This window comes from Halomonas citrativorans, from assembly GCF_014898005.1.
GTDB classification, from domain to species: Bacteria; Pseudomonadota; Gammaproteobacteria; order Pseudomonadales; family Halomonadaceae; genus Vreelandella; species Vreelandella citrativorans.
In genome coordinates this window covers 344,362-402,032 of sequence record NZ_JABUYX010000002.1, presented here as the reverse complement: position 1 = coordinate 402,032, position 57,671 = coordinate 344,362, and the positions used below count along the sequence as shown (strand labels likewise).

Genomic DNA, 57,671 nt, shown 5'->3' with positions numbered 1-57,671 from the left:
CGGGCACGCCAGCGGTACCTACCGAAACCAGCGTGCCGACCAGCACGATCTGCACCATGCTGACAAAATCGAGCGGCGCGCCGATCACATTGGCGGCGAAAACGGCGGAAATCGCGATGCGAATCGCCGCGCCGTCCATATTGAGAGTGGCTCCCAGCGGCAGGCTGAACCCGTACACGCTGCGCGAAATCCCCAGCCGCCGTGCCGCATTGATGGTCAACGGCAAGGTGCCGGAGCTGCTCTGGGTGGCAAACGCAGTGGCCATGGGCGTGCGCGCTTCACGAAAGAAGGTCCGAAGCTTTACCCCGAACAGGCGCATGATCACGCAGTAGATTAAAAGCTGCAGGGCCAGCGCGATATACAACACCATCACCATATCGCCCAACGACAGCAGCGTTTCCAGGCCCTGCTGGCTGACCGTCTCGGCCACAATGGCGAACACACCGATGGGCACCACGTGCAGCACGCCGGCCATGACCTTGAGCGTGACGTCGTTCAATCCTTCGATTACTTCATACAAGCGCTCGGCACTGCCTGGCTGGGTGGCTTGCTGGCGAAGTTTCAACAGCGCAAACCCGAACACCAGCGCAGTAAAAATGATGCCCAGCAGATTCTGTTCGGCAAAGGCGCCGATAATGTTGCTCGGCACGATACCGAGAACGACATCGACCAGGCCCGGGTTTTCCGGTGCCGTGAAGCTGGCGTTTTCATCCAGCGTCATGCCGCTTCCTGGGCTGAACAGCGAGGCCACACTCAGCCCCACGACAATTGCCAGCGCCGTGGAGACGAGATAGTAGGCAAACACCTTGCCTCCCACGCGCCCTACGCTCCCCTCGCGCGACCGATTGATACCCACCATCAGGGTAAACAGCACGATAGGCACGATAAGAAACGTCAGTAGGCGCAGCAGCAGATCACCCACCGGGCCAAGCCAGGTGGCGACTGCGTCACCGCCAAACAAACCAACGACCAGCCCCAGTAACAGTGCAATCGTGACCCGTAAGATCAACGAAGAACGCATATACCCTTTCAACAGTGCCGTCATGCATTCACCTTTACCAAAAGGGCTCAATAGAGCCCGTCAACTGAAAACGTCACTCTAAGTAGCCGGAGCTAAAATACAACCTCTATATACAACAGAACCATGGAAGCTTGTTTAAAGAAGAGCCAGCTTACGCCGAACCTGAACCCACTGCAGCGCGGCGAAAGGCTTGGAAAAGCAACATAAGTTGACTAGGCTAGAGGCCCTCTCTCTTATTAAAGGTATTCGTCCAATGCGCTATTAATGCCGCCGTCCTGTTTTCGACGGCCACGTTCTCCGTCCCTTATTAAAAGGGGAATGTCAGGCATTGATAGGTACATCCGATGACGAAGACGTTTATCTCGCTCGATCGCGTTTCTTATACGCTACCCCACGGTCGCCTTCTGTTTTCCGAGTTAACGGAAACCTTCGACACCACGCCCACGGGCCTGGTAGGGCGTAACGGCATGGGTAAAACGCTGCTGGCCAGGCTAATGGCGGGCGAAATCGCACCTTCAACGGGGCGCTGCATGAGCACTGGCGAAGTGCGCTATTTATCGCAACGCGTTACCCAAGAAGCCTCCGGCACGCTAGCCGACCTGGCAGGCGTAGGCACCACTTTAGCAGCACTTGCCCGTATTGAGGCGGGCAGCCCACATCCAGACGACTTTGATGCGCTGGGTGATCGTTGGGATATCCGCCAGACCTTACAGCGAGAGCTAGAGCACAGTGGCCTTGCACACCTTGACGCGACAGCCCCGGCCGCGACATTGAGCGGCGGCCAAGCCATGCGCGTTGCCCTGATCGGCGTGCTGTTATCCAGGGCGGACTTTCTTATTCTGGATGAGCCCAGTAATCACCTGGACGGCCCGAGCAGGGAAGCGCTTATCGAGCAGTTGACCCATTGGCCCAAAGGGCTGCTGGTTGTCAGCCATGACCGACAACTGCTTGCTCACCTGCCGCGTATCGTGGAGCTGTCGCCGCTTGGACTACGCAGTTACGGCGGTAATTATTCCTTTTACGCCGAACAAAAGGCGAGTGAACAGGCAGCGGCTCAAACGAACCTTGAACACCATCAAAAAGACAAAAAACGTGCAGAGCGCGCACTGAATCAGCAGCAGGAACGTCAGGAAAGGCGTCAGGCACGTGGCAACCGCCAGCGGCGCGATGCCAATCAGGCAAAAATCCTGCTGGATCGCCAAAAGGCGCGCAGCGAACTTTCCGTCGGCCGCCTCGCCCGCCAGCAGGCAGAAACACACAGCCAGCACCTAAGCGCTATCCAGCAAGCGCGGGAGCAGCTTGCTGAAGATGCTAATATCGCGCTACATGACATTGCCGTGCAGCCTGCCAAGCGGATGATTGCTGAACTAACCGATATCACGCTTTCTTACGTTGCAGGAAAGCTTAACCTCAGCCTGCAAGGACAGCAGCGTTTAGGCATTGTTGGTTCCAACGGCTCGGGTAAATCCACACTGCTTAAACTCCTGGCGGGGCAACTTCTACCCCAAACAGGCGAAAGCCGTATTCATGTCAAAAGCGCCTATCTCGATCAACACCTGGCCCAACTGGATAAAACCCAGAGCGCTATAGAGCAGTTAAAAGCGGCCAACCGAGCGGCACCTGTCAGCCTGCTGCGAACCCGGCTGGTACACCTTGGGCTTACGGCTGAGAAAATTAGCGTTGCCTGCGCAAAGCTAAGCGGCGGTGAACAGCTCAAGGTAGCGCTGGCGTGCGCGCTTTATGCCGACCCGCCCGCGCAGCTATTGCTGCTGGATGAACCCAGCAACCACCTCGACCTGCCCTCGCTACAGGCACTCGAAAGTATGCTGAGAGGCTACCCTGGCGCGCTGGTAGTGGTCTCTCATGACCAGGATTTCTTACGCCACCTGGCACTGACCGATTATCTGCGCGCCACATCAGACGGCTGGGTACTGGAGCCAGCCACGAACCGCTAATCATGCCACTGGCGTTTGGCCTTCCTGAAGCCAGTGGTCAAACGCCTCGTCTTGAACGGTGTCGCGAGCGGCGTAGTAGACCAGCCGTAGATGGCGGTCTTCATCGACGATCAGCGAGGTATGTTCAAAATCGATCGCTCCTAACGGCTTTAGATGAAAATGGCGAATGCCATGACAAGGCCCGTGGATATCCTGCCCTGCCCACCACGCTTTAAAATCCGGATCCACTTTCACCAAGGTCTTGATCAGTTGATTGATTGCCGGGTCTTCAGGCGCACGGGCCGCATCACGTTTGAAGCTGGCAAGCAGTTGCCGTGCCTGCGCTTTCCAGGGGTCGAAAAGAGCGCGCGTAGCCGTATCCATAAACAGTAGCCATAGCAGGTTACGCTGCTCCGGAGGATGCTCGGAGAAGCCAAACAGACGAGCTGCGGCGTGGTTCCAGGCCAGCACATCCCAACGTAAATTCAACACGTACGCAGGCCGCGTGGGCAAGTCGTTCATCAGGCGATGTACCAGCGGCGGTACACTGCACCAGGTTTTCCCCGGTTCAGCGGGAAGACGCTGATGCGCCAGTAAAAAAAGATGACGTCGCTCAATGGCATCGAGCTTTAGCGTGCGCGCAAGACGGTCGAGAAAATCCGCCGAGGCGCGAATATCTCGACCCTGCTCCAGCCAGGTGTACCAGGTCAAGCCTACCCCTGCGAGTGCTGCCACCTCCTCACGGCGTAACCCCGGCGTGCGGCGCCGCTTGCCCACGGGCAAGCCAACCTCTTCCGGTGTTACCTGCTCACGTCGGCTGCGTAAAAACTCCCCTAGCTCTGTGCGGGTGCGTTTTAACGAACGTTCCAGCGCCATCTTATTGCCTTTAGTAATAGTATAAATAGTTAAATTGTACCCCCTTTAAAGCCTCTCCAGAATAGCGCCTTCACCACTTGGTAGCGGTCAGCAACACACGCTAACAAGTACATAATGAGCCTGACTGGAGAGCCTGATGGCGTTTTCTTCTCGACTATCGATTTATCTTATTGCCTTGGGCGCCTTTTCATTAGGTATGGCGTCCTATGTCACCGCAGGGCTTATTCCCCTGATCACCTCTGCATTTCTAGTCTCGGATGCGATGGCGGCACAGTTAGTGACGGCGTTTACGCTGGCATATGGCCTGATTTCGCCCATCGCAGTTGCGCTGCTCCCAGGCAATCAGCAGCGAACGGGGTTAATTATCGCGCTAGCACTTTTCGTTGTGGCGAATGTGGCAAGTGCGCTGGCCGCAAGCTTTGCAATGCTAGTGGCTTGGCGAGCGCTGGCGGGCGTGGGAGCCGGGGTTTATCTGGCATTGGGAATTGCGGCCTCAGCGACGCTGGCGCCTGAAGCGCAGCGCGGCAAAGCCATCGCGGTCATTATGGGCGGCATGGCAAGCGGCACGGTACTTGGCGTGCCGCTTAGTCTGTTACTCGCCGAGCAACTGGGCTGGACATCAGCCATGTGGCTGATTGCACTGCTCGGCGCGACTTCCCTGGCAGGCCTTTACCTTAAGCTACCCGACATTCCCGCTGCGCCTTATGTTTCACTGTGGCGCAAGCTGCCTATTTTGAAGCACCCCGCCACGCTGACCATTTTGGCCGTCTCGCTCTTGGGTGCCATAGCAAGCCTTGGCATGTATACCTTTATTGCTCCGTTTATGGCGGCATCCCCTTCCGGCGAAACCGCGTCTATCGCGCTCTACCTATGGGTTTGGGGCGTCGGCGGGATTCTGGGCAGCTTTTTAATTGGCCCGATTGTGGATAAAAGCCAAGGCTCCAGGGTTGTGCTGGTGATTATGCTGTTATTGGCAGTTTCTCTGATTAGCCTGCCAGTCGCCGCCTCCCTGCACCCATGGCTTGCGCTTGTGCCTATCAGCTTATGGGGAGCCGTTGGCTGGGCGTTACAGGTACCGCAAAATAATGCGCTAATGCGCGTTCGCCAACAGCATGGCGATGGTAATCTCGCGGTGGCGCTGAATGAATCAGCCCTATACCTGGGTAGCGCTATTGGGGCGGCAGCTGGTGGGCTTATGCTTTCCAGCGCGCTACCTGTCTGGATACTTGCTGTAAGCGCCAGTGCGCTAGCAGCCGCTGGGGCACTAGTGCAGCTCACCATGGGCCCGCGGAGTCATTAAGCAATTAGTATTAAATACTTAGCGCACGGCAAGCCGTCAGCGGATAAGAAAGAAGGAAATATTGCCTCGGCCTGGAAAATAAATACAAAAAGCCTTTGACGCGCGACGCCAATCGTGACACTGTAGCGTCAGTTGGTTAGCAAGCAGCATGGTTTCAGAAGTGTACGATCTTTTTCGGCAAGCCTGATATTGTATTCCTTGTTTCACCCGCTACTTAATCTGGGTAATACCAGGAACATCATTACAGCGCATATGCGCGAAAGGATTTAATCATGGCAACTGGCACAGTTAAATGGTTCAACGACACTAAAGGCTTCGGTTTCATCGCTCCTTCTGACGGCAGCGACGACCTGTTTGCACACTTCTCCGAAATTCAGTCTGACGGCTTCAAAACCCTTCAAGAAGGCGCTAGCGTTTCTTTTGACGTTACCCAGGGTAAAAAAGGCCTTCAGGCTTCTAACATCAAGCAAACTTCTTAATATTTATTATTAAGTGTTTGTTCAGACCTTAGGGTCTGACTGACAAGGCCCGCTTCGGCGGGCCTTGTTGCGTTTGGGTTCAGTAAAGTTGTAACCAAACCAAACAAGCCGCCAACCACGGCTTGCCTGCCCTTCTTCTATGCGTTTTTAATCCATTTATTCACTCGCACATCAACACTCACGGTGAGTGTCTCCAGTGCTGCCGCTCTTTCGCGGCCCTCAGCGCTTGCCCGATAAAGATGCGGGGTCATGGCCAGCAGATCCGCAATGGACTCTTTACCATTCAGTGTGAGCGAGTAACTGACCGTTTCAGCTACTTGCGCAGTGAATCCTTCCGGCACTAACTGCTCACCACTGCGCTCAGGCTTGAGCGTTGGATAAATGATTTCGCGCAGCTCGCGCAAATGATTTGCGCCTGCTTCTACCTGTAACAGTATCCCCCCCGGCTTGAGCACCCTGGCAAACTCGCTCATCACGTGAAAGCCGAACATGCATAGCAGCCTATCCAGCGAGGCAGATTGCACAGGCAAGTTAGCGTTACTGCCTACTACCCAAGTGGCAGACGGGTCTTTTTGACGACCCTGCTCTTTATGAAAACTCTGTTTGGCCGAGGCCATGGCCGCCCATTTGGAAATATCCAGGCCAATCAGCTCAAGCTGGGTATTATCAGATGCCGCCTGGGCCAGCTGGCGCAAGTAATAGCCCTCACCACAACCGGCATCCAGACAGCTAAGCGGCATATCTTCCGGCGCGCCGCTCAAGGCAGCGTGATTGATAGCGTCTGCAATGGGCTGATAATACCCGGCATTCAGAAAACGCTGTCGGGCAGACACCATGGCCTTGCTATCGCCTGGGTCGTTTGAACGCTTGTTTTGAACCGGCAAAAGGTTCACATAGCCCTGTTTGGCAATATCAAAACTGTGCCCGGCCGCGCAGCGCCAAGCGCCTTCGGCTTGAGTCAGCGGGTCGCCATCAAGCGGGCAGGCCAGGGCTTTAAACGCGGTTCTATTCATAAAGAAAGCTACGGTTGCTGAAAAGATAACGGGTCATGATGAGTCTCTGCGAACAAGGCAACGATAAAAGGTGGGCAGTTTACCTGACCGCGTCAGTACGTACTAACACGCCGTCGTTGCTTGTTGCCCACTCGCCTTCATCACTCTATTGTTGCGGAAGCTTACGCGCATAGCCCTTGAACAACCCATGCTGCCACTGGCGCACCGCGAGCACCGAGGTAGTACCAAAGCGCTGAGTGATGGGCAGGCTGCTTTCCCGTTCACAGAGTTCATGGAACTCCTTGGCCAGCCGCTGCATGATCTGTTGCCACTCGTCGTTACCCGCCCGGGAGAGCAGGCCGTTGAGGACCAGCAGCTTTTCGCTTTCGCTGTCAAAACGTGAGCGAAAAAAGTCGTTGGCAATATGTTGCTGGAAGAACTGCTGAATAGGGCCGCCAGGCCGCCAGCGAAAATTAGGCGCTACTCTGCGTTTAATTCGGTTACCCGGCAACAGCTGGATAAGGGCAAGCCGTTCAAGCTTAAGCAGTTGCTGGGTGCATTCCGCTTCGCTTAGCTGATACTGATGATGAATCTCAGCAAAGCTATAACCATTGATTACGCAAACGGCAATCAAGAATAGCTTGGGGTCGTCAGCAATACTCTGCTCTTGTGCCTGGGTAAGCTCTTGCAGGCGGCGCTCTTCGGTTTGCATGGTCTGCACCAGCTCGGCAAATTCAAGGTTGAGCTGCTCACAGATGCATTCAAGGCGTGCTAACGTGATATTGCGTTCAGCAAAAAGCCGCTTAACTGAGGCTTCGCTTAATCCAAGCCACTGAGCCACATCGGCGTAGGTTTTTCCCTGCATTCGCAGTTGGCGCTTTAAAGTATTAAGCAGTGAGTCGGTTTGAGACACAGCGACCTCCTGGCGTAAAGTATCGAATAACGATACTTTACCGCACAAATAACGCAACTCATCTTTAAAAGGTTGCGTAAACCAGAGCTATAAAGGAAAGTCCGATGACTTCGAGACGCAAACAAGGCTAACGAACCATGCAACGACTGCTCCGCACGCCAGGTGCCTGGCCTTATCTCATCGCTATCTTTCTCAATGCCTTTATGGATTTAGGGCATAAGATTGTGATTCAAAATACAATCTTCAAAAGCTACGATGGCACCGTCCAGATAGTCTTGACGGCGCTGGTGAACGGGCTGATTCTGCTGCCCTTTATCATGCTGTTCAGCCCTGCCGGTCATGTCGCCGATACCTACCCCAAAGTGCGCATTCTACGCTTTTCGGCGTGGGCAGCGGTGGCCATTTCACTGGGTATTACCGCCGCTTACTACCAAGGCTGGTTCTGGCTCGCCTTCGCCATGACGCTACTTCTGGCGATTCAGTCAGCTTTCTACTCCCCGGCCAAATACGGCATGGTCAGAACCCTGTTTGGTAAGCCGCGTCTGGCAGAAGCCAATGGCCTTATCCAGGCGCTTACCATCGGCGCTATTCTGGCCGGCACAGTGATTTTCACCGCCTTCTTCGAAACCTGGACACCTCTTGCGAACCAATCCCCTGACCAACTGTTGCGCCAAATTGCCCCGCTAGGCTGGTTGCTGGTGGTTAATAGTGTGATTCAGGTGCTGGCTCTTTACCGCTTGTCACTGGATGCCCCACCCACGCCAGGCACGCCGCTTACCTGGCAGCGCTACATTAAAGGCAGCGCTCTAAAAGACAATCTACGCCTGGTGGCATCGCAGCCCGTATTAAAGCTTTCGATTATTGGTCTGGCCACGTTCTGGTCGGTCGGCCAGGTGCTGCTGGCGGCTTTCCCCGCCTATGCCAAAGGTGCTCTAGACATCGGTAACACGCTGGTGCTTCAAGGTATTCTCGCGGCCAGCGGTATCGGCATCGCACTGGGCTCGGTACTCGCCAGCAAGCTTTCCCGCAATCGGATTGAAACGGGTTTGATTCCCGTTGGTGCCCTGGGCGTGGCCGTTGGCTTGTGGTGCCTGCCGCTCCTCACGTCGCCGCTTGGTCAGGCGCTGAACTTTGTGTTTATCGGCTTGATGGGTGGGCTATTTATCGTGCCGCTCAATGCGCTAATCCAGTTCCATGCCGCTGACAATGAGCTGGGTACCGTGCTGGCCGCCAATAACTGGATTCAAAACCTCGCCATGCTGGGCTTTTTGGTGCTCACGGCGCTATTCGCTTTAGCGGGCGTGGATAGCCACTATCTACTGCTATTGATTGCCAGCGTAGCGATGATCGGTGGCGGCTACACCATCGTTAAGCTGCCCCAGAGCCTGGTGCGCTTTTTACTCGGTTTTCTGCTTACCCGACGCTACCGGGTGGATGTTCACGGCCTGGAAAACATGCCCGCCCAGGGTGGCGTGCTGCTACTGGGCAACCATATCAGTTGGGTGGATTGGGCCATGGTGCAGATCGCCAGCCCCCGGCCGGTACGCTTTGTGATGCTTAAAAGCATTTATCAACGCTGGTATCTACGCTGGTTCTTTAAAGCGCTGGGCTGTATTCCGATTGAACGCGGCGTTGGTGCCGAGCAGGCGCTGACAGCGGTCGCCGATCAGCTCAACGCCGGTGAAGTGGTGTGTCTGTTTCCGGAAGGCGCCATCAGCCGCACGGGACAACTGGGCGAATTCCGCAAAGGCTATGAGCGCGCCTGCAAGATGGCCAACCCCGACGTCAAAATCGTTCCGTTTTATCTGCGCGGACTATGGGGCAGCCAGTTCTCGCACTCCTCCAGCAAATTGAAAGAGCTGCGCTATGCGCCGCTGCACCGCTCAATCGTTGTGGTGTTTGGCCGCACGCTACCTAAAGAGACCCCGGCGGACGTGCTTAAACGGCGCATTTTCGAGCAGGCTACCCGCTCCTGGCAGCTTTCGATGGAAAACCTGCATACCCTGCCGGATGCCTGGATACGCAGCGTCAAGCGCCGCCCCGGCCAACTAGCCCTGGCTGACACCATCAGTCGCCCGCTGAGTGCCGCGAAGGCGTTAACCGCCAGCATTCTGATGGCCAAACGTATTCGCAAGCAAAGCAAAGCGCAAAACGTTGGCCTGCTGCTGCCCACCAGCAGCGCTGGCGTACTTGCCAATATGGCGTCACTACTGGCGGGTAAAACGGTAGTTAACCTCAACTACACCGCAAGCCAGGAGGCGCTGGCGTCTGCCTTGGCACAAGCGGAGATTGAAACCGTTTATACCTCGCAGCGCTTTGTCGAAAAGCTTGAACAGCGCGGGCTGAATATTGCCGAGCTGCTTGCCAAGCAGAATGTTGTCTACCTGGAAGCGCTGCAAGCCTCAATGGGTCGGGGTGAGCGCCTGTTTACCTGGCTTTCAGTGCGCCTACTACCTACGGGGCTATTGCGCCTGCTTTATTGCCGAGCGCATGACGCCGAAGCCACCGCAGCCATTCTTTTTTCCAGCGGCAGCGAGGGGCAGCCGAAAGGGGTAATGCTCAGCCACCGTAACCTGATGGCCAACGTGAAGCAGACCTCCGACGCGTTGAACACTGAACATAACGACGTCATGCTGGCCTCACTCCCGCTGTTTCACGCCTTTGGCCTAACGGTTACCCAGTTCTTGCCCTTGATTGAAGGTCTACCGCTGGTGTGTCATCCCGACCCGACCGATGCCGTGGGTATCGCAAAAGCAGCAGCCAAGTATCAAGCGACCATCATGTGCGGCACATCCACGTTCCTGCGCCTGTTTACGCGTAGCTCCAAGGTTCATCCGCTGATGCTGGATAGCATAAGAGTGGTGGTGGCCGGGGCGGAAAAGGTCGACGACAGCGTACGCAGCGCGTTCCAGCTTAAGTTTCATAAGCTGATTTACGAGGGATACGGCGCAACGGAAACCTCCCCCGTGGCGGCGGTCAACCTGCCCGACGCACTGGATATCAACTATCTGCAGGTTCAGCGTGGCGCCAAGGTAGGAAGTGTGGGCATGCCCTTGCCCGGCACGAGCTTCAAGATTGTTGACCCGGAAAGCTTTGCAGAGCTCTCCACGGGTGATGCGGGCATGATTCTGATCAGCGGTCCCCAGGTCATGCAGGGCTATTTGAATGACCCGGCACGCACCCACGCTGCGCTGTGCGAAATTGACCATCAGCAGTGGTACGTGACTAACGATAAAGGCTATCTAGACGAGGATGGCTTTTTAACCATCGTTGACCGCTACTCGCGGTTTGCCAAAATCGGCGGCGAAATTGTCGGCCTTGCCGCAGTAGAACAGGCCGTGAAAGCCACGCTGAACGACCCGGACACGGCCATCATGGCGGTCAACATACCGGATGCAAGTAAAGGCGAGCGAATTGTGCTGCTATCCGAGACACCGCTGGATGCTAAAACGGTCAGGGCCGCGATGCTGGAAAATAGCATATCGCCCATGATGTTACCCAGCTACTGGCTAACGGTAGATACCCTTCCCCGCCTGGGTTCTGGCAAGCAGGATATCGCTGGAGCCAAGCGCTTGGCACAGGAAAAACTAGCCGAAAATGAGAAGCAGCCAGCGCCTTAGCCCAGGCAACCGTGTGTCGGCAGTTTAAGAAGTAGCACGTGTTCACCCCGAACACAGACAGCGCTTCAGCCTTGAGGCGCTACCTGATCTTATCGGCTGAACCTCGGTGTAAATTAGTAGATTTTATTCACTGAAAGCGCTGAGTTTTATCCATGGTTTCTAAATTGATTGTGTATTAGATTGCTACTGGCTATTTCGAGGTAGGGTGTTTCCTCGAAGCCCCATACCCGAAACTAAGGAACGCGTTATGCCCAACCCCGCGATCAATATTTACAAGCAGCGCCGCAGTCAATATGTCATCGGTAAAGATATCCCCATTAGCCAGACTGTAGTAACCGCGCTGATCAAGGAAGCCGTCAAGCAGGCGCCTACCTCGTTCAACTCACAAAGCTCGCGTGCGGTGATTTTGTTCAATGAACAGCACGACAAGTTCTGGCAGCTAGTCATGGATACGCTGCGCAAGATCGTACCGGCTGACTCTTTTGAGCCTACCGAGAAAAAAATTAATAGCTTTGCCGCCGGCGCGGGCACCGTCCTGTTTTTTGAAGACCAGGATGTGATCAAAGGGCTGCAAGACAAATTCCCGCTCTACGCTGACAATTTCCCTGTTTGGTCAGAGCACGCTACGGGTATCGCCCAATTTGCCGTGTGGACAGCGCTTTCAGAAGCCGATATCGGCGCCAGCCTGCAGCACTATAATCCCATCATCGACGACGCCGTATTTGAAGCGTGGGATCTACCGTCTTCCTGGAAGCTGCGTGCCCAGATGCCTTTCGGCTCTCATGAAGCGCCGTTCGGTGAAAAGACCTATATGAATGACGAAGAACGCTTCCGCGTCTTCTCCTAAGCAGCAAAGCCTCCCCGTATAGAAGCGCCTTACCGCCCGCTGGCGTATTCAAACCAGCGGGCGGTAACGTTTAAATACGGCATTTATACCAAGACGTTAGCCGCCCCTGACCTTACGAAGCGGGCTTTTTATTTGAGCTGTCCGTATCGTTAGAACTTTCCGACTCATCTGTATAGCGCGCGCTTTCTGTCTCGCCCGAGCTTTCTGATTCGTCGGAACGTTCTTCGTCTGATGAATCGGATGCTGCATCCGCGCTTTCTTCATGCTCAGACTGGTCCTCGTCTGAATGCTCTTTCTGCTCGGCATCTGCCTTTGACGCAGCCTTCTTGGGCCTTTCACCTTTGGCCACATCGTTATGGCTGATCACCATAACTTCGCGAGGCCACCACTCTGGATGTTGATCGCGAATAAATGTCATCAGCTTTTCTCGAACATTCATTTCCGCGGTCCAGCCGGAAAGCGGGTCAGACGTCATCAAATAGCAGGTAATGGTCTGGGCCGTGGCAGTCTGCCCCGTGACATAGCAGAGCAGCTTATGGTGCTCGACCACACTGTCCTCTTCCTTGGCAACAGCCAGAAACTTTTCTCTGATCACTGAAATATCGGCGCTTAAGTGAAGAATCAGCTCCAGGCCGCGGTATATTTTGGCGCTTTTAACCGAGAGGTTTTCAAAGGGTTTGGAGGTAAAGTAGGTGACCGGCACGATCAGCCGCCGATCATCCCATACCCTCAAACGGATAAACGTATAGAAAATGCCCTCTACATAGCACCACTGCCCTTCGAACATCACCAGGTCGCCGATACGAATCGGTTTAGCAAGCGACAGCTGAAAGGAAGACAGGATATTGCCCAGCACCGTTTGCCCGGCAATACCCACGAGTACCGCCAAGACGCTCGCCGAGGCTAAAATCGATAACCCCAACGTTTCAAAGAGCTGGATCTTGCTTAAAACATAAATCGAAACGCTGATTACCGTAAGCAGAATGATGCCCCGGCGTAAGGCGTATAACGAGGTTAAAAGCTTACGCTCATCCTTGGGTTTGGTGTCGTCAATTTCCCCCACCAGGCGGCGCGTCATGCGCAGCATAATGGTATCTATCAGGCGAAGCGCAATGGTACCGAGGCTCCAGGCCAGTATGGCGATCAATACAATCCGAAAAGTGGTTGTGGCGACAGCGGAAAACGATACGACGTAGTCGAGCAGCGTTTGGGTCACCAACGACATCATGATCAAGGCCATCGGACCTTTAATTCGCGCAGCGAAGATGCTTCGTGCCCCGCTCGGCAGCAAGCGTGCCATCAGCTCAACCAAGTGGTAGCTTCCCCAACCCACGAAGGTAATCACCAACAGAAAAATCGGAATGGCGATCCATTCCCATATCTTGAGCATCCCAAACGATGCCTTTAAGCTGCTGGGAACATACTCTTCCAGCATTGAAGGACCGTATTCTTCATAAAGATCCGGGATATAGGTGATGCTGTCTGGCATGATCAGCCAGACCGGATCCTGGTCATCTAACCGGTAGCGCCCCAGGCGAATATCGTAGTCCTGGCCTTCTATTTTCAGCGACGCAAGCTCAATATCTCGGCGCGGCTGGCCCGCCAGGGGGTTTTGCCCGGTAGGGTCTTCAACAGCGGCGTCCTGACGACCGGAAAGGTTTGAGGCATTCATCCACTCACCGCGCCGCAATACTTCGGCTAACTGACGGGTCAACAACGCGCCTTGGCTCTGCTGCTCTTCCGCTGACAGGTCATTAAGATTCAATACGTGTGCCGCTTCGGCAAACTTTTCCTCGTTGGTTAACCTCAAAAAACTGCGTATCGACTCACGCGGGGTTGCGCGTCGAACGTCGTCAGGCGTCTCATCCAACCCTTCATTTAGCGTACTAATCGCGAACCAACGGCTATCCTGGTCTTCTTCTCCCTGAGATTGCGCCGTGCAGAGGCTGGAAAATACCAATGCTATTACCAGCACTATCCATGTAGGCCACGAGCCGTGTGCTTTCATAATTACTTTATCCATTGAGGTGAGCCGACGTTTGTCCACCAACGTTCAGTAGGTAACACTGTTTTATCCGTGTCAGTGGTGAAACGAATTACAGCCTACCTATGTGGATCAAGCAAGCCAAAGCCTGACCGTCTTATCAGCTTAGTCAGGCTTTAGTCCTACCCAGGCGGCGCTAACGTGCCTTACGCCTAAGCTTTACTCCAGCTTGGTAAGCCGCAGTCGGGCAATTCTGGAAGAGGGCAAAAATGAGTCTGACCGGGCATCTTCCCAGTACTGCTTAAAAACCGTGTGTTCGCATTTTCCAGTGAGCAGCTCATCAGGCTTTAAAAAAGTAAACATCTGGTCGTACGACTGAATCTCATTTTCTGACACCCGGCGAATAATATGCTCAGGCCCCAGCTCACTAGGATGGCTAAGCCCGGCGGCACCCAGCATTTCCGCCAACGCTTTTAAGGTATTGCGGTGAAAGTTGTATACGCGGTCTGTTTTGTCGGCAACATCCAAATGGCGGCTGCGGTTGGGATCCTGAGTAGCCACGCCGCTTGGGCACTTATCGGAGTGGCAGTTGAGCGCCTGGATACACCCTAGAGAAAACATGAACCCCCTGCCCGCATTACACCAATCGGCCCCCAGCGCCATGGTGCGGGCAATATTAAAGCCGGAGGTAATCTTGCCTGCCGCGCCAATTCGAATCTCCTCGCGAAGCCCAGCGCCCACCAGCGTGTTGTGCACCAGCGTTACAGCTTCGGTGAGCGGCACCCCCATACGGTTGATAAACTCAAGCGGCGCAGCGCCGGTTCCGCCTTCACCGCCATCCACCACAATAAAATCCGGCCTTTCACCGCTTTCCAGCATGGCTTTAACGATCGCAAACCACTCCCAGGGGTGACCAATCGCCAGCTTGAAGCCAACCGGTTTGCCGCCGGAAAGCGTGCGCAGCTGGCCAATAAAGCTCATTAACTCCAGCGGGGTTGCGAACGCTGAATGGGCGGCAGGAGAAATCACATCCTGGCCCATAGGCACTTCTCTTGCCTCAGCAATCTCGGCGGTTACCTTGGCTGCGGGCAATATGCCCCCGTGGCCTGGCTTGGCGCCCTGAGAAAGCTTGATCTCGATCATCTTAACCTGATCATCCGCTGCGTTGGCGGCAAAGCGCTCGGCGTTAAACGTGCCGTCCTCATGGCGACAGCCGAAGTAGCCGGAGCCTATTTCCCAGACCAAATCACCGCCATGCAAGCGGTGGTAGCGAGAGATCGAGCCTTCGCCCGTGTCGTGATAAAAGCCACCCTTGTAAGCGCCGGCATTCAGCGCCTCGATGGCATTACCGGAGAGCGAGCCAAAGCTCATCGCCGAAATATTAAACACGCTGGCAAAGTAGGGCTGGCTACAGCGACGATCGCCCACCTGAACGCGAAAGTCAGCGTCTTCAATGGTATGGGGAAGCAGCGAGTGATTAATCCACTCATGGCCCGGCTGATACATATCCCGAAGCGAACCAAAGGGCTTCTTGTCGCTCTCGTTTTTAGCGCGCTGATAGACCACGGCACGCTGCTCGCGGGAAAAGGGCCGTTCATCCAAATCCGACTGAATAAAGTACTGGCGTATTTCCGGGCCAATCGACTCCAGAAAATACCGAATATGCGCCAGCACAGGATAGTTACGGCTCACCGTGCGCTTACGCTGGCGCACGTCATGTAACCCAAGCAATACAAGGCCACCAAACACCACTACACCCAATAACCATATAAGCGAGAAGGACAGCCCTATGAGTGAAATAGCCAACAGACACCAGCAGGCAACAAAGGCAACGTTACGCAGTGGCAGGCGGGTGAGTCCTCTTGCTTCAATCATGTGCGCTAAAACTCCTTGGGGGGCGGATTAATCATTAGCAAAGTAATGACTAGCATAACGTACGCGGCAACCATAAAGGTAAGTTGAGCATTAAGTGTCGTACGAATGCAGCTGCTGGGAGGACAGCGTATTCATGTTCCATTCAGCGAATACGTTTATGCTACGTGCAGCCAATCGAATACCCATTGGGTTGAATGCCATTGTGTTGAATGCCGTCTGGAGCATGAGTATGACAGTAAAATATTGTGGCGCGGGCCGCCTGGTTGCTGCGCTGACATTGGTGTTAATAGCGACTAGCGCAGCTGCTGAGCAGCCTTCACAGGGTGAGCAACCTTTACGAGTTGAACAACTGCAACGCTGTGGCAATCTGCTGGCGATGGATATTCAAGAATTCTGCCTGCGTGTCAGCGGGCTGCATGACACCGATTTTCAAGTGAAGCTCAACGGCACCCCACTTCACGCAGAAGGCCTTGACCACGATGGAGATCGAGTGCGGGTGCGCATCAATAGCGCCGATGTGCAAAGCGGTCCTCTGTGGTTCGAGCAGCACGAACAGTCCAGCAATCCGGTTTGGGTCAGCCTCAGAGGCAGCCATGTGCTGGCGGCCACGGATCAAGAGACCGCCAAGAACATGGATGACATTACCACCTACGTGGATCTGATCAGTCTGATCATTGAAGAAGACTACGACGGTGCTGAGGAGGCCCAGCGGCTGGCAGAAAAATACGGCGCTGAAGTCGTCGGCATGATCCCGCCGCTCAATACCTATCAATTGCGCTTACCCGTCGACAACCTGGAGGAGCGCGATGCGTTAGTACTCAGGTTAGGCAGCGAGGTCAGCATCGATGCGGTCGTCGTCGAAGAATCCGGCGCAGAAGAAAGCAATGAGAGTGAGGCGAACAGCCCACCTGCGGCGGATGACCAGGAGTGGGCATCCAATCGCTTTCTGGATGCAGTGAACTATTACCAGCGGCGTCTACCGCGCCAGAACGGGGATATCGAGACGCAGCCCATACGCATCGGCGTCATTGAACGAGAAGTCGACTTTGATGCGCCGGATTTTGCCGATTACCTGGGCAACTGCCGTAAAGATTCGTCAAGAACCTGTGTTTATGCACGCGATGCCGCCACGCCCGATGGGCACGGCACCACGGTTGCCGGCGTTTTGGCCGCGGCCTGGAATGAAGGCGGCAACAGTGGTTTTCTACGCGGCTTGGACGAGGTAGGCCCTGGCTTTGATGTGATTGTGGACCGCAATTCAGATGCAGGCATTACCGCCAATGTCGCCGCCTCGGTGAACCTTGTGGAAGACGGTGTCCGAGTGCTCAACTGGAGCTGGGGCATCCACCGGGTAGGCGCTACCGACATTAACGGCGACGAGGTTGATTCATTAGTGCGCTCAGGCATCGCCATGAGCGGTTACGAGGAACTGCTTGAAGAGTTCTTCTTATGGCTGCGCCGAGAACATCCAGATGTGGTGGTCGTGAACTCAGCGGGCAACGCATCATCATTTTCTGGGAGTGATGATTATCGGCTGCCCTCCTCGTTCGTGACCGAGCAGCTGTTCGTGGTGGGTGGGCATGAGCGCAGTGATGAGGACGTCCCGGTGGAAGATCCCCGTTACGTGATCAAACGTGAAGCATCGAATATCGATATGCGCGTGGATATCACTGCGGCGGCCTGTGTGCGCGGATCTTCCCTGATAGAGGGCGAGCAAGGCGAAGCCCACTGTGGAACCTCCTACGCAACCCCACTGGTGGCCGGCCTGTTGGCCGCAATGATGTCGATAGATCCAGAACTCACGCCAGCGCAGTTACGCATCCTGCTCCGCCGCGGCGCCATGACCATCGGAGAAGAGTACGATTTCGAGCCGACTGATGCCGATGATCTGACCGCACCAATTTTACCGTCAGAACGCGCCAATGACCTGAATCATCCGGATATTGGCCTTTCCGCTCGGCTGAATATGTACAAGACGCTGGATCTAACGGTGCAGAGTCTGGAACGAGACCGCTAGGCTATCTAGAACGACTTAGACTAGAACGACTCAGAAAAGCCCACTCCCCGGGGGTGGGCGATCATCGCGAAGGCGCTTCTCGACCTATCGCCGTCAGGCAAAATCAACGTAAGCTCTCTATGCTATAAGAGTAAACCATCTGGCATCGATCAGATAACTCACCCAGCGCTTGTCTCTTTACATGACTTAACGCCACATCAAGGATGTTATGGGTCTTCAAGAAATCGCCTTTGGCGGCATTTATCTCAGCCCCTTACTGATTTACGCATTGATTGGGTTTGTCGCGACTTTAGTGACTCGCTCCTTGCTTCATTGGATAGTCGGGCAGACTCCGCTGTGGTACGAGGCATGGTTCGACATCTCTCTTTTTGTCATCTTCACAGCCGCCACCACCTTTATTTTCACCATTTTGCTTGAAAGCCCTTAAGAGAGACCCTTAATGCGCCCTTCGCTACGTATTCTGATCACCCTTGTTATTGTCGCGATTGCCATTGCCGCCGGTGCCTGGCTATGGCGCTACTACCTTTATACGCCTTGGACACGCGACGCCCGCGTGCATGCTGAAGTCGTCACCATTGCCCCCGATGTCTCCGGCTGGGTACGCACCCTTAATGTGGCCGATACCGATTACGTTGCCCAGGGCGATACGCTGTTCGAAATCGACGATGCGCGCTATCAAGCGGCAGTAGATAAAGCCCAGGCAACGGTGGAACACCGCCAGGCAACCCTTGAGCTCAATCGGGCCGAAGAAGGTCGCCGCAATCAGTTGCGCAACAGCCGCGCGATCAGCGCCGAAGACCAGCAGGTTGCCCAGGTGAATTCGCGCATTGCCGCCGCCGACCTTCAGCAGGCGGAGGCTGATCTAGCAAGCGCCCAGCTAGATCTGGAGAGAACCCAGATTACCGCGCCGGTCAGTGGGCATGTACTTAACGTGCAGTTTTCGGCCGGTAATTACGTCAATCGTGGCAATTCGGTGCTGGCGCTGATCGCCGCCAACTCCTACTACATAGTGGGCTATTTCGAAGAAACCAAAATGGCCACGATTAACGTCGGCGATCCGGTGGACGTCGTTTTAATGAACGGCGACACGCACCTCAATGGCCATGTAGCGGGAATAGGCCGAGGCATTGCCGACAGCAACACCAACCTGAACCAGCAGTTGCTGCCCCAGGTCTCGCCTACGTTCAACTGGGTGCGCCTGGCGCAGCGCATCCCGGTGCGCATCGCCCTGGATGACATTCCCGATGAAACGCTGCTGAGCGTAGGCATGACGGCTACGGTTAATGTCCGCCCTGCAAAGCGCCCTGCCGAGCGCTCTCCCGAAACCCAAAATGAACGGCCTGAGTAACCCATGTCGCCGTTCGTTCAAACGTATCTAATGCCCAACGCCACGGCGGTCAAATTTGCCATCAAGACCACCCTGGCGATGATGCTCGCGCTTTATGTGGCGCTTTTTTTTGATCTGGAGCGCCCCTACTGGGCGCTAATGTCGGCGGCGTTTCTCCAGATCCGTCCGATGAGCGGCATGGTGATTGAAAAAGGCATCTGCCAGCTGGGCGGCACCTTTATCGGTGCCGTGGCGGGCATCGTTATCATGGCTCTGTTCGCTCAGGCGCGTATACCCGCGCTGATTACTCTGACCGGCTGGATCATGCTGTGCACCTATGTCGGCTCGCTGTGGCGTAACAACTACACCTACGGCTGCCTGATGGCTGCGGTAACCGCCATGCTGATTGTGGTCATTTCCAGCGGCAGCACGCCTGCGGGGATTTTCGATATCGCAGTGGCGCGCCTTGCTGAACTGGGGCTGGGCGCGGTTTGCGCAATGCTGGTCAGCTCGCTGCTATGGCCATCCCACGTGGGAACCCACCTGGCGACCCAAGCAGACAGCGTGATCAACGAAGCCTTCGAGCATGCCGCCCTGCGCTTAGAGGCAAGCGACGACATTCCTGCCATGCAGAAGGCCCTGCGCGGCAGCCTAGGGCCGTTAACCCTTCTTGAATCCGATAGTCAGGCGGCCCGCTTTGAAGGCCCGGTAGGCCCTGGCCGCGTGCGCGCAACCCATGTACTCACCCGGCGCACGCTGCGCTTTTTGGCTAATTTGCAGGCGCTGCATCAACTCATGCACGACCATGCCGACCGGCTTGATCCACAAAGCCTTGAGCTTGCCTGTCAGGTGGCTCAGGGGTTTCGTGAGGCCGAGCACGACAAAGGCGTTGCAGAAGCCAGAAAAACGCTTCAAGCGCTACGCCATCGGGTACATGAAAATAACGACGAGACCAGCTTGGCACCGCTGGATCGCCGCCTGCGTCTGGGGCTACGTGAGTCCATTGGCCACGCCATGGTGATGCTTGATGCCCGCGAAGCGATCGCCTCCCCGGGGCGCTATCAATTGCGCTCGTCTCCGCTGGCCTGGCATCGCGACCACCTGGCGGCGGGTATCAATGCGTTACGCTCAGGGATTGTGTTCTCGCTGCTCGCGGTTTTCTGGATTGTGACCGCCTGGCAGAGTGCCATGATCGCCATGATGCTGGGCACTCTGTTTTCGGCCTTCTTTGCCAGCCGTGACAACCCCATAGCGATTACCATGATGTTCTACAAAGGCATGCTGGCGGCCATTCCCAGCGCGTTTTTGTTCGGCCATGTGCTGCTTTCTCAGGCCAACGGCTTTCCACTACTGGCGCTGATTTTCGGGACACCGCTATTTTTAGGCCTGTTAGGTGCGACCAACCCGGCCACGATGGGCTACTGTCTGGCCTTTACCATCTTCAATATCCTGCTGACGATGCCCGGCAACGGCATGGACTTCGCTTTCGATAGCTTTGCCAACCGGGTCGTTGCAGTGGTAATCGGCCTGAGCTGCGTCGTCATGGGCTTTCGCCTGCTGCCGGGGCTGGGAACTCGGCTTAGGCGGCGGCGCCTGATCAAGGCAATATCCAACGATATTCACGAGCTTAGACGGCGCTCCATTCGCGACGCCGAAACCCGGTTCAGCGGCCATATGGCCGACCGCCTGCTGCACCTGGCTCAGCACGACGATATGCTGCCCGAAGAACAGCGCCATCTGTTTATTCTTGGCCTGACCGGGCTTGATTTAGGCACCGCCACCCTGCGCCTGCGCGACCGGCTTGACGATGCGCCGCATCCACTTATTCGTGAAGCGCATCAAGATGTGCTGCGCGCGTTAGCGGTCGGCTTTGAAGACAGCGCGACCGGCCATGCGCCGCAAGGCATTCGTGAAGCGGGAAAACGGCTGGAAGATGCCATTGCCACCCACGGCGATATCCCCGCCGACCGCCGCGTCTTGCTGGAAGGCCTGATTGAGCGTCTGGAACTCTCGCTTGAGCGCTTGGCGCGCATTATGGCCGAGCGCCCGCAGCGTGAGCCTCAACCGCCGGCCAAGCCCTTTACTCAAGAAGTAAAAGACCACTAAACAAGTGATAGAAAGCGGCTTATTCAGTAGGGATGCAAGCAAAACCGCTGGTTCTAATTCGGAAGACGCGACGGAAGTTGGTCACTTGGCAAAGGAGGTGCTGCATGTCTCGTCCACGCAGGGTCTGGCTTGCGGTAGCCGCCATGTTCTTTCTCAATGGCGGGCTGTTCGGCACCTGGGCTTCGCGCATTCCTACGGTGGCATTGCAGCACGACCTGGATGGCGGGCGGCTCGGCCTGCTGCTGCTCGTGCTGGCCTCCGGCGCGCTGATCTCGTTTCCGTTGGCGGGCAGAGCCTCGGATACTTTCGGTGCTGCGCGCGCCACACTCGCGATTGCAGCCGCCTATACCCTTGCTCTCGTGTTGATCGCTTGCGCTTTCGACCTCTGGCTAACGGCGGCGGCGCTGTTTCTGTTCGGTGCTGGCCACGGCGCCATGGATGTCACCATGAACAGCTGGGCGGGCGAGGCAGAGCGCTTTATCGAAAAGCCGGTCATGTCATCGTTACATGCCATGTGGAGCCTGGGCGCGGGTGTCGGTGCCGCGGCAGGCTATATGACGATCAGCCTGGAACTGTCGCTGCTTACCCACTTTTTACTTATCGGCATCGTGATGTATGTGAGCATGATCTGGCTTGCGAGTATCGGCTGGCAATCTGAAACGCGGCCACGTCAGGCGGGTGCAAAACGCTTCCCTTTGCCTCATGGCGTTCTCCTCTGGGTCGGGATTATTGCCCTGTGCGCCTCGCTCGGCGAAGGCGCCATCGCCGATTGGAGCGCGCTGTTTCTGGTCACCGTTACCTCGGCGACCACCGCCCAAGGGGCGATAGGATACGCCGTATTCTCGCTGGCAATGGTCATCATGCGTTTGATCGGTGGCAGCGTGATCTCTTGGCTAGGCCCGACCAACGCGGCACGCTTTGCCGGGTGCTCAGCCACCATCGGCGTGCTTCTCGCCGTCATTCCCGCCACTTTCATGGCAGCGCTGCTTGGCTTCTTCTTTCTGGGTATCGGCTACGCGCTCATCATGCCGCTGGCATTTTCGCGCGCGGCCAATGACCCCGATACGCCACCTGGTGTCGCCATCGCAAGCGTAGCGACGCTAGGCTATGGCGGCATGCTGCTCGGGCCGCCGTTGATCGGCTTTACCGCCCACTTCATCTCGCTGCACTATGCATTTGGAATACTTGGCCTGCTGGCACTGTGCATCGTGTTTATTGCTTCATCGCTTGAGCGCTTCTAGCGCCTGTTTCTACACGCGCAGATGCCACCTAGGCCGGGGCAGATTGTTTAGCTGAACAGGCGCGCTAGGTGATCGGCATAGGCCGCCATATCACGCTCAACGTCCGGCGCCTTGATGACATCGTTGGCGATAAACGTGGGCAGCGCTTCCAGGCCAACAAACTCCTGAGACTTGTGGAACGGGAAGTAAACGCCATCGACACCGCGCCCTTCAAAGAAGTTATCCGCTTCATCAAAGGCGGCCAGCGGCGCGTTCCAGGTGAGCGAAAGCATATAGCGCCGCCCTTGTAATAAGCCGCCGCTGCCGTACTGCTTGGTAGGGTCCTGGCGTGAGCGGCCGTCGCTTGCGTAGAGCGAGCCGTGCCCGGCGGTGAAGACTTCATCAATGTAGCGTTTAACGCTCCAGGGCGCGCCCATCCACCAGCCCGGCATCTGATAGACGATGGTGTCCGCCCAGAGGAATTTTTCCACCTCGGCCTCTACCTCGTAACCCTGTTCAATCACCGTTTCGCGAACCTCATGGCCCTGCTCGGCTAACGTACGCCACGCGACATCATGCAGAGTATTGTTGAGTTCACCGCCAGAATGGGCGAACGGCTTACCGCCATTGATTAACAAAATCTTCATCGTTAAAAACCTCTTACCCAATAGATGACCTTACCTGTCGATGGGCGATAGTCCCACCTGCATGGCTTGAATGTTGGCTATTATGGGATGCTCACCGACATGGAAAAACCCGCCCCCTGGCAAGAGACTTTTGATATAAAATCAACAAACATGTGTTAACCGAACAGGTGCGAGTAACGCTCATGAAAACCACGCTTGAAGAGCAGCAGGCATTTATCACCGTGGTGGACAGCGGCTCGATCACCGGCGCCGCCGAACGGTTGGGCATTACGGTGTCAGGCGTCAGCCGGGCGCTTAATCGCCTGGAACGCAAGCTTGGCGCTACTCTGCTGCGCCGAACCACGCGGCGCCTGGAGCTAACCGAAGAGGGCGAAACGTTTTTAGATCACTGCCGGCGCATTTTAACCGCAGTAGAGGCCGCGGAAGAGTCGGTTCAGGATCACCACGGCCAGCCTCAAGGGCGGCTGCGGGTGAACGCCGCGCCCAGCTTCATGCAGTTCGTCATTGTGCCAGTGCTTGGTGAGTTTCGCGCCCGCTACCCAGGCATAACGCTACAGCTGGACACCCACGACCGTTTTGTAGACCTGCTGGAACAGCGTGTGGATTTAGCCATTCGTATTGGAGAGCTTGACGACTCATCGCTGCATGCACGGCGCCTGGGCCATAGCCCGCTTCGTATTCTAGCAAGCCCCGCTTACCTTAAGCGCGCGGGCACTCCACAAAGCATTGAAGACCTTGAGCGCCACAGCCTGCTCGGCTTCAGCCAGCTTGACCACCTTAATCGCTGGCCGCTGCGCCGTGCCGATGGTGAATACTTACGCATTACGCCCGCCCTCTCCGCCTCCAGCGGCAGCACGCTGATTGAGCTCGCGCTTAAAGGCGAAGGGATCGTCTGTCTAGCCGACTTCATGACCATCACGCCCCGCAAGGCAGGTGCATTGGTCGATGTACTGCCCAATCATACCGAACGTCAAATGCAGGCCGTCAATGCCGTCTACTACCGTCAGGCCACGCTATCCCAGCGCGCCCGGCTGTTTATGGATTTTCTGGCCGAACGCCTGCCGGGGGAGTATTTGCAGGGCTAAAACTGTCAGTAGTGAATTAACTAAAGTATCCAGCCATTCTGAACCTGACGCCCGATATTCCCTTTAAGAACTGTGCTTATTTTGCAGCGCATCGCTAAATGCGGCGGCTAGAATGCCTGTGGGCATGGCGATAATCCCGATGCCTGCCACTGCGGTTAGGCCTGCAAAAAACTTACCCAGTGCGGTAATCGGCGTGACATCGCCATAGCCCACGGTGGTCAGGGTAGCGATGCTCCACCATAACGCGCGTGGTACGCTGCCAAAGGCTTCCGGCTGGGCGGCAGCTTCCACCACATATAGGCAGCAGGATGAAAACAGCAGTAACAAACCTGCCACTCCGGCACTTAGCAACAGCTCATGGGTGCGCGATTTAAGAGCGCTCGCCAAGGCCGACCACGCCTGACTAAACCGCCCCAATCGCGCCAAGCGTAATATGCGCGCCAAACGCAGCAGCCGCAGTAGAAAGGCGTTGTTATGAGATATGAAACCCAGGAAGAAAGGCAGAATGGCGAGCAAATCCACCAGCGCCCAAAACGAGAAAATATAGCGAATACGCCCTGTAACACCGCGATAACGCGGGTCTTCACCTATCGCATACAGCCGCAGCAGATATTCAATCGTAAATGCACCGACAAACACAGCCTCCAGTACTGTAAATAGCCCTGGCGCCATCGCTCGAAGTGCCGACTCGGTTTCCAGTATAGCGGTAAGGGAGGCAAGCAGAATTAACACACAGATAAGCTGATTGAGTTTCGACAACCCCTTCTCATGCCAGGCTTCAGGTGCTAACTGGTGATAGAGTTCGGCTTTATTCATGCCCTCGCTCCAGCGGGCGCTGGTTGACGCAAATCAATCGATGTACTGCCACGGTGGCATAAATATTCAGGCGCTTCTTCCCTTGGTCATCTCGAGCTTTGGGCTTTTTAATGGTTATAACCACTTTATTATTAACTACATCCAAGTAAACCCGAAGGCACAATCGATTGTAAAGAAAAAGGCATGGCGACTTGCCGGTGATTAGCGACGCGCTATCGATGCCTTTAACGCAAAGCCCCGGCCTGGGCCGGGGGCTTGTCAAACATCTGAGCTTGCAGCGTCGAGCTTAGGACTCTACGTGAAACGCCATGGTCGCGTTGACGGCTTTTTTCCAACCCGCATAGAGTTCGTCGCGCTTTGCATCTTTCATCTGTGGCGTAAAGCGCCGCTCTAACGCCCACTGTTCGACGATTTCATCGCGTGATTTCCAAAACCCGACGGCGAGCCCGGCGAGATAAGCCGCACCCAGCGCGGTGGTCTCGCTCACTTCGCAGCGCAGTACGTCCACCCCCAGTATGTCGGCCTGGAACTGAGCAAGAAAATTATTGGATATCGCCCCGCCATCGGTGCGCAGCTCGGTCAGCGCAATATCGGCATCCGCCTGCATGGCTTTGAGAACATCGGCGCTTTGATAGGCAAGCGATTCTACCGCCGCGCGCACAAAGTGCTCTTTTTGGGTGCCTCGCGAAAGCCCAAACATGGCGCCGCGCACGTTGGAATTCCAGTAAGGTGCGCCCAGGCCAGTAAAGGCAGGCACCATATAAACGCCGTCATTGTCTTTAGCGCGCGTGGCGTACGCTTCAGAATCAGACGCCTTGCCCAGCATTCTCAGGCCATCACGCAGCCACTGGATAACGGAGCCCGCCACAAACACGCTGCCTTCCAGTGCATATTCCAGCGTGCCGTCCACTTCCCAAGCAACCGTAGTAAGAAGGCCGTTCTTGGAGGGCGTGGCGTGGGTGCCGGTGTTCATTAGCGTAAAACAGCCGGTGCCATAGGTGTTTTTCGCCATACCCGGTTTAAAGCAGGCCTGGCCGAACAGTGCGGCGTTTTGGTCGCCAGCGATACCGGCAATCGGCACCTCCTGGCCCATCAGAAACTTAGGCAGCACATTGCCGTAGATTTCACTGCTAGATTTAATCTCGGGCAGCATCGACTCCGGCACGCCGAAGAGCGCTAGCAGCTCCGGGTCCCACTGTCGATCACGGATATTAAACAGCATCGTGCGGGATGCGTTGCTGACATCGGTCGCATGCACGGCACCGCCGGTCAGGTTCCACACCAGCCATGAATCGATGGTACCGAATAGCAGGTCGCCCTTTTCGGCTTTCTCTTTAACGCCCGCTACGTTCTCGAAAATCCACTTCAACTTGGTAGCAGAGAAGTAAGCGTCAATCACCAGGCCGGTTTTATCGCGAATCATATCGGCGTGGCCAGCTTCACGCAGATCATCACAGATTTCGGCGGAGTGACGCGACTGCCAGACAATGGCGTTATGCACGGCCTGACCAGTATGTTTGTCCCATACCACGGTGGTTTCACGCTGGTTGGTAATACCGATGGAAGCAATTTCGGAGACATCGACGCCGCTGTTATTAATCACCTCGGTCAAGGTGGTCAGCACGCTGGTCATGATTTCGCGGGGGCAATGCTCGACCCAGCCAGGGCGAGTAAAAATCTGTTCGAACTCGTGCTGCGCTACGCTGGCTATCCGGCCTTCATGGTCAAATAGCATCGCCCGCGAGCTGGTGGTACCTTGATCAATAGCGAGGACGTAGTTTTTCTGGCTCATGAAATGCCTCTCAAGCGTTAACGTTAAACGATTATTTTAAAATCAAATCAGCAGGCTGATTTAATAAACCCGAGCGATTTAATAACCCCGGCGATTTAATAACCCCGGCGATTTTAATAAACATAGGCGGCAAGCCCGGCAAGCACACTGCCGATAGCGGGCCCGAGCACGGGCACCCAAGCGTAGGACCAGTTACTCGTCCCTTTATGCTTGATGGGGAGAAGCGCGTGGGCGATACGCGGCCCCAAATCCCGAGCAGGATTAATCGCGTAGCCTGTTGGCCCCCCTAGCGAAGCACCGATCGATACTACCAGCAGAGCCACTGCCAGCGGGCCAAGCCCAGACGGCGTATGACCAAACATGATAATGACAAACACCAGCACAAACGTGCCGATGATCTCAGTGACCAAATTCCATCCATAAGCCGGGATGGCCGGGCCTGTAGAGAACGTTGCCAATATACTTGAAGCGTTTTCGGTAGCATCGTAATGCTTTTTATAGGCCAGGTAGCAAACGGTTGCACCCAACCAGGCACCGATAACTTCAGCGGTAAAGTAGGCGCTGGTGGTCACACTGTTGATAGGAATACCGGGGGCATACTCATTCGCTGGACCTACCAGCAACGCAAGCGTAACGGCGGGATTTATATGCGCGCCGGTGTCGTAGGCGACATAAACCGCGCAAAAAACCGCTAGCCCCCAACCAAAAAAGATAACGACACTATCGCTACTGTTAGCGTTGGTTTTGTTCAACAGTACGTTAGCGACTACTCCACACCCCAGCAGCGTTAATACGGCCGTACCGGCTATTTCGTGTAGAAAAATTGTTTCAAGCATTGCCACTCAGCTACCCCGTTTGACCGACTCGTCACTCTTTGAAGCAGCCGGATGTTCTATTTTGAAAATTCGTTTTCTTTTTTGGCATCCTATAGCGGGTATTTAAAAAAACAATATAAAAAAACGAACACAATCAGATAACAACCATATCCAGTTGATTATAAATATATTTTTAATAAATATAGACATTAGTTTAAGACGCAATTATTGAACGAAATCACCATGATCTTGTTCATCGATAACGCCAACATTGTCAATTAACGAACATTTAAGACTGGACAGTTATCGAATAGTGGACTTCTGTACGTATGTTTATGAAAGCGTAAACGCCGTTAGTTTTGGGTTCGTAAAACGTGACCTATACTCAGGTTGGCAGCGATTAAGCTGCCCACCCCAAGTCCGTATTGAAAACGGGCCTGACCACGCTTTTTTTGGGGTCACTTATCAAGGAGGAACGTGCTATGTCGAGGTCTACACCGACGGCCTATCTAAGCGGAATCCATCCGCTCCATGCCCTATTACTTGCGAGTACTTTTCCACTTTTTCTTGGCGCCACATTAAGTGATTACGCTTACTCGAAAAGCTTTCATATCCAGTGGAGCACGTTTTCTTCCTGGTTAATTGCTGGAGGGCTTGTTTTCGCAGGCCTAGCTTTTCTATGTGCGATTATCGGCCTGTTTCGTGCCGAGCATCGCCGCGGGCTTATGCTGGTTTATCCATTGCTCTTGCTGGTCATCTGGGTACTCGGCTTTATCAATGCGCTCGTTCATGCCCGTGATGCCTGGGCCATGATGCCCACCGGCCTTATTCTTTCGATCATCGTTACCGTACTGACCGTCGCGGCGATCTGGATCGGTTTTTCTCGGCGCACCGTCGGAGCAACGTCATGAAATATTTCGCACTTCGTTATACAACGCCTTTGGCACTGCTGCTGGCTGCCAGCGGCGCTAATGCTTTTGATGTAGAACAGCCTTTCGGCCCTAACCCCACGCTTCCCGAACCGCAGCGCGGGCTGCTGCCAGACATGACGGTTCCCGAACCCGCCGAATGGGGCGGCCAGCTGCCTACAGTGCCCGAGGGCTATACCATCACCAGGATCGCTTCTGATCTCAAGGTGCCCCGGCAAACCATCATGCTACCCAATGGCGATATTCTGGTGGCGGAAGGTAGCGGCGGTAATGCACCGGCATTAAAGCCCAAGGATGTGATCGCTGGGTATATCAAGGACCAAGGCAACACCGCTGTAGAGGGCGGCGACCGCTTAACCCTGCTACGCGATGACAATGGCGACGGCAGCTACGAACAGATGATTTTCGCCCAAGACCTTAACGCGCCTTATGGGCTGGCTCTGATAGACAACAACCTCTATGTGGCCAACCAGGATGCGCTGGTGCGCTTTGATTATGACGAGGGCCAAACAGAGGCCAGCGGGCCGCCAGAGGTCATTGCGCAACTGCCCTCAGCGATCAATCACCACTGGACCAAGGCGATGACCGCCAGCGCCGATGGGCAGTTTGTTTATGTCGGTATCGGCTCGAACAGCAATATTACCGAGCGGGGCATGGAGGCGGAGGTTAATCGCGCCGAAGTGTGGGAGATCAATGTCGACACGGGCGCGCACCGCCCCTATGCCACCGGCCTGCGCAACCCCTCAGCGCTAGCCACCCAACCCGATACCGGCACGCTTTGGGCAGCGGTTAACGAACGTGACGAACTCGGTCCGGACCTGGTACCTGATTATATTACCTCGGTTCAGGAAGGCGGTTTTTATGGCTGGCCCTACAGCTACTGGGGGCAGCATGTTGACCCTCGCGTACGCCCGGAAGATCCTGAAAAAGTGGCATCCGCTATTGCACCGGACTACAGCCTTGGCTCTCACGTAGCCCCGCTTGGCCTGGCTTTTTCTACGCCCGCCATGGGCGAAGAGTACGCCGAGGGCGTTTTTGTAGGTGAGCACGGCAGTTGGAACCGCGCGGACCCGGTTGGCTACAAGGTAAGCTTCATCCCCTTTAGCAACGGCCAACTTGCTGACAGCGACCCGATTGATTTTGCCAGTGGGTTTCTTACCGATGATGGCAGAGCACTTGGCCGCCCGGTCGGTGTCACTATTGATCCGGATGGCGCGCTTATTATTGCCGATGACCTGACCAATGCGATTTGGCGGGTTACGCCGGATAATCCGCCCGCCCCACCGGAGCAGGAGCCTGAAGCAAACGCTTCTGAGCCAGAGGAGCCCGAGCCAACATCCACCGAACCACCCGAGCAGCCATCAACGCCCCAAGAGGCTGACTAACCACCAAGCGTCGGGCAGGTACTCCCTGCCCGTCGCTGCTTCATCACGCTGTCTCAAACGGTGAATGCTTAAAACCCCAGCAAGCGCTTACGCACGGGGCGAATAGCCACCAAAGCCAGCACTGCCAGCGCCAACCACTCCAGCCAAACAGGCAGTAGTTCCTGAACCTCGCTTGCCTGATCGACCACGTTCCAGCCCGTCACTCCCAGCACGCTATCTACTGTCCAACCTACGAGCACAGTAACGACAAGCACGCTGGCGAGATAAACCGCCAACGCTGCATTGCCCAGTTCGCGACGCAATATCGCTAACGTCGCCAGACTGGTGATCGGCCCCGCCAGCAGGAAAACCAGCGCCATACCCGGTGAAATCCCCGCTAACAGCAGCCCAGCGGCAACCGGCGTGGCCGCTGCCGCACAAATGTAGAGTGGGATGCCCACCACGGCCATCAGCGCAAGCGCCAGCAGCCCACCTGAGTAATGGGCCAGCGTATCAGGCGGCACCAGCGTTACCAGCACGCCCGCCAGCAACAGTCCGGCAAACACCCATGCGCTGATATCATCCAACAGATCACTAAACGCATAACGCAGCCCGGCCTTCAAACCGCTGGGTTCGTCGGCTTTCGTGGTGGGCGTATGACAGCCGGAGGAAGCGCAGCAGCCGCCAAGCGTGGCAGGGGCGGGAGTTGCAGGTTCACGCGTTAATCCGACTAGCAGCCCGGTGACAATGGCCGTTACCAAGGCACCGATGACGCGCACGACGGCCATCAACGGACCAAGCAGTACGCTGGTCAGTAGAATGGAATCAACGCCCACCCCCGGCGTGCTGATTAAAAAAGACGTCGTGGGCCCACGCCCTGCACCACTCCGATGCAAAGCAATAGCGGTAGGAATCGCGCCACACGAACACAGCGGCAGGGGCATACCAATGACGGCCGCCCGCACAATGCTGCCCAAGCCACGCCCTCCCATCCAGCGCTGCAGCACGTGTTCCGGCAGCCATGCTTTAATTAGCCCAGCAATTACCAACCCCAACAGCAGCCACGGGGCCGCCGTTAACGCAATTTGCAATAGCTCTATAACCAGCGTCATGTCATCACCTGCTTGTCCACAGAGGGAATAGGGGCTAGCCTAAACCCTGTAATCGTTACAGGGTCAAGCCGATGAAAAACACGTATCGCATTGGTGAAGTGGCTACCCGCACAGGCTGCTCACCGGAAAGCATTCGTCATTACGAAAAGCTCGGGTTACTGCCACCCGCCAAACGCAGCGAGCAAGGCTACCGGCATTACGACCAAGCAGCGCTTGCGCGTATCGGTTTTATTCGTCACGGCCGCAGCCTCGGTCTCGACCTACCTAGCATTCAGGAATTACTGGCACTTTCAGACCACCCGGACACCGACTGCGGCGCGGCTGACGACATCGCCACTCGGCACCTTCAGCATCTGGAAGCGCGCATTGCCAAGTTGCAAGCGCTCGCTACTGAGCTACGCCAGGTAGTACAGCAATGCCGGGGTGGCAAAACCGCCGACTGCCAGATCATCCAAACGCTATACGACCACACGCTTGCCTGCAGCGAGCACGGCTGTGGATAAATAGAGGCGACGATGCGTAGAAGCGTGGCGAGGCGCCCCTCTTCCTCAAGTAGCTATCGACTACAATGGTGTTAGCGCATCGTAAAAAGGACTTTTAAATGATCGAATCACGCGAAGAGCTAGAAGCCATCAGAAAAACATGCCATTCAATGGTGACAAGAAGCTCGAGTCTCTCTGCTGGCACAGCGATCATCCCCATTCCCGGCGTGGATATCGGGTCAGACGTTGCCATATTGCTAAGGCTCATTCCTAAAATAAACGATAAATTCGGCTTAACGCCCGAGCAAATCGAAGGTCTGGATACCGAATCAAAAGTGATGGTGATGACCGCTATTTCCAATGTCGGCAGCAAGATGGCCGGGAAGTACATCACCAAAAAACTGGTGGTATCGCTGCTTCAAAAGATGGGCGTCAAAGTAGCCGCCACCGGTGTGGCTAAATATGTACCCTTTGTCGGCAGCGCCGTGGCGGGGGGCATCAGCTTTACGGCGATGAAGTATATGGGCAATAGCCATGTTGAGGATTGCTATAAAATTGCGCTGGCGACACTGGAGAGTAACCGCGCCGACTTACAGCCAGTAACGGGTTCGATAGAACCCAAATAGAGCATACTAGCGAAAGGTGCTGGCTTGCTGCGCTTTGCATTATTGTATCTTCAGTATTGTCTAACAGGTCAGCATCTCAAACAATAAGCGTTCTCATGATCATTTACATATGAGAACTGTTTTTATATGATCCCTCTGTATTACTGATAATACTAACGAGCAAGCGCCCATAGGCGCGATGCAAGGGATTATATGAAAACGCCTTTACTCCATGCCTTAAACACGACACGCTTCGCTGGCTCTATCTCCAGGCCCACCCAACTCTTCACTAAAAGCGCACTATCCTTTCGAGAAGTCACCTTTACCGCCATTTTGTCTACGTCGCTGCTGGCTTCAACAGGTGTTGCGGCGCAAACCACTGACGCCGCTAGCCCAGAAGCGCTGGAAACCGTGACGGTCACGGGCGAAAACCTTTATGACAACGTTGGCTATACGCGCCGCACCACCAGCGCGGGTACCGGTTTAACACTAAGCCAAAAAGAGCTGCCACAAGCCATCAGCATCGTTACTGAACAACGAATGCAGGACCAAAACCTGGATACCGTCGAGGCGGTATTAAGTAACGTCACGGGTATTTCAACGCGTAATGTCGATAGTGATCGTGTCGGCTTTTCCTCCCGTGGTTTTCGTATTAACAGCTTTCAGTACGACGGCATCCCTACGCTAAACACGGATAACCGTTGGTATTTTGGTGAAGGTCGGCTCAATACGGCTATTTATGACCGCGTTGAAGTAATACGTGGCGCCAACGGGCTGGTTAGTGGATCGGGCAACCCAGGCGCTTCGGTTAATTTTGTGCGCAAGCATGCTGAGAGCCGGGAATTTACTGGCTCCGTTTCTGGCACGCTGGGCAGTTGGGATAAACGCGGTAGCACTGTTGACATAACCACACCGCTAACCGCCTCGGGCAATGTGCGGGCGCGCTTTATCGGCGGTTATGAAGAAGGGGGTGCCCACCTTGACCGTCAGGATAAGCGAAGCATGTTCGGCTACGGCGTTATTGATGCAGACGTAACCGACGCCACCACGCTTTCGTTGGGCTTTGATTACCAGGACAGCCACACCTCTTCACCCACATGGGGCGGTCTACCGCTGTGGTTCAGCGACGGCACGCCAACCAATTACTCACGCTCGTTCAGCGTGGCGCCGGATTGGTCCTACTACGACTTCAAATCTGAAAAAGTCTTCGCGGAAATCAACCATCGGTTTGCTAATGACTGGCAGGCTCGTGTAGTGGGCACCCACGAAAAAACCGATATGGATGGCAAGCTGGCGTATCCCTACGTGGAAGGAATGCTGCCAGACCAAATGGATGGCAGTGGCGTCGGCTTCTATACCGGATGGAACAAGGGGCATCGGAAAGTTAACTCTGTAGATGCCCAGGTCAGCGGGCCATTCGAGCTATTGGGACGCGAACACGAACTGGTCGTAGGCGGTAGCTACAGCGACCAGAAGAACAACTACGAAAACAGCTTCATTGATGGTCTCTTCACGGTTGATGACTTCAACAACTGGGGTGGCTCGGCACCTAACGAGGGCTGGTCCGAATTTACCCCTTCTGAAGCATCAAGCACTCGTCAGAAAGCCGTCTATACCGCTTCACGATTCTCACTTGCTGATCCGTTAACGCTGATTCTCGGCGCACGCTATACCGAATGGGATGGAATGACGCTATTCCGTAGCCTGGATAGCCAGAGCAAGCACGAAGTAACACCTTACGGTGGAATCGTATACGACCTCAACGATACCTATTCAGCCTTTGCCAGCTACACCGAGATTTTCGAGCCGCAAAACTACCGCGATGCGAGTGGCGCCTACCTGGACCCGGTGGTAGGCAAAAACTATGAGACCGGCCTCAAGGCGGCCTGGCTTAATGGCCTGGTTAACGGCTCTTTCTCAGTCTTCCAAATAGAGCAAGACAACGTTGCCACGGCAGACCCGGGGCTTCCTGGGCAAACCGAGACGTACTACTCCGCCGCTAGCGGCGTAGTGAGTGAGGGCTTTGAAGTGGAACTAAGTGGTGCGGTCACTGATGATCTTGATATGACGATCGGCTACTCCCACTTCACCGCGAAAGCCAAAGAAGGCACGTTCAATACCAATCAGCCACGCTCGCTGTTCAATCTTTTTGCCAGCTATAACGTGCCACAAAAGCGTGAGCTAACGATTGGCGGCGGCGTTAACTGGCAGAGCAGCCTGTTGGCTAGCGACCTCACCACCCCCGCCGGTATACCTACCGAGTATGAGCAAGGCAGCTATACGCTTGCCAATCTTTTTGGCCGCTACCAGTTCAATCAAGACCTATCACTTCAGGTCAACATCAAGAACCTGTTCGACGAAAAGTACTACAGCAATGTCGGTGGCTACGGCGTCTATGGCGAACCAGCCAGCATCTCCTCGACGCTGCGCTATTCGTTCTAATGCACAGGCGTTAGCAATGATGGCGTCGCCTTGATACCACCGCCTCCATTCGCCCTGCCCGAATGGAGGCGATTGCATAATTGAACCGGAGAGCATAATGACCTGGCTACGTAGCAGTAAAGCACTAGGCCTTGCGGCCGTTGCAACGCTTACTTTAGGGTCAACCCTCGCGGGTGCCCAAGAGTACCCGCTAGAAATCGAACACGCCCTTGGCACCACCATCCTTCAGGAAAAACCGGAACGAATCGCGACCGTGGCGTGGGCGAACCATGAGGTGCCGCTGGCGTTAGGCGTTGTACCGGTCGGCTTTGCTGCCGCCAACTTTGGCGATACCAACGGCAACGGTTTGCTGCCTTGGGTGGAAGCCCGGCTTGAAGAACTTGAAGTAACGCCCCCCGCCCTGTTCGATGAAGGTGACGGCATTGATTTTGAAGCCGTTGCGGCCAGCCAGCCTGATGTAATCCTTGCGGCCTATTCAGGGCTTAGCCAAGCGGACTACACCACCTTGAGCCAAATTGCCCCCGTCATCGGTTACTCCGAAGGCCCGTGGGCGACAGACTGGCGCGATATGATTCTTCTCAATAGCGCTGGCATGGGCATGGCCGACGAAGGCCAGGCACTGATTGAACGCCTTGAACGCCAAATTGCTGAAACTGCCCAGGCGCATGCCGAACTAGAAGGCAAAACAGCCATGTTCGTGACGCACCTCGACCCCACCAACCTGGGGCGCATCTCTTTCTACACCGATAACGATGCGCGAGTGCGATTCTTCCATGACTTGGGGCTGGTCTCGCCAGCGATCGTTCAAGCCAACTCGGCACCGGGCACGTTTTCAGGCGAAATCAGCGCTGAGCTAATCGACCAACTGGCAGACGTGGATATTCTGGTCACCTACGGCGGACAAGCGCTGATTGAACAGCTCGAAGCCCATCCGTTGACCTCTCGGCTGCCCGTCGTTGAAAACGGCGCCATTGTGCTGCTCGACAATAGTCCGCTGGGTACTGCGGCCAATCCGACACCCATGTCGATTTCATGGTTATTAGACGATTATGCTGACCTGCTCTCAGAAGCCGCACGCCACGCAGAGTAACGTTGTTGCTGCGCCAGCCGCTAGCGTTACCCGGCAACGTAATAAGCGAGGCACGCGCCTTGCTGGAGGCCTACTGCTGCTGGCGCTGCTTGCGTTGGCGCTAACGCTTTCTGTGGCGTTTGGCGCTCGCACGGTGGGTTGGCCAGAGGTAATGGCGGCGCTAAGCGGGCAGGTAGAAAACATTGGTGATGCCGCCGTGGCGAGCCGCTTGCCGCGTACTCTACTGGCAGTGCTGGCAGGCGCCGCGCTCGCCGTATCAGGAGGCGTTATGCAAGGGCTTACCCGTAATCCGCTTGCCGACCCCGGCCTGTTAGGCGTTAACGCCGGGGCGGCGCTGGCCATTGTCATAGGAATCGCGTGGTTTGGGATGGATGAAACCACGACCTACATCTGGACAGCTATTCTGGGTGCCGGGCTTGCCGCTGTGGCGGTTTACGCTATTGCCAGCCTGACCCGCGGGGGCGCTACACCGCTCAGGTTGGCGTTGGCCGGGGCCGCTACGACGGCGGCGCTAAGCTCGTTGGCGACGGCCGTTATACTGCCACGCGGCGATATTGCGGGGCTGGCGCAGTCGTGGCTGGTGGGCGGTATTGGCGGCGCGACGTACGACCAGATCATGCCCGTGCTGCCTTTTCTGCTCGCAGGTTTTGTGATCACGTTACTCGCCGCACGCAAGCTCAACCTGCTGGCACTGGGCGACGATGCCGCTGCGGGCCTGGGCGAAAAAGTCGCCATCGCCAGAGCCATGTCGGCGTTGGGCGCAGTACTGCTATGCGGCCCGGTTACGGCTATCTGTGGCCCCATCGGCTTTGTCGGGCTGGTGGTGCCGCATGCCTGCCGCCTATTAGTCGGTGGTGACTACCGCTGGCTATTGCCGTTTTCCGCCTTGGGTGGCGCCGTGCTGTTAACGTTTTCAGATGTGGTGGGCCGGCTGGTAGCGCATCCTGCAGAGCTTGATGCGAGCATCGTTACCGCCTTTATCGGTGCTCCCGTGTTTATCTGGATTGTACGCAACCGCAAAGTAGGCGCGCTATGAACCCGCCCTCTTATAACGCCACGCCTTCATCCCCCTCTCAACGCCATGGGCACCGTTCTTACGGGCAGATGCGGCGGGCACACGCCAAGCGCCGGGGGCGGATACTTGCGGTATTGGCCGCCTGTTTACTGGCAGGCGTAGTGTTGACCTTGATGCTGGGACAATCCTTTACGCCACTCACCACGGTGCTGCGCATTCTGGGTGGCGCTGAGGTACCCGGGGCCAGTTTTACCGTGCGAGAATTACGCTTACCAAGGGCCGTGGTTGCGGTGCTGGCAGGCGCCTGTTTTGGACTGGGCGGTGTCGCTTTTCAAACCCTATTGCGTAACCCGCTGGCAAGCCCCGACATTATCGGTATTAGTACCGGCGCGAGCACCGGCGCGGTGTTTGCCATTGTAGTGCTATCACTCAGCGGCACGGCGGTTTCAATCATTGCGATTGCGGCTGGGCTAGGCGTGGCGCTGTTAATCTACGGGCTCTCCTGGCAGCAAGGCGTAACTGGCACTCGATTAATTCTCATCGGCATTGGCCTGGCCGCGATGCTACAAAGCGTCACGGCGTATCTTCTAATGCGTGCGCCCAGTTGGTCACTGCAGGAAGCACTGCGCTGGATGGCGGGTAGCCTTAACGGTATGCAGCTTGACCAAGCACTGCCGCTGTTTATCGCCCTGCTACTGTTTGGCGGGCTGTTGTTAAGCCGCCACCGTGACCTGGAAACCCTGCGCATGGGTGACGATATCGCGGTGGGGCTGGGTGTTCGTTTAGCCCTCACGCGAATTACTGTGGTAGTTACCGCCGTGGCACTTGTCGCCTTTGCCACTGCGGTGACCGGCCCGATTGCGTTTGTGGCGTTTCTTTCCGGCCCCATTGCGGCACGTTTGGTGGGGCGCAACGGCTCGCTGCTGATTCCTTCTGCACTGGTAGGCGCGCTGCTGGTGCTTCTGGCAGACTACGCGGGCCAGTTTTTACTACCTGCCCGCTATCCGGTCGGCATTGTGACCGGCGTATTAGGCGCCCCCTATCTCGTTTACCTGATTACTCGCGACAATAAAAGCAGAGGCACCCTATGAGCGCTTCGTCGCTTCTCGCCCAACACCTGACCGCAGGTTACGGCGAACGGACCATTCTTAATGACGTGAGCCTAACCGTTCAAGCGGGGCAAACAACCGCTATTGTGGGCGCTAACGCCTGTGGAAAATCGACGCTGTTGCGCGTGCTTTCGCGTCTCATGACACCGGAGCAAGGCAACGTGTTGCTGGATGGTAACGCCATTCATAAGCTCCCCGCCCGCCGCCTGGCGCAACAGCTGGGGTTTCTGCCTCAGTCGCCTATCGCGCCGGAAGGCATCACTGTGCTGGAGCTGGTGAGCCGCGGCCGCCACCCGCATCAAGGGCTTTTCCAACGCTGGAGCGCTACCGATGAAGCCGCCGTGGCCGATGCTTTAAGCGCGACTCACATGGCTAACCTGGCCGACAGCGCCGTAGAAGAACTCTCCGGCGGGCAGCGCCAGCGGGCGTGGATCGCCATGGCCCTTGCTCAGCAAACTGATGTGTTACTGCTGGATGAGCCCACGACCTTTCTGGATATCAACCACCAGATCGAAGTGCTCGACCTGCTCACCGACTTAAACCAAACGCGCGGCACCACCATTGTGATGGTGCTTCACGAGCTGAACCTGGCCGCCCGTTACGCCGACAAGCTAGTCGCCATGGCGAACGGCAACATCTACGCCGTTGGCCCATCGGAAGACGTATTTACCGAACAGATGGTACGCGACGTATTTGGCCTGGAAAGCCGCGTTATCGACGACCCGGTCACGGGAAAACCCATGATGATACCGCTGGGGCGGCATGGGGCATGCAAGCGTAAGCACGCACCCACTGCCGAGGGAGAGACACAGGCCGGTTAAATGGGGGAAAGAGGCTGCTCAATGGCACGCCCAACCTGTAGCACTTTGGCGTCATCAAATGCCTTGCCCATAATCTGGACGCCTACGGGCAGCCCTTGATGATCTTTACCAAATGGCACCGTCAGCGCAGGTAGTCCGGTCACATTGGCGGGTGCGCATAAGCGCACATACGCTTCGGAGACACTCTCTTGGCTGCCGTCTTCCCAATCAAACGTCTCCTGCTCCAAGCGTGCTGCTGTCTGGGGCACGGTGGGTGTCAGTAGAACGTCGATGTCTGAAAACAGGGAACCCCAGCGCTTAGCGATGAGGCCTCGGGCACGCTGCGCCTTCAGGTAATCGCCTGCTGGCAGCAGTTGTCCGGCTTCGAGCAAGGTGCGTACATCATCACCGTATAGCGATGCTGATTGGCGTATGTCCTTGGCGTGTACGGTTGCTGCCTCGGCCACCATCAAGCCCCACTGAGTCGGAATAAGGTAGTCAGCCAGCGGAATATCCACCTCCACCAGCACGGCGCCCTGTTGTTCCAGATGCGCTGCCGCACGCCTAACAGCCGCGGCGACTGGCTCCGCAACGTGGTCAAAATAGTAGTTGCGTGGGATACCAACACGCAGCCCATGCACACTCGACTGTGCGTTGGTATCAAAAGCGGCAGGAGGAGTACGGCTAGCGGGGTCGCGCGCATCAAAGCCCATCACTGCCTGCAATAACAGGCCAACATCCTCTACCGTGCGTGCCATAGGGCCCGCATGATCGAGCGACCAGGCCAGGGGCATAGTGCCGTGGCGAGAGACCAAGCCATACGTAGGCTTGAACCCGACCAGCCCGCAAAGTGCTGCGGGCACCCGAATCGAGCCACCGGTATCGGTCCCCATGGCTGCCCAGGCGCCGCCGTAAGCAACCGCTGCGGCAGAGCCCCCACTGGAGCCCCCCGACGTGCGCTGTGGATCAAGCGGATTGCGCGTTTGAGGTGTGGTCAGGCCGAAAGCGAACTCATGCAAATGGGTCTTGCCCAAGAGTATGGCGCCGCCACGCAGCAAGGCATCCGTTACCGCGCTGTTGGCCTCGGCCAGGTGTCCGTCCCGAATACGGGAGCTGGCAGTGGTGGGTTGGCCAGCAACATCGAACAGGTCTTTCAGCGCGATAGGAATGCCATGCAGCGGCCCACGGTAACGGCCATGTTGAATGTCTCGCTCGGCCTCAAGTGCCTGCTGACGGGCGGCTTCTTCCCATACAGATACAAAAGCGTTGATCTCTGGCTCTCGCGCACCAATACGCGCCAAGGCCGCATCCAACAATTCTACTGGCGACAGTTCGCGTGCCGCGATGGCGGCACTGGCTTGGGCCAGTGTCAGGTTCAATGGATTTAGCATGGTTGGTTCCCCTGGCTAGCATCAAAGGCAAATGAAGGAGTGCATGATTCATCGATAGGTAATTCGTCAAGCCGGGCAATGACCGTGTGTATGTGATGCAGTACACCCGCAATCAGTGGCGCACGTTCAGAGTTCAGGGGCAGCCCCAGGCTGGTAGCCAGAGCCTGGATTTCCTCGGCAGACATAGGAGAGACATTTTGAGCAGTCATGCTTGATTTCCTTTCTTCATTGAAGTGCGCGCTTGCATAAGCAGCAGGATAATGGCGAGCAAGGCCAGTGCTGTGATCACCGCACCATAGATATTGACTGCGGCCAGCAAACCGGCCTTCTGCGCCAGGAAGCCGACAGCCATCGTGGGCACGCTATGGGCCAGATAACTTTCGATATAGAACACGCCCATCAGCGCGGCACGTTCATGGGGCTCAGCCAACGGCAGGACACTGCGTACAGCCCCGAGGAAGCTCGCGCCAAACCCAAACCCCGCAATGACCGACCCGGCCAACAGCAAGACAGCGTTTCCCTGGTTAGCCCCGACCAAAATGACAACCAGCCCTGCGACCAAGGCAAGTTCGCCAGACAAGAGGGTTGTAAAAGAGCTCAGCTTGCGAGCCGCCAGAACCGCTGTGGCGCCGGTGAGCGTTAGCGCTGCGACGACAAGACCACCCAGCCATGGCGTGCTCACATGCGTAACGTCAACGATCAGCGATGGCATAAGCGATAGATAAAAACCACCTAGCATCCACACAGCCACGTTTGCAGGAGTGACAGATAACAGCGTTTTTCGCGCTTGCAGCGGCACGGTAATGCGTGGTTTCAGGCTTGCCCATGCACCCGGGCGATATGTCACCGTCTCTGGTGCCAGCCAAATCAAGCCCAGCATCACCAGAAAAATAGCCAGCAGCAACACGTACACCATGTGCAGCGGATCAGGCGCCAACACGACCAACGAGGTACTGCCTAGCGCGCCAGCTGCCATACCAAGCAGCGGTGAGATGCTGTTAATCACAGCCCCCCTCTCCCGACTAACATCGAGTATCGCCGCGCCAACTGCCGCAGTGGCCATACCCGTGGCAAAGCCTTGCAGAGCGCGCGCACCAACCAGCCAACCCGGCCCGGCCGCACCCAAAAAAACCACCATAGCGATGATCTGTAGCGACAACGCCATGGCAATAACCGGACGTCGACCAATATGATCGGACAGCCTCCCCGTCACCAGCAGTGCCAAAAGCAAAGCCAGCGCGTAAGTGGCAAAAACCACCGTCAGCAGTGTTGCGCTAAAGCTCCACTGCCGCTGATAAAGTTGGTACAGCGGGGTAGGCGCACTCGATGCTGCTAAAAAGGCAATCATTATCGCTGTGTGCAGGAAAACGGTACGGGCGGGAGACAAACTCCAGCTAGAGGAACGGCGGACAGTATCAGAAACGTTGATGGACATGACCTCTCCCAAAAGGCAAAATATTAGCTTTAAAGAGCATAAACTCAATAAATCGCTAACGCAAATATTTTGCTTTAGTGATTTATTGCACCGTACCGACGAAACCGTGCCGACGAATAGGTACTGAAGGGACACATGACCAACAAACCCACTCCTCGTCCAGGGGGCCGCAGCGCTCGTATTCAGGCTGCCGTTCATCAAGCCGTTCGAGATCTGCAACAAGAACAAGGCCGGGCCGGGCTTACGGTACCCGCCATCGCCACACGCGCTGACGTCACCCCCTCGACGATCTACCGTCGCTGGGGTGACCTTACCCAGTTACTGGCCGACGTTGCCGTCGAGCAACTACAGCCAGAGCAGCCGCCAGCCGATACGGGAAGTGTGCGTAGCGACTTGTTAGCCTGGCTTGTTGAGTACTTTGAGGAGATGTCATCAGCCCCAGGGAGGGCGATGCTCCGCGATGTTCTAGGCACAGAAGGCCATACCAGCGCGGGTAAATGTGATGGCTTCTTGCGTCAGCAGATCGAAGTAATCAACGAACGCGGCCTTGCCAGAGGAGAGCAGCCGATGGATATAGGGCGGGTCACTCAAATAGTGGTAGCGCCTCTGATGTACCGCATCCTGTTTGCCAACGAAACACCGACTACGCAGGCCATAGAAGCACTTTTCGAACAATTAGTAAGCTCAGCAGATGCTTAATAAAAAAGCCCCGTGTTCTGGATAACACGGGGCTTTTGGCAAGGGGCGCTGTTGGGCTTATTACGCCTCGACCGCGGCACGCCCTTTGATCATTGAGCGGGCAAGCAGCAGATACGCGACCGAGCCACAGGCGGCCATGGCCAACACCACCGCTTCAAGCGTATGCGGCAGCATGGCAGACAGGGCACTCAAAATCCCGGCGATACCGAACTGGGCGGCGCCCAAAAGCGCGGCGGCGGTACCACTGCTAGTGGGGAAAAACTCCAAAAAGCAGGCCTGTATATTGGGCGAGATCGCCCCTACTGTGCCGATGGTCAGCATCATGGCGAACAGGAAAGCGTACATTGGCCACTCCATAAAGGCAGCCATCACTAACAATACAATGCCGACCGCTTGGCAGCCCGTTGCCAACTGCAGAATACGCAGCGACGATATTCTGGAAAGCAGTACACGGTTGCAAATATTGAAGAAAAGCATCGCGACGATGTTAGCCGCAAACAGCATCGAAAAGCTTGAGGGCGACTGGCCAAAATGCCCCTGATAGATAAAGGAAGCGTAGGTAATGAACATCATCAGGGTGGAGAAGGAGGCGGCCTGCCAAGCGATAAACGGTAAAGCTGGTTTCGTCGACAGCACCAGCTTGTAACGCGCCAGCAGGCTCATTTTGGGGCTTTTCGATCGCGACACTTTACCCTTCCCGGAAAAAAGCACCCGCACCAGTAACGGCACCAGCAGCACCGCGTAAATCGCCAAGGCAAAGAAAATATTGTGCCAGGAACCCACCGCCAAAATCGCACTACCAACGCTCGGGGCGATACCCGGCGCCAGCACCATGATAAAACCCATCATCGAGAACAGCTTCGCGGCATCACGGCCCGCCACCCGGTCGCGCACCAGTGCCGGTACCGACACCAGCGTTAACCCCGCGCCAATGGCTTGAACGGCCCGCCCGCTAAGCAGAGTGTTCAAGGATTCCGCCATGCCGATGACAATGCTTGCGAGCGCAAAAATTGCCAGCCCGCTCATCAATACACGCTGGCGACCGAAGCGGTCCGAAAGCGCCCCGCCAATGAGCTGCCCCACAGCCATCGCGAACACATACACCGAAACGCTTAACGATACGGCCTGCTGAGATATCCCCAGCGACTCGCCAATGACCGGAAAGGCCGGCAAGTACGTATCCATGGAAAACGGACCCAGCATCATGGTCAATGCCAGGCTCAGTACCACAATGAAGGGCGTTTTAGATTGGGTCATAGAAGCTCGCGGTAAGATGGCTTAATGATAGCAGCATTCGTAATATGATACCGATTGACGCCATCATCAGCCAACATTCGCCTGGAAGTGGCTACCAAGCCACCACGTTGGGCCATCCAACAGTCCGCGTGTGCTACTCGCTCCTTTTCATCTCTTTAACCACAGCATCCAAGTGGCTTGAGTTGATCTCGGCGGGCGAGTTGGCGCCGATCAACGTCATGGTGACACGCATATCGGCGGCGATTAGATCCAACAGATGGGAAACGCCCTGCTCGCCCCGTGCGGCCAAGGCGTAAACGTAAGCACGGCCCAGTAGAACGCCCTGGGCGCCTAGCGCCAGCATACGCACCACATCAAGCCCAGAGCGCACGCCGGAATCCGCCAGTACCGTCAGTTCATCGCCCACGGCCTCGGCAATATGCGGTAGCGCTTGGGCGGTAGAAATAGCCCCATCTAATTGGCGCCCACCGTGGTTGGACACCACGATACCGTCGGCCCCCATGCGTACCGCATCTCGCGCATCCTCTTTATCCAACAACCCTTTGATGATCAGCTTGCCCTTCCAGCTCTCACGAATCCACTCAAGCTCGCTCCAGCTAATGGAGGGGTCAAAGTTTTTCGCCAGAAAGCCCATGTAGTCGTCCATGTTCATTTCGCGCCCGGTGTAGGCCTCGATGTTACCGAACGACAGTGGCTTGCCTTTAAGCCCTACATCAAACGCCCACTGCGGGTGGGTGATTGCCTGAGCGTACTGGCGCAGCTTGGCATTGGGGCCTGACATACCCGAGCGACGGTCACGGTAGCGCGACCCCGGCAGCGGCATATCCACGGTAAACACCAGCGTTTTCATGCCTGCTTCCCAGGCGCGCTCCAGGGCGTTTTTCATAAAGCCGCGATCTTTCAGCACGTAAAGCTGCGACCACTGCTCGCCGTAGGCATTTTTCGCCACTTCCTCGATCGAGCAAACCGAAACGGTGGAGAGTGTATAAGGAATCCCCGCCTTTTCTGCCGCGCGCGCAGCCTGCACTTCGCCGCGCCGAGCATACATGCCCGTGGCGCCCACCGGTGCCAGCGCAACCGGCATTTTCCACTGGCTGCCTAAAATTTCAGTTTCAAGCGACGGCGTACCGCCCCCCTGCAGCACGCGCTGACGTAAAGGAATAGCCTGCAACGCCTCCACATTGCTGCGCAGCGTGCTTTCCGTGACCGAGCCGCCATCAAGGTAATCAAACAAAAAACGAGGAACACGCCGCTTGGCGGCTTGCCGGTAATCAGAAGGGCTTGAAATGATCATGAATTCGCCTTAACTCGACACGGGAAACGGAGAAGTGACCGTATGTTAGAAACCTTGGTGCTAACTCCAACTAGCGTAACATGTTACGCCGCCTCTATAGCCATTCGCTGCGCTGAACTTTAGTCTATGAGCGTTTCTCCCACGCGGAATGCCTCCGCCCCCATCGAGCCCGACATTGCAGAAACGCCTAAAACGAACAATGCTTGAACAGTGTGTGTAGCAACGGAGTTTTGCAATGGCGGACTTCAAGCAACGCGGGTGGGTGAAATGAAATGGGCTGATCACTGAGCAAAAGGCTAGGTGGCCCACAAAGATAGCGAGAAGCCCCACCCTGCGTATCTGATCAAACAAGAGAACGGCAGCACAGTCTTGAAAGCACAGCTTTGAAAACAGAGTCTTGGAAGCAGAGTTTTGAAAACAAAGCTTTGAAAACAGAATCTTGAAACTTCATACCGAGCTCAAAAAGGCATAGGCAAGGAGGCCACGGTGAGCATCCCACAGCCCGAAACACTCACTTTTGATAGCGATGAAAAGAGCGGCTATCCCAACTCCCCACTACCCGTACTGATATACCGCAAGGTTCTCGACCTCAGTAGCGCAGAAGCGCGGGCCGATACCTTTGAAAACATGTTCAAACAGCACGGCTGGCCGCCCGCATGGCGTTACTACTTATATGATTTTGACCACTTTCACTCCACCGCCCACGAGGCGCTAGGCATTTTTCAGGGCCAAGCCAGAGCGCGGCTGGGCGGCCCCAATGGCCAAGAAGTGATGCTTTACGCGGGGGATATACTGGTACTGCCCGCCGGAGTGGGTCATGCCTGCGTAGAGGCGGACGACGATTTTTGCATGGTCGGCGCCTACCCGCCGGGGCAAAACCCGGAGAACGAGCGCGGCGACCCGGCCGAGCTTTCGGCAGCACAAGCGCGGGTGGCTTCCGTAACCGTGCCGGAGACTGCCCCGGTGGGCGGGCCACTCCAGCCTCTGTGGAAACCATCGTCGTAGAAACGGCGAGCCCTATCTAGACGACTGGTCTAATCAGGCGTAAGCTAGTCGCTATGAACATGACACCCGTCACCGGCGATGTCCGGCAGCGCATTCTTAACACCGGCCAGGTCATCATCGGTGGTAAGGGGTTCTCGGCGGTAGGTCTTAACGAGATTCTCAAAGCCGCCGAGGTGCCTAAAGGCTCCTTTTATCACTACTTCAGCTCCAAAGAAGCGTTTGGCGAAGCACTGCTGGAAGACTACTTCAGTGGTTATCTCGCGCAAATTGAAGAACGCCTTGCCCAGCCGGGTGCTTCTCACGCTGAGCGTTTTCTCAGCTACTGGGCGCACTGGCGGGATACCCAGCACCATTGCGACCCCAGCGGAAAATGCCTGGCGGTGAAGCTTGCCGCCGAAGTCAGCGATCTTTCCGAGCGCATGCGCCGCGTGCTGCAACACGGTACTGAGCGCATTATTGCCAGGTTAGCCCAGTCAATCGAAGCCGCCGCTGCCGATGGCTCGCTGCCTCAATCCGTTAGCGCTCAAAGCAGTGCCCTGGAACTAGCCACCACCCTTTACCAGCTATGGCTGGGTGCCAGCCTGCGCGCTAAAATTACCCGCGACCGGGTGCCGCTGGATGCCGCCTTTAAAGCCACCTACGCTTTGTTAAACCTCGACCCCAGCCGCCCTCTCAGCCTGCAAAGGACTCAATCATGAAAATTCTCGTAGTGGTTACCTCACACGACAAGCTTGGCGATACCGGCAATAAAACCGGCTTCTGGCTCGAAGAGCTGGCCGCGCCTTACTATGCGTGTAAAGATGCAGGTGCCGAGCTAACCCTGGCCTCGCCCGCTGGTGGCCAGCCGCCGCTCGACCCCAACAGCAACGTACCGGATGCTCAAACTGAGGCTACTAACCGCTTCCAAGTGGACCTCGACGCCCAAGCGGCGCTGGCTAACACCCATCAGCTTGCCGATATCGATATTGCTGAGTTCGACGCCATATTTTACCCCGGCGGCCACGGCCCGCTGTGGGACCTGGCCGAGAGCGCTACATCTGTGCGCCTGATTGAAGACGCCATTGCCGCCAACAAGCCTGTTGCTACGGTATGCCACGCCCCCGGTGTGCTGCGTCATGTGAAAGGCAGCGACGGCAAGCCGCTGGTCGCTGGCCGTAAAGTGACCGGTTTCAGCAACAGCGAAGAAGACGCCGTTGGCCTGACAAACGTGGTACCGTTTTTGGTCGAAGATATGCTCAAAGAGAGCGGCGGTGAGTACAGTAAAGGCGATGACTGGAGTTCTTACGTGCTCGTCGACGGCCTGCTGATTACCGGACAAAACCCCGGCTCATCCGAAGCCACCGCCCAAGCGCTGTTAAAGAAGCTTTCCTGATAATTACCCAAGGAGAATGGAATGCCGGCTTATGTTGTACTGACGCGTGAACGCACCCACGACGCGAAAGAAATGGAGCAATACGCCACCAAGGCCAAAGCCGCCCGCGAAGGCCACGACCCGAAGCCACTCGCCTTCTACGGTGACTTTGAAGTAATGGAAGGCAGCGACATGGAAGGCGCGGTAATTCTGCGCTTCCCCGACATGGCCGCCGCCCGCGCCTGGTACCAAAGCGACGCCTACCAAGAAGCTCGCCAGCATCGTTTCCAGGGTGCCGACTACCGCGTGTTTATTGTGGATGGGGTTGAAGAGACGTAAGCCTTTTTGCAATTACGCATAGACGCACAAAGGGCCGTTCGTGGTTACGAACGGCCCTTTTATCTTTTTAAAGACCAGCATATCTGTGCCTAATGGCTGAATAGCAATATCACTCTTGGCTTATTCACCAATGAACTGCTCTAACGGCCAATAGCGGAGTTTTTCCTTTGAGGTGGTGCGACTAAGAGCGCCAGCGCCACTGTTACCATCGGCCTTTAATCACGAAGTAAAGCAGATGCGCTGTCCGAGTCACCACATTGGGATAAAACAGTTCATCGCCACAGCCTGACTCAATTCAATGCATAAAAACCATCACCACCAGCACCATTGTCAGCAATAACAGGTACACCTTGGCATGAATACGGTCAGGAATGCGCCCGATCCAGACTGACGCCAAGCGGATACCGAGCCATGAGCCTACCGCAAGTACCAGCAAGGCACGCAGATCCACATAACCGGCATACCAGTTTCCTAACGCTGAGTGATTTGCCGACAGCAACACATATGTCGCGGTGCCACTCACTGCCATGGGCAACGACAACGGATTGGCCATGGCGGTGGCCGCCGTCATGCTCGCGCCTCTTCGCCGCATAAGCGGTACGGTCATTACACTGCCACCCACGCCCAGCAAAGCAGCCACCGCACCAATCAGTGTACCCACCATTGCCGTTACCCCACGCCCCATAGGGCGCACATCACTCCCTGACTGACGCAGAAAACCGGGCCGCAGAATAGCATCCGCAATCGTAATACCCAGATAGCCGATAAACGCCCAGCGTACCCACTCCCCGCTCAACGACACGGCAACCGCCGCGCCCAACACAGCGCCCATGGCGATATAACCAACCAGCGGACGCACTAGATGCCACTGCACGGTCTGTCGCCGATGATGACGCCATGTTGCCATTGAAGCCGCGAAGATCATCAGCGCCGTCGAGGTAGCCACCGCGATATGCATGGCTGCCATACCCGCCACGCTATCTGGCCCATGGACGGCAATCAGCAAGGTATACAGCAAGGGAACCACTACAAACCCACCACCGAAACCGAACAACACGGTGGTGACGCCCGCCAAACCGCCACAAAGAAGTAATACGCTATACACCGCCACTCTCCTGATGAAATTCAACAGCAGGGAGAATATGCCGACTAGAACTGGCTGACCTTCGATTTTTGGACAACAATCATCGCATTTCGGCCAGAATAACGATTATGCTCAATACTCTTTTATCCGACGTGGATCACGTGGCACGGCCCATGGTGGCCATCGGCACTGATTACAGCCCCGGTACGCTTCTTGACTTTCATGCCCATCGCCGCGCCCAGTTTCTCTATGGCATGACAGGCGTGATGGAAGTCAATACGGATGACGGCACCTGGATGGTGCCGCCCTATAGCGGAGTCTGGCTGCCTGCGGGCAAGCGCCACCAAGTACGTATGAACGGGGTGAGCACCCGAAGCCTGTATATCGAGCCCCGTGTCTCGCCACGCACGACTTGCAGTTGTGAGGTGCTGGTCGTGACGCCCCTGTTGCATCACCTGCTGCTGGCTTCCGCCCATCTACCCGCGCTCTATGATGAAAATGGCCGCGACGGCGCCCTGGCGCAACTACTCCTATACGAGCTGCAACAGGCTCAGGCCCTGCCGCTGTTTGCGCCCCTGCCCCATGACCCTCAACTAGCCAACCTGTGCCGAGCGTTTCTCGGCCAGCCACATATACACAGCCCTCCCGAGGACTGGGCCCGGCAGATGCATCGCAGCCAGCGCACCTTCAATCGCCTATTCCGTCAGCAGACCGGCATGTCCTTTGCCGTATGGCGTCAACAGGCCTGCCTGATGGCCGCCCTTCCCAGGCTGCTGTCCGGTAGTTCCGTTACTCGCACCGCGCTGGAACTCGGCTACGACAGCCCAGCCGCTTTCTCCAGTATGTTTCGTAAGGTGCTTGGCCAAACTCCCACCGCTTTTGTTAGGGCGGCGAATCGTCAGTTGGAAGAGTAGCTGGCACCGCTTGCTGTTGAACTTTCGCCGACTCAAACGGAGCAATGGTGATGGCTATTAGCCCAGTCCTGGACATTCGCAGCCCAGTCTATTATTACCAGCCCAACCACGCTATCGGCCTATCAGTTGGAAGTGGTTGACGATCTAGTTTTTGTTATCCGTGTGGAGCACACTGGCATGCATGGGGCACTGCAAAGGGGAACTGACGATGCGCTTGAGGATACTATCGGACCTGCATCTGGAAGACTTCGACGAACCGCGCGCGCTGCCGCAGTCCAATGCCGATATTGTCATTCTGGCCGGTGACATTCACGCAGGCGTCCAGGGCCTCAGCTGGGCAGCGGAACATTTTGCCGGTACGCCTATCCTCTACGTCCCCGGCAATCATGAGTTCTACAGCACAGCCATGCCGACTCTGCGGCGGCAACTGGAGGATGAGGCCGCCCGGCTCGGCATCCACCTGCTGGACAATCGCACGCTGACCCTGAACGGTATACGTTTTCATGGCACCACGCTGTGGACTGACTTTGCCCTCTATGCCGGGCAGCCCAACTACGATCCGTCACTCACCGAAGCCAGGGCGCTGGACCTGATGCCCGACTTCCAAATCATCGAGCAGCCGGACGGGGCAGTTTTCACCCCGGCAGAAAGTCGGCGCTTGCATGCCAAGGCGTTGGCCTGGTTGGAAAGGGAGCTATCACGGCCATTCAGTGGTCCAAGAGTAGTGATAAGCCACCATGCGCCCCTGTCCTCCTGTATCCCATCACGCTACCGCGGTGATGTACTCTCCCCGGCTTTTGCTTCCCATCTTCCGCAACTGATGGGCCGCATGGATCTTTGGATTCATGGACATGTGCACGAGCCCGTGGACCTCAATGTGAGCGGAACACGTATCATCGCCAACCCCGCTGGCTATCCCGGCGAGTTCGATCCGCCCTTGTTTTCACCAGACCTGATTGTCGAGGTCAACCACTCTTGATATGAGCTGTATCCGCTGATGAGCTCCCTTAGCGCCAGGCACGGGATTCAAAGCTCTTTTCGGACGATCTCCGCTCCGGCACTCAAGGCACTGAGCTTGCCTCGCGCAACCGAGCGGGAAAGCGGCGCCATGCCACAGTTGGTGCAGGGGTAGAGCTTGTCGGCATCAACGAATTGAAGCGCCTTTCTAAGCGTTGCGGCGACCTCTTCCGGCGTTTCGATGGTGTTGGTGGCGACGTCGATGGCACCCAGCATCACCTTCTTGCCGCGCAGAAGTTCGATCAGCTCGATGGGCACGTGGGAGTTCTGGCACTCTAACGAAACAATATCGATGTTGGATTTTTGCAGCCGGGGGAAGACTTCTTCATATTGCCTCCACTCCGATCCCAGCGTCTTTTTCCAATCCGTATTGGCTTTAATGCCGTAGCCATAACAGATATGGACAGCCGTTTCGCATTTGAGCCCTTCAATGGCTCTTTCCAAGGCGGCGATTCCCCAGTCATTCACCTCATCGAAAAACACGTTGAACGCAGGTTCGTCGAACTGAATAATATCGACGCCTGCTGCCTCCAGTTCCCGGGCTTCCTGATTGAGCGCTTTCGCGAACTCCCACGCCAGCTTCTCACGACTTTTATAATGATCGTCATACAGCGTGTCGATCATGGTCATCGGGCCCGGCAGCGCCCATTTGATGGGCTTGTCGGTCTGGCGGCGCAGGAATTTGGCGTCCTCGACGAAAACTGGCTTATGACGACTGATCTCGCCCACAACCGTCGGCACGCTCGCATCGTAGCGATTGCGAATTCTCACGGTTTTGCGCTTTTCGAAATCGACGCCGCTAAGATGCTCGATAAAGGTCGTCACGAAATGTTGACGCGTTTGCTCGCCGTCGCTGACGATATCGATACCGGCTTGCTGCTGTTCCTGCAGCGACACGCGCAGCGCATCCTGTTTACCTTCAATCAACGCCTCGTCTTGCAGTTTCCAGGGCGACCAAAGGGTTTCGGGCTCGGCAAGCCAAGAGGGTTTGGGCAGGCTGCCCGCCGTCGAGGTGGGTAAGCGTTTACTCATGAGTCATCATCCCGTGCATTTGATTAGGTTAAAGCGAGCCGTTGGAAGACCACTGCTCAAGCATCGCCTGATAGGGTTTGATGAAGTGCTCTTCAGCAAACTTCCCCTGCTCGGCGGCCAATTGGCTACGTTCTTCTCGGTCGTAAACGATTTGCGTGAGCGAATGATCCGGGTTCTTCAAGTTGGGTTGATAGACGTTGCCCGCAACCGCATTGGCGTTATAGATCTCAGGCCGGTAAATCTTCTGAAAAGACTCCATGGTGCTGATGGTGCCGGCAAGCTCAAGATTGGTGTAATCGTTGAGCAGGTCGCCAGAAAAATAAAACGCCAGCGGGGCAGCACTATTAGCAGGCATAAAGTAGCGGACCTGAAGCCCCATCTTCTTGAAGTACTGCTCGGTCAGCGAAGACTCGTTCGGCTGATATTCAACGCCTAATACGGGATGCTGGTTATCGGTTCGGTGATAGACCTTGTTATCCGATACGCTCAAGCAGATGACGGGAGGTTTCCCGAAATGCTCTTTGTAAACGGGTGAGTCCACGAAGCTTTTAAACAAGTTGCCGTGCAGAACACCAAAATCATCCGGAATACTGAAAGTCGACTGGTGCTTGTTATGCTCTAAAAGGCGCACGCTAAAGTCGTAATCTCGAACATAGGATGAAAAGTTGTTCCCTACGATACCGTCGATGCGCTTGCCGGTTTGCTTGTCCAGAAAACTGGTTTTGAGTATCTCGATGATTTGAAAAGGCGCTTCATGGCCTCCTGCGCCAACCTCCATACTCACGGAAATGATGTCGAGTTCGACGCAATAACGATGCCCTTCGGGATTATCCCAATGCACCAAGGCATTGAAACGATTATTGATCATTTCCAGCGTATTGTGCAGGTTCTCGCGCCGCCTTTCGCCCCGGGCCAAATTGGCAAAGTTGGTCGTGATACGCGTATTGTCCGACGGACGATAATTCTCATCGAAGCCGATACGCTTGATAGTAAATGCGACGTCGTTATTCATCATCTCGCCTCCAATAGTAAAAAATCGAACCGGTTCTTCGCTTCTGCGGAACGGCCCAATATTTATAAATCGGGCGGCTTTACAGCTTTTAAGCCTGACAGCCTTATTCATGAGAAGCTGACAGGCTCTATAACGAAGAGTGCTGGGGATTTTATACAGGAGTACAAAGATGAATAAAAATGGTCTTATTTCATGGGAAGTTTAGAAAAATTCATAGTGAAGGCCGACTCTTCAACTGAAAAAGATGCTGGCTGCGTTGGGCTTGATGAATTTAGGTAGTCATACGACGCGCTCGACATCCCCGCACTAAAAGTACGGGGTTTTCTGCGCAAATCTGATAAAGTTATTATCCCGCTAAATAGTTTTCTGCAGACTTCATGCACGCTTATATTCTTTCACTGGACACGCTATGCATAACCTATGGATTCCCGTCGTCGCCATTTTCGTCGTTGCGGGCCTGATATTCGGTGGCCAGGCCTATTCCGAGGCCCAGCGTGATGCCCACATCGCCGAGACGATTTCGGAGCGTCTTAATAGCCAAGCACCGGCCGAAATTTCCAACCTGGCGACTGTCAACAAGGGGTATGGGGTGTGCGGCGACTATGCGCTTTCAGGCGCCGAGTCCGGTCGCTTCTACTACAACAGCAACACCAAGCGATTAGCTGTGGGCACCGATGCCCCGCTGTATCGCGACAACTGTGAAAGCGTTTATAACTGAACTCTTGGTTCTTTGGTACGCCCGTCGCGGCCCACCTATGCCGAATGCGCCTTCTGGAAGGGAACGAGGTGCAGCACACCCACCACCACCGAACCCACCAAAAAGCCAATCACCGCAGAGCACAGCGTATTGAAGCTCCAGCCCAGCAGGCCGCCCAAGGCACCGGTTGCCCCGCTAATGCCATGCTCAATGTGGTGAACCCACGCATAGGGGGAATTGAACCAACCCGTTCCCTCGGCACCCAGATTGACCATCAGGATATGTCCTCCCACCCAGAGCATGGCGATGGTACCCACCACGGCGATGGTCGCTAGCACCTTGGGCATGGCCGTCACTAGACCACGGCCCAGTTTCTGCATGCCCGAACTCTCCTGCTGAGCGAGCTTCAGGCCGACATCATCCATCCTGACCAACAGCGCCACCACGCCATACACCAGGATAGTGATGACAAACGCGACCACCACCAGGCTAGCCAGCTGTGACCAGAACCCTTGATGGGAAACAGTAGAAAGCGCGATCACCATGATTTCAGCGGAAAGAATCAGATCGGTACGAACGGCACCACTCACGATCTTTTTCTCGGCTTCCGGCCCTTTCTCTACCGCTGGCTTATCGTCATCATGCTTGCCGGAAAGCTTGTGCCAGACCTTCTCAGCGCCTTCAAAGGCCAGGTAGGTGCCGCCCACCATCAGGATGATCGGCAATAGCGCAGGCAAAAAATGGTTTAGCAGCAGTGCCGCCGGCAGGATAAAAATCAGCTTGTTGCGGATCGAACCCAGCGCGATCTTCTTCACAATTGCCAGTTCACGCTCCGCGGCCACTCCTTGCAAATACTGCGGCGTTACCGCCGTATCATCCACCACGACCCCGGCCGCCTTCGCCGTCGCCCGCCCAGCGGCGGCACTTACATCGTCCAATGATGCGGCGGACAACTTTGCTAATGCAGCAATGTCATCCAGCAATCCAATCAAGCCGCCAATGGCCATGGATGTTTTCTCCGTGAATAGCAGGTGTAGATAGTAAAGCACATAGCAGGCTAGGTGGATTGCCTCTTTTGCTCCAAGGGCGCTGCCAAAAATCTCTCGCCAGAAGCGAGCCGCTTCGAGTAGATATGTGTCACTGACTGGATTGTTGCAAGCATCGCAGAGCGCTTTTTTTACGCGGAGGCGGATTACCCCCAAGCAAGCCCTCACTATCGAAAATTGATAGCCATGAGTAAAACAAGCTTGACCTAAAGTTTACTTTAGGTTTTTAAGCTCTGGGAGCCTGACTTACTCAAGGAGCGAACCATGCATCTTTACCGCGTTATAACCATGGCGAACTGGCGGAAGGCTCAATCACAAGGTTACGTGCCGCGCTGTGGAAACGACCACCGCGCGGACTGCGTTCATCTGAACGTCAATGAAGCCGTCGCATTTTCTGCCAACCGATACTTCACATTGGAAGAAGTACCCGTCGTTATTGAAGTGGACATCACAGGCTTCAAAGACAAGATCGAATGGCGAACGCCCACACAAGACCAGCCATGGCAGAAGCCTAGAGCGCATATTGCTCATATTCCGCTGTCAGCGGTGATAGCGATGCGTGTACTTGAGTACAGAGAGGACGCTTTTTTCTAGTAACCAGCTTTACATCCCTTTTAAATTACCGATCGGTAATAATTATGGATTTCAATATTCAAAGCTCCCCACAGTTACCGAGCAGTAATTTTTCAATTGAGATAGACCTTCATTTTGCCTATAGTTACCGAACGGTAATCCAGAGCGAACTAACATGCCCAGCAATGTATCTTCTCTTACAGAACCGGTAGCTATCCGTCAAAGCGAAGATCTCGGCCATTTGGTGCGCCAGCTTCGCGCCGAACAAGGGCTATTGCAGATTGATCTGGCGGGCCTTGCGGGCACCGGCAACCGCTTCATCGTTGACCTGGAGCGCGGCAAGCCTACCCTGCAATTACAGAAGGTACTGGACGTGCTGGATTTGATGGGCCTTGAGGTCGTTGTGAAACGTAAAGGGGCCAAGCGTCATGACGGGTGATGCTACCCTAAGGGTTTATCACGACGAAAAGCACGTTGGATGGTTGTACGATACTCAACCGCTACGTTTTGAGTATGCTCCGGGGTGGCTTGAGTATCGTGATGCGGTAAGCCTCTCGCCCTTATTGCCACTCTCACAGCAGGTTCACGCAGGTGATGACGTCGTGGCGTATTTTGAGAACCTGCTACCGGAAGGCGATCTTCGCCATCACCTGGAGCTTCGCCATCACACCACGACCGTTTTTGGCCTGCTGAAGGCTATCGGAGGTGATACGGCAAGCGGCTTTACCCTGCTTGCACCCGACGAGTCACCGGCGTTGCCGCACTACCTGCCTACTCACTGGACAACAGTGGCGGAACATTTACACCAGCGAAAACCAGGTTCTTTATTCTCGCCACAGAGCGGCGAAGCGCGCATTTCACTCGCTGGCGCTCAAAACAAATTACTGCTGATGGTACAGCCAGACGGCAGCCCCACCATACCAGAAGGCTCGGCCCCTTCCAGCCATATACTCAAACCGGATATTCAAGGCCTCAAGGGTGTCTGGGCGACTGCGCTCAACGAAACCTTCTGTATGCAGCTGGCCGCAGAACTTGGGTTAGACGTCGCCGAGGCGAGTTACCAACCCGACACCCGCGCCTGCCTGGTACGCAGGTATGATCGCATTCCCAATGCACAAGGCAACTTACGGCGCCTGCACCAGCTGGATTTCTGCCAGCTGGCCGGTACCCCGTCGCTCATCAAATACGAAAACGATGGCGGCCCCGGGCTGATCCGCTGCCGCGAACTTCTTCAGCAAGCAGGCGCGCCAGCCAAGGACTTGCAGCGCCTGATCGGCTGGCTCTTCTTCAACCTATTGATTGGCAACAATGACAGCCACGCCAAGAACCTTGCCCTCCTCTACACCGACGAAGGCCCCCGGTTAGCCCCCTTCTACGACTTGATGAGCACGACACTTTATAGCGGCCTTTCAAGCCGTTTTGCGCTCCGCATCAACAATGAGGATCGCCCCGGCCACATTGAGCGTTCGCATCTGGAAGCGCTAGCCCGCGCGCTACGCTTTCAGCCCCGCTATTTCTTGAAGCAAGGGTTTGAACTTGCGGAACGCATGCCAATGGCTATTGACCGTGTACTCGCTACGCTGAGCCCCTCGGCTCACAAAGGGACCGAGCAAACATTACTCGAGCGGTTACAGCAACGACTTTTAGCCAACTGTCGCAAAATGCCGCAGCGGTGGGCCAGCCAACGAAATTAAAGACGCCTCACTCGTGCATTAAATTAATAAACGCCCGCAGGATGGGCGACACATGGCTCGATTCAATTCATCTGCGGTGCTGCCTTATCTGCGTGCGCAAGTCGGCGGACAGATCGTTTACTCCTGCTTCAGCCTTTATCACGCCAGCAAATGGAGGAATTAGACAGAATCTAATTGTGCTGCTCCAAAGACATATGAAAAGATGTTCTATCTTATTCAAATTAAATTATGAAATGGTTATTATTTTTAATTAAATTATATTTTTTAAACACTTAGATTTTAAATAAAATTATGCAGCATAGAATCATTACCTATATTAAATGATCCATACAACTTAAAGTTAAACATATAAACAAAAGTCCTTATAAAGCTATAAAAAATCTACTATATAATGATAAACTATAGTTGCGCTCGTATAAGCGGCATAATCTTGCCAATCATCGTTTTTTTCAGGATCTGCAAAATCACAGACTGACTTTACAATAATACAATCGACTCCACCTTTATTAGCTAATGTGGCAGCGAGCATAGCTCCATATCCTTCCATTTCAATTCCTATTGTTTCTCTATGCTGACTTTGAATGTCTTCTACAACAATCGGGTTTTCAAGTACTACTGCCCCTGTCGCAATCGGCCCAACTTTTAAACTCAAAGGGGTAGTTGGTCTTTTATCTGAAGGCCAACCACTAAAAATAGCATCCAGAAAAAGTCTTCGTGTGGAAATACGTTGAAATTTAGTCCTGTCACCAACATTAATAGCAACTTGATGAGGAGCATTACGCATTTCTGTTCGACCATTTGGAGTGATCGTATTTTTCCCGCTTTCCCAATCCCAGCAAGGGTCACCAACCATAATATCACCTAGATTAACTTTTCCTTTAATGCCAGCTGCAATACCGCACATAAATACTTTCTTAGGATTAAAATAATTACATACTTTCATAACTGTAGCAGATGCGGATGCAATTCCCATTCTAGAGCAACTAGTTGCTAACACATTAACAACATCCCCATTTTTCTTTATAATTTCCCCACTATAATAATAACTTTCGTCATTATCTAAACAAAACTCTTCCCAACCACACTCCAACTTTAATACGGCATCTAGTTCTACTGCCGTAAGTGCAGTAACAATTGCAACATCAAAGCACTTAACAGTCTCGGGAGCTTTATAATGAGCCACTTTATTAGCTATTATTGTTTTAATACGTTCAATA

Annotated in this window: 52 protein-coding genes (2 of these 52 only partly in view); 31 read left to right on the top strand and 21 right to left on the bottom strand. The window is 55.4% G+C overall.

The genetic code is table 11. The features are described from left to right. On the bottom strand, positions 1-1,045 hold the 5' portion of the coding sequence (locus INT20_RS04935) for a dicarboxylate/amino acid:cation symporter (RefSeq protein WP_192537547.1). It extends 230 nt beyond the left edge of the window; the window shows 1,045 of its 1,275 coding nt (coding positions 1-1,045); it begins with the start codon at positions 1,043-1,045; its stop codon lies off the left edge, out of view. 320 nt (positions 1,046-1,365) lie between these two features. Here INT20_RS04935 and INT20_RS04930 point away from each other — a divergent pair, with 320 nt between their 5' ends. Continuing rightward, entirely contained in the window at positions 1,366-2,976 is a 1,611-nt protein-coding gene (locus INT20_RS04930) for an ABC-F family ATP-binding cassette domain-containing protein (RefSeq protein ID WP_192537548.1), read from the top strand. Here INT20_RS04930 and INT20_RS04925 read toward each other — a convergent pair whose 3' ends face one another. Continuing rightward, a complete protein-coding gene (locus INT20_RS04925; protein ID WP_192537549.1) occupies positions 2,977-3,831 on the bottom strand; it encodes a helix-turn-helix transcriptional regulator in 855 nt (284 codons plus the stop codon). It lies immediately after the preceding gene. A 136-nt stretch (positions 3,832-3,967) separates the two neighbouring features. Between INT20_RS04925 and INT20_RS04920 the strand changes: the two genes are divergently transcribed. Further along, on the top strand, positions 3,968-5,131 hold the full coding sequence (locus INT20_RS04920) for an MFS transporter (protein ID WP_192537550.1): 1,164 nt from the start codon (positions 3,968-3,970) through the stop codon (positions 5,129-5,131). Between the two features lie 272 nt (positions 5,132-5,403). Further along, positions 5,404-5,610: a cold-shock protein gene (locus INT20_RS04915; protein ID WP_018917934.1), complete on the top strand. Its 207-nt coding sequence runs from the start codon at positions 5,404-5,406 to the stop codon at positions 5,608-5,610. Positions 5,611-5,747: 137 nt separating this feature from the next. On the opposite strand, the gene INT20_RS04910 is transcribed toward INT20_RS04915, so the two are convergent. Both INT20_RS04910 and INT20_RS04905 read right to left on the bottom strand, forming a co-directional pair. Further along, entirely contained in the window at positions 5,748-6,623 is an 876-nt protein-coding gene (locus tag INT20_RS04910; protein WP_192537551.1) for a putative RNA methyltransferase, read from the bottom strand. Positions 6,624-6,768: 145 nt separating this feature from the next. Then, positions 6,769-7,515, bottom strand: a complete 747-nt coding sequence (locus INT20_RS04905; RefSeq protein WP_192537552.1) for a helix-turn-helix domain-containing protein — start codon at positions 7,513-7,515, stop codon at positions 6,769-6,771. Between the two features lie 137 nt (positions 7,516-7,652). On the opposite strand from INT20_RS04905, the gene INT20_RS04900 reads away from it, so the two are divergent. Next, entirely contained in the window at positions 7,653-11,135 is a 3,483-nt protein-coding gene (locus INT20_RS04900) for an acyl-[ACP]--phospholipid O-acyltransferase (RefSeq protein ID WP_193055410.1), read from the top strand. A gap of 247 nt (positions 11,136-11,382) precedes the next feature. Continuing rightward, positions 11,383-11,982 carry a nitroreductase family protein gene (locus tag INT20_RS04895; RefSeq protein ID WP_192537554.1) on the top strand — a complete coding sequence of 200 codons (600 nt, stop codon included), beginning with the start codon at positions 11,383-11,385 and terminating at the stop codon, positions 11,980-11,982. Positions 11,983-12,094: 112 nt separating this feature from the next. Here INT20_RS04895 and INT20_RS04890 read toward each other — a convergent pair whose 3' ends face one another. Together INT20_RS04890 and INT20_RS04885 are read right to left on the bottom strand one after the other, a co-directional pair. After that, entirely contained in the window at positions 12,095-13,990 is a 1,896-nt protein-coding gene (locus tag INT20_RS04890; protein WP_226912040.1) for a mechanosensitive ion channel family protein, read from the bottom strand. Between the two features lie 195 nt (positions 13,991-14,185). Beyond that, the gene (locus INT20_RS04885) at positions 14,186-15,841 is read right to left on the bottom strand and encodes an FMN-binding glutamate synthase family protein (RefSeq protein ID WP_193055409.1); all 1,656 of its coding nucleotides are present in this window, start codon (positions 15,839-15,841) and stop codon (positions 14,186-14,188) included. Between the two features lie 229 nt (positions 15,842-16,070). Here INT20_RS04885 and INT20_RS04880 point away from each other — a divergent pair, with 229 nt between their 5' ends. From INT20_RS04880 to INT20_RS04860, 5 genes are all read left to right on the top strand, one after another. Further along, positions 16,071-17,858, top strand: a complete 1,788-nt coding sequence (locus INT20_RS04880; protein ID WP_193056515.1) for a S8/S53 family peptidase — start codon at positions 16,071-16,073, stop codon at positions 17,856-17,858. 208 nt (positions 17,859-18,066) lie between these two features. Next, entirely contained in the window at positions 18,067-18,285 is a 219-nt protein-coding gene (locus tag INT20_RS04875; RefSeq protein ID WP_193055407.1) for a DUF1656 domain-containing protein, read from the top strand. Positions 18,286-18,297: 12 nt separating this feature from the next. Further along, on the top strand, positions 18,298-19,206 hold the full coding sequence (locus INT20_RS04870; protein WP_193055406.1) for an efflux RND transporter periplasmic adaptor subunit: 909 nt from the start codon (positions 18,298-18,300) through the stop codon (positions 19,204-19,206). A gap of 3 nt (positions 19,207-19,209) precedes the next feature. Next, positions 19,210-21,291, top strand: coding sequence for an FUSC family protein (locus INT20_RS04865; protein ID WP_193055405.1), 2,082 nt, complete (start codon positions 19,210-19,212; stop codon positions 21,289-21,291). Positions 21,292-21,395: 104 nt separating this feature from the next. Next, positions 21,396-22,532, top strand: a complete 1,137-nt coding sequence (locus tag INT20_RS04860; RefSeq protein WP_193055404.1) for an MFS transporter — start codon at positions 21,396-21,398, stop codon at positions 22,530-22,532. A gap of 47 nt (positions 22,533-22,579) precedes the next feature. Here INT20_RS04860 and INT20_RS04855 read toward each other — a convergent pair whose 3' ends face one another. Then, positions 22,580-23,158 (bottom strand): NAD(P)H-dependent oxidoreductase, encoded by a 579-nt coding sequence (locus tag INT20_RS04855; protein ID WP_193055403.1) that lies wholly within the window; start codon positions 23,156-23,158, stop codon positions 22,580-22,582. A gap of 182 nt (positions 23,159-23,340) precedes the next feature. Here INT20_RS04855 and INT20_RS04850 point away from each other — a divergent pair, with 182 nt between their 5' ends. Beyond that, the gene (locus INT20_RS04850) at positions 23,341-24,243 is read left to right on the top strand and encodes a LysR substrate-binding domain-containing protein (RefSeq protein WP_193055402.1); all 903 of its coding nucleotides are present in this window, start codon (positions 23,341-23,343) and stop codon (positions 24,241-24,243) included. A 63-nt stretch (positions 24,244-24,306) separates the two neighbouring features. Here the strand turns inward: INT20_RS04850 and INT20_RS04845 are convergent, their stop codons facing one another. The 3 genes from INT20_RS04845 to INT20_RS04835 all read right to left on the bottom strand — a co-directional run bounded on the left by INT20_RS04845 (position 24,307) and on the right by INT20_RS04835 (position 27,687). Further along, positions 24,307-25,059 carry a potassium channel family protein gene (locus INT20_RS04845; RefSeq protein WP_018917951.1) on the bottom strand — a complete coding sequence of 251 codons (753 nt, stop codon included), beginning with the start codon at positions 25,057-25,059 and terminating at the stop codon, positions 24,307-24,309. A gap of 286 nt (positions 25,060-25,345) precedes the next feature. Then, entirely contained in the window at positions 25,346-26,851 is a 1,506-nt protein-coding gene (glpK, locus tag INT20_RS04840; RefSeq protein ID WP_193055401.1) for a glycerol kinase GlpK, read from the bottom strand. Between the two features lie 113 nt (positions 26,852-26,964). Beyond that, positions 26,965-27,687: an MIP/aquaporin family protein gene (locus tag INT20_RS04835; RefSeq protein WP_193055400.1), complete on the bottom strand. Its 723-nt coding sequence runs from the start codon at positions 27,685-27,687 to the stop codon at positions 26,965-26,967. A 461-nt stretch (positions 27,688-28,148) separates the two neighbouring features. On the opposite strand from INT20_RS04835, the gene INT20_RS04830 reads away from it, so the two are divergent. Beyond that, complete coding sequence (locus INT20_RS04830; RefSeq protein WP_193055399.1) at positions 28,149-28,577, top strand: DUF2231 domain-containing protein; 429 nt, start codon at positions 28,149-28,151, stop codon at positions 28,575-28,577. After that, on the top strand, positions 28,574-29,980 hold the full coding sequence (locus INT20_RS04825) for a PQQ-dependent sugar dehydrogenase (RefSeq protein WP_193055398.1): 1,407 nt from the start codon (positions 28,574-28,576) through the stop codon (positions 29,978-29,980). Before INT20_RS04830 ends, INT20_RS04825 begins: the two co-directional genes overlap by 4 nt. A gap of 68 nt (positions 29,981-30,048) precedes the next feature. Here the strand turns inward: INT20_RS04825 and INT20_RS04820 are convergent, their stop codons facing one another. Further along, the gene (locus INT20_RS04820) at positions 30,049-31,071 is read right to left on the bottom strand and encodes an SO_0444 family Cu/Zn efflux transporter (RefSeq protein WP_193055397.1); all 1,023 of its coding nucleotides are present in this window, start codon (positions 31,069-31,071) and stop codon (positions 30,049-30,051) included. A gap of 71 nt (positions 31,072-31,142) precedes the next feature. On the opposite strand from INT20_RS04820, the gene INT20_RS04815 reads away from it, so the two are divergent. From INT20_RS04815 to INT20_RS04785, 7 genes are all read left to right on the top strand, one after another. Then, a complete protein-coding gene (locus INT20_RS04815) occupies positions 31,143-31,574 on the top strand; it encodes a MerR family transcriptional regulator (RefSeq protein WP_193055396.1) in 432 nt (143 codons plus the stop codon). A 98-nt stretch (positions 31,575-31,672) separates the two neighbouring features. Continuing rightward, positions 31,673-32,179 (top strand): hypothetical protein, encoded by a 507-nt coding sequence (locus INT20_RS04810; protein WP_193055395.1) that lies wholly within the window; start codon positions 31,673-31,675, stop codon positions 32,177-32,179. A 192-nt stretch (positions 32,180-32,371) separates the two neighbouring features. Continuing rightward, complete coding sequence (fhuE, locus tag INT20_RS04805; protein ID WP_193056514.1) at positions 32,372-34,600, top strand: ferric-rhodotorulic acid/ferric-coprogen receptor FhuE; 2,229 nt, start codon at positions 32,372-32,374, stop codon at positions 34,598-34,600. A 97-nt stretch (positions 34,601-34,697) separates the two neighbouring features. After that, complete coding sequence (locus tag INT20_RS04800) at positions 34,698-35,690, top strand: iron-siderophore ABC transporter substrate-binding protein (protein ID WP_193055393.1); 993 nt, start codon at positions 34,698-34,700, stop codon at positions 35,688-35,690. Continuing rightward, entirely contained in the window at positions 35,650-36,726 is a 1,077-nt protein-coding gene (locus INT20_RS04795) for a FecCD family ABC transporter permease (RefSeq protein WP_193055392.1), read from the top strand. Before INT20_RS04800 ends, INT20_RS04795 begins: the two co-directional genes overlap by 41 nt. Continuing rightward, positions 36,723-37,796: a FecCD family ABC transporter permease gene (locus INT20_RS04790; RefSeq protein ID WP_193055391.1), complete on the top strand. Its 1,074-nt coding sequence runs from the start codon at positions 36,723-36,725 to the stop codon at positions 37,794-37,796. The genes INT20_RS04795 and INT20_RS04790 overlap by 4 nt, the downstream gene beginning before the upstream one ends. Beyond that, the gene (locus INT20_RS04785; protein ID WP_193055390.1) at positions 37,793-38,635 is read left to right on the top strand and encodes an ABC transporter ATP-binding protein; all 843 of its coding nucleotides are present in this window, start codon (positions 37,793-37,795) and stop codon (positions 38,633-38,635) included. The genes INT20_RS04790 and INT20_RS04785 overlap by 4 nt, the downstream gene beginning before the upstream one ends. On the opposite strand, the gene INT20_RS04780 is transcribed toward INT20_RS04785, so the two are convergent. From INT20_RS04780 to INT20_RS04770, 3 genes are read right to left on the bottom strand one after another with little or no spacing between them, the layout of a single operon-like run. Beyond that, on the bottom strand, positions 38,632-40,005 hold the full coding sequence (locus tag INT20_RS04780) for an amidase (RefSeq protein ID WP_193055389.1): 1,374 nt from the start codon (positions 40,003-40,005) through the stop codon (positions 38,632-38,634). The two genes, INT20_RS04785 and INT20_RS04780, sit on opposite strands and share 4 nt — an antisense overlap. Beyond that, positions 39,999-40,214 (bottom strand): hypothetical protein, encoded by a 216-nt coding sequence (locus tag INT20_RS04775; protein WP_193055388.1) that lies wholly within the window; start codon positions 40,212-40,214, stop codon positions 39,999-40,001. Before INT20_RS04775 ends, INT20_RS04780 begins: the two co-directional genes overlap by 7 nt. Next, positions 40,211-41,440: an MFS transporter gene (locus INT20_RS04770; protein WP_226912039.1), complete on the bottom strand. Its 1,230-nt coding sequence runs from the start codon at positions 41,438-41,440 to the stop codon at positions 40,211-40,213. Before INT20_RS04770 ends, INT20_RS04775 begins: the two co-directional genes overlap by 4 nt. 135 nt (positions 41,441-41,575) lie before the next feature. Here INT20_RS04770 and INT20_RS04765 point away from each other — a divergent pair, with 135 nt between their 5' ends. After that, positions 41,576-42,139 carry a TetR/AcrR family transcriptional regulator gene (locus INT20_RS04765; RefSeq protein ID WP_193055387.1) on the top strand — a complete coding sequence of 188 codons (564 nt, stop codon included), beginning with the start codon at positions 41,576-41,578 and terminating at the stop codon, positions 42,137-42,139. Positions 42,140-42,199: 60 nt separating this feature from the next. Here the strand turns inward: INT20_RS04765 and INT20_RS04760 are convergent, their stop codons facing one another. Further along, a complete protein-coding gene (locus tag INT20_RS04760) occupies positions 42,200-43,396 on the bottom strand; it encodes a Bcr/CflA family efflux MFS transporter (RefSeq protein WP_193055386.1) in 1,197 nt (398 codons plus the stop codon). A 133-nt stretch (positions 43,397-43,529) separates the two neighbouring features. Next, on the bottom strand, positions 43,530-44,690 hold the full coding sequence (gene lldD / locus INT20_RS04755; protein WP_193055385.1) for an FMN-dependent L-lactate dehydrogenase LldD: 1,161 nt from the start codon (positions 44,688-44,690) through the stop codon (positions 43,530-43,532). A 486-nt stretch (positions 44,691-45,176) separates the two neighbouring features. Between lldD and INT20_RS04750 the strand changes: the two genes are divergently transcribed. The 4 genes from INT20_RS04750 to INT20_RS04735 are packed head-to-tail and all read left to right on the top strand — an operon-like array spanning position 45,177 to position 47,385. After that, on the top strand, positions 45,177-45,695 hold the full coding sequence (locus tag INT20_RS04750) for a cupin domain-containing protein (RefSeq protein ID WP_193055384.1): 519 nt from the start codon (positions 45,177-45,179) through the stop codon (positions 45,693-45,695). Positions 45,696-45,748: 53 nt separating this feature from the next. After that, entirely contained in the window at positions 45,749-46,393 is a 645-nt protein-coding gene (locus INT20_RS04745) for a TetR/AcrR family transcriptional regulator (RefSeq protein ID WP_226912038.1), read from the top strand. Beyond that, positions 46,390-47,067, top strand: a complete 678-nt coding sequence (locus INT20_RS04740) for a type 1 glutamine amidotransferase domain-containing protein (protein WP_193055383.1) — start codon at positions 46,390-46,392, stop codon at positions 47,065-47,067. The genes INT20_RS04745 and INT20_RS04740 overlap by 4 nt, the downstream gene beginning before the upstream one ends. Positions 47,068-47,088: 21 nt before the next feature. Then, positions 47,089-47,385 (top strand): DUF1330 domain-containing protein, encoded by a 297-nt coding sequence (locus INT20_RS04735; RefSeq protein WP_172118158.1) that lies wholly within the window; start codon positions 47,089-47,091, stop codon positions 47,383-47,385. A 295-nt stretch (positions 47,386-47,680) separates the two neighbouring features. Here INT20_RS04735 and INT20_RS04730 read toward each other — a convergent pair whose 3' ends face one another. After that, positions 47,681-48,490 carry a sulfite exporter TauE/SafE family protein gene (locus INT20_RS04730; protein WP_193055382.1) on the bottom strand — a complete coding sequence of 270 codons (810 nt, stop codon included), beginning with the start codon at positions 48,488-48,490 and terminating at the stop codon, positions 47,681-47,683. 107 nt (positions 48,491-48,597) lie between these two features. On the opposite strand from INT20_RS04730, the gene INT20_RS04725 reads away from it, so the two are divergent. After that, entirely contained in the window at positions 48,598-49,383 is a 786-nt protein-coding gene (locus tag INT20_RS04725; RefSeq protein ID WP_087108063.1) for an AraC family transcriptional regulator, read from the top strand. Positions 49,384-49,591: 208 nt separating this feature from the next. Next, on the top strand, positions 49,592-50,362 hold the full coding sequence (locus tag INT20_RS04720; protein WP_193055381.1) for a metallophosphoesterase: 771 nt from the start codon (positions 49,592-49,594) through the stop codon (positions 50,360-50,362). Between the two features lie 47 nt (positions 50,363-50,409). Here the strand turns inward: INT20_RS04720 and INT20_RS04715 are convergent, their stop codons facing one another. Next, on the bottom strand, positions 50,410-51,432 hold the full coding sequence (locus INT20_RS04715) for a methionine synthase (RefSeq protein WP_193055380.1): 1,023 nt from the start codon (positions 51,430-51,432) through the stop codon (positions 50,410-50,412). 28 nt (positions 51,433-51,460) lie between these two features. After that, entirely contained in the window at positions 51,461-52,444 is a 984-nt protein-coding gene (locus tag INT20_RS04710; RefSeq protein WP_193055429.1) for a DUF1852 domain-containing protein, read from the bottom strand. 409 nt (positions 52,445-52,853) lie between these two features. On the opposite strand from INT20_RS04710, the gene INT20_RS04705 reads away from it, so the two are divergent. After that, on the top strand, positions 52,854-53,162 hold the full coding sequence (locus INT20_RS04705) for a hypothetical protein (protein WP_193056513.1): 309 nt from the start codon (positions 52,854-52,856) through the stop codon (positions 53,160-53,162). Positions 53,163-53,197: 35 nt separating this feature from the next. On the opposite strand, the gene INT20_RS04700 is transcribed toward INT20_RS04705, so the two are convergent. Beyond that, positions 53,198-54,148: a DUF808 domain-containing protein gene (locus INT20_RS04700; protein WP_193056512.1), complete on the bottom strand. Its 951-nt coding sequence runs from the start codon at positions 54,146-54,148 to the stop codon at positions 53,198-53,200. Between the two features lie 303 nt (positions 54,149-54,451). Between INT20_RS04700 and INT20_RS04695 the strand changes: the two genes are divergently transcribed. From INT20_RS04695 to INT20_RS04685, 3 genes are all read left to right on the top strand, one after another. After that, entirely contained in the window at positions 54,452-54,781 is a 330-nt protein-coding gene (locus INT20_RS04695; RefSeq protein ID WP_193055378.1) for a DUF952 domain-containing protein, read from the top strand. Between the two features lie 154 nt (positions 54,782-54,935). After that, on the top strand, positions 54,936-55,199 hold the full coding sequence (locus INT20_RS04690; protein WP_193055377.1) for a helix-turn-helix transcriptional regulator: 264 nt from the start codon (positions 54,936-54,938) through the stop codon (positions 55,197-55,199). Next, a complete protein-coding gene (locus INT20_RS04685) occupies positions 55,189-56,454 on the top strand; it encodes a type II toxin-antitoxin system HipA family toxin (protein WP_193055376.1) in 1,266 nt (421 codons plus the stop codon). Before INT20_RS04690 ends, INT20_RS04685 begins: the two co-directional genes overlap by 11 nt. 370 nt (positions 56,455-56,824) lie before the next feature. On the opposite strand, the gene INT20_RS04680 is transcribed toward INT20_RS04685, so the two are convergent. Next, positions 56,825-57,671, bottom strand: the 3' portion of a protein-coding gene (locus INT20_RS04680; protein ID WP_193056511.1) for a phosphorylase family protein. Its footprint extends 341 nt past the window's final position; only the last 847 of its 1,188 coding nucleotides appear in the window; its start codon lies off the right edge, out of view; the stop codon is at positions 56,825-56,827.

What these genes read in the sequence shown, in the direction of transcription:
- INT20_RS04930 (WP_192537548.1), top strand. Translation starts at nt 1,366, where the DNA reads ATGACGAAGACGTTTATCTCGCTCGATCGCGTTTCTTATACGCTACCC.
- INT20_RS04925 (WP_192537549.1), bottom strand. Translation starts at nt 3,831, where the DNA reads ATGGCGCTGGAACGTTCGTTAAAACGCACCCGCACAGAGCTAGGGGAG.
- INT20_RS04920 (WP_192537550.1), top strand. Translation starts at nt 3,968, where the DNA reads ATGGCGTTTTCTTCTCGACTATCGATTTATCTTATTGCCTTGGGCGCC.
- INT20_RS04915 (WP_018917934.1), top strand. Translation starts at nt 5,404, where the DNA reads ATGGCAACTGGCACAGTTAAATGGTTCAACGACACTAAAGGCTTCGGT.
- INT20_RS04910 (WP_192537551.1), bottom strand. Translation starts at nt 6,623, where the DNA reads ATGAATAGAACCGCGTTTAAAGCCCTGGCCTGCCCGCTTGATGGCGAC.
- INT20_RS04900 (WP_193055410.1), top strand. Translation starts at nt 7,653, where the DNA reads ATGCAACGACTGCTCCGCACGCCAGGTGCCTGGCCTTATCTCATCGCT.
- INT20_RS04895 (WP_192537554.1), top strand. Translation starts at nt 11,383, where the DNA reads ATGCCCAACCCCGCGATCAATATTTACAAGCAGCGCCGCAGTCAATAT.
- INT20_RS04890 (WP_226912040.1), bottom strand. Translation starts at nt 13,990, where the DNA reads ATGAAAGCACACGGCTCGTGGCCTACATGGATAGTGCTGGTAATAGCA.
- INT20_RS04885 (WP_193055409.1), bottom strand. Translation starts at nt 15,841, where the DNA reads ATGATTGAAGCAAGAGGACTCACCCGCCTGCCACTGCGTAACGTTGCC.
- INT20_RS04880 (WP_193056515.1), top strand. Translation starts at nt 16,071, where the DNA reads ATGACAGTAAAATATTGTGGCGCGGGCCGCCTGGTTGCTGCGCTGACA.
- INT20_RS04875 (WP_193055407.1), top strand. Translation starts at nt 18,067, where the DNA reads ATGGGTCTTCAAGAAATCGCCTTTGGCGGCATTTATCTCAGCCCCTTA.
- INT20_RS04870 (WP_193055406.1), top strand. Translation starts at nt 18,298, where the DNA reads ATGCGCCCTTCGCTACGTATTCTGATCACCCTTGTTATTGTCGCGATT.
- INT20_RS04865 (WP_193055405.1), top strand. Translation starts at nt 19,210, where the DNA reads ATGTCGCCGTTCGTTCAAACGTATCTAATGCCCAACGCCACGGCGGTC.
- INT20_RS04860 (WP_193055404.1), top strand. Translation starts at nt 21,396, where the DNA reads ATGTCTCGTCCACGCAGGGTCTGGCTTGCGGTAGCCGCCATGTTCTTT.
- INT20_RS04855 (WP_193055403.1), bottom strand. Translation starts at nt 23,158, where the DNA reads ATGAAGATTTTGTTAATCAATGGCGGTAAGCCGTTCGCCCATTCTGGC.
- INT20_RS04850 (WP_193055402.1), top strand. Translation starts at nt 23,341, where the DNA reads ATGAAAACCACGCTTGAAGAGCAGCAGGCATTTATCACCGTGGTGGAC.
- INT20_RS04845 (WP_018917951.1), bottom strand. Translation starts at nt 25,059, where the DNA reads ATGAATAAAGCCGAACTCTATCACCAGTTAGCACCTGAAGCCTGGCAT.
- glpK (WP_193055401.1), bottom strand. Translation starts at nt 26,851, where the DNA reads ATGAGCCAGAAAAACTACGTCCTCGCTATTGATCAAGGTACCACCAGC.
- INT20_RS04835 (WP_193055400.1), bottom strand. Translation starts at nt 27,687, where the DNA reads ATGCTTGAAACAATTTTTCTACACGAAATAGCCGGTACGGCCGTATTA.
- INT20_RS04830 (WP_193055399.1), top strand. Translation starts at nt 28,149, where the DNA reads ATGTCGAGGTCTACACCGACGGCCTATCTAAGCGGAATCCATCCGCTC.
- INT20_RS04825 (WP_193055398.1), top strand. Translation starts at nt 28,574, where the DNA reads ATGAAATATTTCGCACTTCGTTATACAACGCCTTTGGCACTGCTGCTG.
- INT20_RS04820 (WP_193055397.1), bottom strand. Translation starts at nt 31,071, where the DNA reads ATGACGCTGGTTATAGAGCTATTGCAAATTGCGTTAACGGCGGCCCCG.
- INT20_RS04815 (WP_193055396.1), top strand. Translation starts at nt 31,143, where the DNA reads ATGAAAAACACGTATCGCATTGGTGAAGTGGCTACCCGCACAGGCTGC.
- INT20_RS04810 (WP_193055395.1), top strand. Translation starts at nt 31,673, where the DNA reads ATGATCGAATCACGCGAAGAGCTAGAAGCCATCAGAAAAACATGCCAT.
- fhuE (WP_193056514.1), top strand. Translation starts at nt 32,372, where the DNA reads ATGAAAACGCCTTTACTCCATGCCTTAAACACGACACGCTTCGCTGGC.
- INT20_RS04800 (WP_193055393.1), top strand. Translation starts at nt 34,698, where the DNA reads ATGACCTGGCTACGTAGCAGTAAAGCACTAGGCCTTGCGGCCGTTGCA.
- INT20_RS04795 (WP_193055392.1), top strand. Translation starts at nt 35,650, where the DNA reads ATGCTGACCTGCTCTCAGAAGCCGCACGCCACGCAGAGTAACGTTGTT.
- INT20_RS04790 (WP_193055391.1), top strand. Translation starts at nt 36,723, where the DNA reads ATGAACCCGCCCTCTTATAACGCCACGCCTTCATCCCCCTCTCAACGC.
- INT20_RS04785 (WP_193055390.1), top strand. Translation starts at nt 37,793, where the DNA reads ATGAGCGCTTCGTCGCTTCTCGCCCAACACCTGACCGCAGGTTACGGC.
- INT20_RS04780 (WP_193055389.1), bottom strand. Translation starts at nt 40,005, where the DNA reads ATGCTAAATCCATTGAACCTGACACTGGCCCAAGCCAGTGCCGCCATC.
- INT20_RS04775 (WP_193055388.1), bottom strand. Translation starts at nt 40,214, where the DNA reads ATGACTGCTCAAAATGTCTCTCCTATGTCTGCCGAGGAAATCCAGGCT.
- INT20_RS04770 (WP_226912039.1), bottom strand. Translation starts at nt 41,440, where the DNA reads ATGTCCATCAACGTTTCTGATACTGTCCGCCGTTCCTCTAGCTGGAGT.
- INT20_RS04765 (WP_193055387.1), top strand. Translation starts at nt 41,576, where the DNA reads ATGACCAACAAACCCACTCCTCGTCCAGGGGGCCGCAGCGCTCGTATT.
- INT20_RS04760 (WP_193055386.1), bottom strand. Translation starts at nt 43,396, where the DNA reads ATGACCCAATCTAAAACGCCCTTCATTGTGGTACTGAGCCTGGCATTG.
- lldD (WP_193055385.1), bottom strand. Translation starts at nt 44,690, where the DNA reads ATGATCATTTCAAGCCCTTCTGATTACCGGCAAGCCGCCAAGCGGCGT.
- INT20_RS04745 (WP_226912038.1), top strand. Translation starts at nt 45,749, where the DNA reads ATGAACATGACACCCGTCACCGGCGATGTCCGGCAGCGCATTCTTAAC.
- INT20_RS04740 (WP_193055383.1), top strand. Translation starts at nt 46,390, where the DNA reads ATGAAAATTCTCGTAGTGGTTACCTCACACGACAAGCTTGGCGATACC.
- INT20_RS04735 (WP_172118158.1), top strand. Translation starts at nt 47,089, where the DNA reads ATGCCGGCTTATGTTGTACTGACGCGTGAACGCACCCACGACGCGAAA.
- INT20_RS04725 (WP_087108063.1), top strand. Translation starts at nt 48,598, where the DNA reads ATGCTCAATACTCTTTTATCCGACGTGGATCACGTGGCACGGCCCATG.
- INT20_RS04720 (WP_193055381.1), top strand. Translation starts at nt 49,592, where the DNA reads ATGCGCTTGAGGATACTATCGGACCTGCATCTGGAAGACTTCGACGAA.
- INT20_RS04715 (WP_193055380.1), bottom strand. Translation starts at nt 51,432, where the DNA reads ATGAGTAAACGCTTACCCACCTCGACGGCGGGCAGCCTGCCCAAACCC.
- INT20_RS04710 (WP_193055429.1), bottom strand. Translation starts at nt 52,444, where the DNA reads ATGAATAACGACGTCGCATTTACTATCAAGCGTATCGGCTTCGATGAG.
- INT20_RS04705 (WP_193056513.1), top strand. Translation starts at nt 52,854, where the DNA reads ATGCATAACCTATGGATTCCCGTCGTCGCCATTTTCGTCGTTGCGGGC.
- INT20_RS04700 (WP_193056512.1), bottom strand. Translation starts at nt 54,148, where the DNA reads ATGGCCATTGGCGGCTTGATTGGATTGCTGGATGACATTGCTGCATTA.
- INT20_RS04695 (WP_193055378.1), top strand. Translation starts at nt 54,452, where the DNA reads ATGCATCTTTACCGCGTTATAACCATGGCGAACTGGCGGAAGGCTCAA.
- INT20_RS04690 (WP_193055377.1), top strand. Translation starts at nt 54,936, where the DNA reads ATGCCCAGCAATGTATCTTCTCTTACAGAACCGGTAGCTATCCGTCAA.
- INT20_RS04685 (WP_193055376.1), top strand. Translation starts at nt 55,189, where the DNA reads ATGACGGGTGATGCTACCCTAAGGGTTTATCACGACGAAAAGCACGTT.